Origin of the sequence: Caballeronia sp. LZ029 (assembly GCF_031451275.1) — a bacterium.
GTDB lineage: Bacteria > Pseudomonadota > Gammaproteobacteria > Burkholderiales > Burkholderiaceae > Caballeronia > Caballeronia jiangsuensis.
Genome location: NZ_JARUXO010000093.1, coordinates 57,451 through 115,121, shown reverse-complemented (window position 1 = coordinate 115,121; position 57,671 = coordinate 57,451). Strand labels below are relative to the sequence as shown.

At 64.5% G+C, this 57,671-nt stretch carries 42 protein-coding genes (2 of these 42 only partly in view); 25 read left to right on the top strand and 17 right to left on the bottom strand.

What is annotated here, in order from left to right:
- The 4 genes in view from QCE73_RS34670 to QCE73_RS34655 are tightly spaced (at most 13 nt apart) and all read left to right on the top strand, a layout consistent with a single transcriptional unit that may run on beyond the window.
- On the top strand, positions 1 to 893 hold the 3' portion of the coding sequence (locus QCE73_RS34670) for an AI-2E family transporter (protein WP_309885431.1). Its footprint begins 208 nt before the window's first position; 893 of the gene's 1,101 nt are visible here — the last part of the coding sequence; its start codon lies beyond the left edge, outside the window; it ends in the stop codon at positions 891 to 893.
- 13 nt (positions 894 to 906) lie between these two features.
- Positions 907 to 2,451 carry an efflux transporter outer membrane subunit gene (locus QCE73_RS34665; RefSeq protein WP_309885430.1) on the top strand — a complete coding sequence of 515 codons (1,545 nt, stop codon included), beginning with the start codon at positions 907 to 909 and terminating at the stop codon, positions 2,449 to 2,451.
- The gene (locus QCE73_RS34660; RefSeq protein WP_309885429.1) at positions 2,448 to 3,581 is read left to right on the top strand and encodes an HlyD family secretion protein; all 1,134 of its coding nucleotides are present in this window, start codon (positions 2,448 to 2,450) and stop codon (positions 3,579 to 3,581) included. Before QCE73_RS34665 ends, QCE73_RS34660 begins: the two co-directional genes overlap by 4 nt.
- A gap of 8 nt (positions 3,582 to 3,589) precedes the next feature.
- Positions 3,590 to 4,600 carry a DUF2955 domain-containing protein gene (locus tag QCE73_RS34655; RefSeq protein ID WP_309885428.1) on the top strand — a complete coding sequence of 337 codons (1,011 nt, stop codon included), beginning with the start codon at positions 3,590 to 3,592 and terminating at the stop codon, positions 4,598 to 4,600.
- 43 nt (positions 4,601 to 4,643) lie between these two features.
- Here QCE73_RS34655 and QCE73_RS34650 read toward each other — a convergent pair whose 3' ends face one another.
- Positions 4,644 to 4,901, bottom strand: coding sequence for a hypothetical protein (locus QCE73_RS34650; protein ID WP_404989851.1), 258 nt, complete (start codon positions 4,899 to 4,901; stop codon positions 4,644 to 4,646).
- A gap of 278 nt (positions 4,902 to 5,179) precedes the next feature.
- Here QCE73_RS34650 and QCE73_RS34645 point away from each other — a divergent pair, with 278 nt between their 5' ends.
- The 4 genes from QCE73_RS34645 (at position 5,180) to QCE73_RS34630 (ending at position 8,663) form a co-directional block, all read left to right on the top strand.
- Complete coding sequence (locus tag QCE73_RS34645) at positions 5,180 to 5,896, top strand: MipA/OmpV family protein (protein WP_309885427.1); 717 nt, start codon at positions 5,180 to 5,182, stop codon at positions 5,894 to 5,896.
- Between the two features lie 237 nt (positions 5,897 to 6,133).
- Entirely contained in the window at positions 6,134 to 6,394 is a 261-nt protein-coding gene (locus QCE73_RS34640; protein ID WP_035508095.1) for a hypothetical protein, read from the top strand.
- A gap of 111 nt (positions 6,395 to 6,505) precedes the next feature.
- Entirely contained in the window at positions 6,506 to 7,738 is a 1,233-nt protein-coding gene (locus QCE73_RS34635) for a DUF3300 domain-containing protein (RefSeq protein ID WP_309885426.1), read from the top strand.
- 10 nt (positions 7,739 to 7,748) lie between these two features.
- A complete protein-coding gene (locus tag QCE73_RS34630) occupies positions 7,749 to 8,663 on the top strand; it encodes a DUF2950 domain-containing protein (RefSeq protein ID WP_309885425.1) in 915 nt (304 codons plus the stop codon).
- A 97-nt stretch (positions 8,664 to 8,760) separates the two neighbouring features.
- On the opposite strand, the gene QCE73_RS34625 is transcribed toward QCE73_RS34630, so the two are convergent.
- From QCE73_RS34625 to QCE73_RS34610, 4 genes are all read right to left on the bottom strand, one after another.
- Positions 8,761 to 9,351, bottom strand: a complete 591-nt coding sequence (locus QCE73_RS34625; RefSeq protein ID WP_035508097.1) for a YSC84-related protein — start codon at positions 9,349 to 9,351, stop codon at positions 8,761 to 8,763.
- A gap of 216 nt (positions 9,352 to 9,567) precedes the next feature.
- Entirely contained in the window at positions 9,568 to 11,073 is a 1,506-nt protein-coding gene (locus QCE73_RS34620) for a DASS family sodium-coupled anion symporter (RefSeq protein WP_309885424.1), read from the bottom strand.
- Between the two features lie 242 nt (positions 11,074 to 11,315).
- Positions 11,316 to 11,603, bottom strand: coding sequence for a transporter substrate-binding domain-containing protein (locus QCE73_RS34615; RefSeq protein WP_309885423.1), 288 nt, complete (start codon positions 11,601 to 11,603; stop codon positions 11,316 to 11,318).
- A gap of 60 nt (positions 11,604 to 11,663) precedes the next feature.
- Entirely contained in the window at positions 11,664 to 13,328 is a 1,665-nt protein-coding gene (locus QCE73_RS34610; RefSeq protein WP_309885422.1) for a PQQ-binding-like beta-propeller repeat protein, read from the bottom strand.
- Positions 13,329 to 13,882: 554 nt separating this feature from the next.
- Here QCE73_RS34610 and QCE73_RS34605 point away from each other — a divergent pair.
- From QCE73_RS34605 to QCE73_RS34590, 4 genes are all read left to right on the top strand, one after another.
- Positions 13,883 to 14,542 carry an SCO family protein gene (locus QCE73_RS34605; RefSeq protein ID WP_404989861.1) on the top strand — a complete coding sequence of 220 codons (660 nt, stop codon included), beginning with the start codon at positions 13,883 to 13,885 and terminating at the stop codon, positions 14,540 to 14,542.
- 24 nt (positions 14,543 to 14,566) lie between these two features.
- Positions 14,567 to 16,531: an RICIN domain-containing protein gene (locus QCE73_RS34600; RefSeq protein ID WP_309885421.1), complete on the top strand. Its 1,965-nt coding sequence runs from the start codon at positions 14,567 to 14,569 to the stop codon at positions 16,529 to 16,531.
- A gap of 39 nt (positions 16,532 to 16,570) precedes the next feature.
- On the top strand, positions 16,571 to 16,969 hold the full coding sequence (locus tag QCE73_RS34595) for a hypothetical protein (RefSeq protein ID WP_309885420.1): 399 nt from the start codon (positions 16,571 to 16,573) through the stop codon (positions 16,967 to 16,969).
- Positions 16,970 to 17,330: 361 nt separating this feature from the next.
- Complete coding sequence (locus QCE73_RS34590; RefSeq protein WP_309885419.1) at positions 17,331 to 18,374, top strand: phosphatase PAP2 family protein; 1,044 nt, start codon at positions 17,331 to 17,333, stop codon at positions 18,372 to 18,374.
- 149 nt (positions 18,375 to 18,523) lie between these two features.
- On the opposite strand, the gene QCE73_RS34585 is transcribed toward QCE73_RS34590, so the two are convergent.
- From QCE73_RS34585 to QCE73_RS34555, 7 genes are all read right to left on the bottom strand, one after another.
- Complete coding sequence (locus QCE73_RS34585) at positions 18,524 to 20,617, bottom strand: site-2 protease family protein (protein WP_309885418.1); 2,094 nt, start codon at positions 20,615 to 20,617, stop codon at positions 18,524 to 18,526.
- Positions 20,617 to 21,966: an HlyD family efflux transporter periplasmic adaptor subunit gene (locus QCE73_RS34580; RefSeq protein WP_309885417.1), complete on the bottom strand. Its 1,350-nt coding sequence runs from the start codon at positions 21,964 to 21,966 to the stop codon at positions 20,617 to 20,619. Before QCE73_RS34580 ends, QCE73_RS34585 begins: the two co-directional genes overlap by 1 nt.
- A 10-nt stretch (positions 21,967 to 21,976) precedes the next feature.
- Positions 21,977 to 22,747, bottom strand: a complete 771-nt coding sequence (locus QCE73_RS34575) for an efflux RND transporter periplasmic adaptor subunit (protein WP_309885416.1) — start codon at positions 22,745 to 22,747, stop codon at positions 21,977 to 21,979.
- On the bottom strand, positions 22,728 to 24,356 hold the full coding sequence (locus QCE73_RS34570) for a TolC family protein (protein WP_309885415.1): 1,629 nt from the start codon (positions 24,354 to 24,356) through the stop codon (positions 22,728 to 22,730). The genes QCE73_RS34575 and QCE73_RS34570 overlap by 20 nt, the downstream gene beginning before the upstream one ends.
- A 22-nt stretch (positions 24,357 to 24,378) precedes the next feature.
- A complete protein-coding gene (locus QCE73_RS34565; RefSeq protein ID WP_309885414.1) occupies positions 24,379 to 34,884 on the bottom strand; it encodes a VCBS domain-containing protein in 10,506 nt (3,501 codons plus the stop codon).
- A gap of 237 nt (positions 34,885 to 35,121) precedes the next feature.
- On the bottom strand, positions 35,122 to 35,634 hold the full coding sequence (locus QCE73_RS34560; protein ID WP_309885413.1) for a hypothetical protein: 513 nt from the start codon (positions 35,632 to 35,634) through the stop codon (positions 35,122 to 35,124).
- Positions 35,631 to 35,918 (bottom strand): hypothetical protein, encoded by a 288-nt coding sequence (locus QCE73_RS34555; RefSeq protein WP_309885412.1) that lies wholly within the window; start codon positions 35,916 to 35,918, stop codon positions 35,631 to 35,633. Before QCE73_RS34555 ends, QCE73_RS34560 begins: the two co-directional genes overlap by 4 nt.
- A gap of 129 nt (positions 35,919 to 36,047) precedes the next feature.
- Here QCE73_RS34555 and QCE73_RS34550 point away from each other — a divergent pair, with 129 nt between their 5' ends.
- From QCE73_RS34550 to QCE73_RS34540, 3 genes are read left to right on the top strand one after another with little or no spacing between them, the layout of a single operon-like run.
- Positions 36,048 to 37,784 carry an arylsulfatase gene (locus tag QCE73_RS34550; RefSeq protein ID WP_309885411.1) on the top strand — a complete coding sequence of 579 codons (1,737 nt, stop codon included), beginning with the start codon at positions 36,048 to 36,050 and terminating at the stop codon, positions 37,782 to 37,784.
- 50 nt (positions 37,785 to 37,834) lie between these two features.
- Entirely contained in the window at positions 37,835 to 39,121 is a 1,287-nt protein-coding gene (locus tag QCE73_RS34545; RefSeq protein WP_035498387.1) for an anaerobic sulfatase maturase, read from the top strand.
- Between the two features lie 48 nt (positions 39,122 to 39,169).
- Positions 39,170 to 40,699: a transglycosylase SLT domain-containing protein gene (locus tag QCE73_RS34540; protein WP_404989850.1), complete on the top strand. Its 1,530-nt coding sequence runs from the start codon at positions 39,170 to 39,172 to the stop codon at positions 40,697 to 40,699.
- 51 nt (positions 40,700 to 40,750) lie between these two features.
- On the opposite strand, the gene QCE73_RS34535 is transcribed toward QCE73_RS34540, so the two are convergent.
- The gene (locus QCE73_RS34535) at positions 40,751 to 42,118 is read right to left on the bottom strand and encodes an epoxide hydrolase (RefSeq protein WP_309885410.1); all 1,368 of its coding nucleotides are present in this window, start codon (positions 42,116 to 42,118) and stop codon (positions 40,751 to 40,753) included.
- 175 nt (positions 42,119 to 42,293) lie between these two features.
- Complete coding sequence (locus QCE73_RS34530) at positions 42,294 to 43,235, bottom strand: LysR substrate-binding domain-containing protein (RefSeq protein WP_309885409.1); 942 nt, start codon at positions 43,233 to 43,235, stop codon at positions 42,294 to 42,296.
- Between the two features lie 182 nt (positions 43,236 to 43,417).
- On the opposite strand from QCE73_RS34530, the gene QCE73_RS34525 reads away from it, so the two are divergent.
- A complete protein-coding gene (locus QCE73_RS34525; RefSeq protein WP_309885408.1) occupies positions 43,418 to 44,656 on the top strand; it encodes a CaiB/BaiF CoA-transferase family protein in 1,239 nt (412 codons plus the stop codon).
- A 9-nt stretch (positions 44,657 to 44,665) separates the two neighbouring features.
- On the opposite strand, the gene QCE73_RS34520 is transcribed toward QCE73_RS34525, so the two are convergent.
- Positions 44,666 to 45,115, bottom strand: coding sequence for a MaoC family dehydratase (locus tag QCE73_RS34520; RefSeq protein ID WP_309885407.1), 450 nt, complete (start codon positions 45,113 to 45,115; stop codon positions 44,666 to 44,668).
- A gap of 124 nt (positions 45,116 to 45,239) precedes the next feature.
- Positions 45,240 to 45,935, bottom strand: a complete 696-nt coding sequence (locus QCE73_RS34515; protein ID WP_309885406.1) for a TetR/AcrR family transcriptional regulator — start codon at positions 45,933 to 45,935, stop codon at positions 45,240 to 45,242.
- Positions 45,936 to 46,218: 283 nt separating this feature from the next.
- On the opposite strand from QCE73_RS34515, the gene QCE73_RS34510 reads away from it, so the two are divergent.
- From QCE73_RS34510 to QCE73_RS34490, 5 genes are all read left to right on the top strand, one after another.
- Positions 46,219 to 46,983: an enoyl-CoA hydratase/isomerase family protein gene (locus QCE73_RS34510; protein WP_309885405.1), complete on the top strand. Its 765-nt coding sequence runs from the start codon at positions 46,219 to 46,221 to the stop codon at positions 46,981 to 46,983.
- 1 nt (position 46,984) lies between these two features.
- On the top strand, positions 46,985 to 48,220 hold the full coding sequence (locus QCE73_RS34505; protein WP_309885404.1) for a CoA transferase: 1,236 nt from the start codon (positions 46,985 to 46,987) through the stop codon (positions 48,218 to 48,220).
- Positions 48,210 to 49,526, top strand: a complete 1,317-nt coding sequence (gene fahA / locus QCE73_RS34500) for a fumarylacetoacetase (RefSeq protein ID WP_309885403.1) — start codon at positions 48,210 to 48,212, stop codon at positions 49,524 to 49,526. Before QCE73_RS34505 ends, fahA begins: the two co-directional genes overlap by 11 nt.
- A 46-nt stretch (positions 49,527 to 49,572) precedes the next feature.
- A complete protein-coding gene (locus QCE73_RS34495; protein ID WP_309885402.1) occupies positions 49,573 to 50,937 on the top strand; it encodes an MFS transporter in 1,365 nt (454 codons plus the stop codon).
- A 75-nt stretch (positions 50,938 to 51,012) separates the two neighbouring features.
- Positions 51,013 to 52,200, top strand: a complete 1,188-nt coding sequence (locus QCE73_RS34490; protein WP_309885401.1) for a porin — start codon at positions 51,013 to 51,015, stop codon at positions 52,198 to 52,200.
- A 65-nt stretch (positions 52,201 to 52,265) separates the two neighbouring features.
- Here QCE73_RS34490 and QCE73_RS34485 read toward each other — a convergent pair whose 3' ends face one another.
- Positions 52,266 to 52,748, bottom strand: coding sequence for a MarR family winged helix-turn-helix transcriptional regulator (locus tag QCE73_RS34485; RefSeq protein WP_035498369.1), 483 nt, complete (start codon positions 52,746 to 52,748; stop codon positions 52,266 to 52,268).
- Between the two features lie 260 nt (positions 52,749 to 53,008).
- On the opposite strand from QCE73_RS34485, the gene QCE73_RS34480 reads away from it, so the two are divergent.
- The 4 genes from QCE73_RS34480 to QCE73_RS34465 form a co-directional block, all read left to right on the top strand.
- On the top strand, positions 53,009 to 54,118 hold the full coding sequence (locus tag QCE73_RS34480; protein WP_309885400.1) for a LacI family DNA-binding transcriptional regulator: 1,110 nt from the start codon (positions 53,009 to 53,011) through the stop codon (positions 54,116 to 54,118).
- Between the two features lie 257 nt (positions 54,119 to 54,375).
- Positions 54,376 to 55,914, top strand: a complete 1,539-nt coding sequence (locus QCE73_RS34475; RefSeq protein ID WP_309885399.1) for an ABC transporter substrate-binding protein — start codon at positions 54,376 to 54,378, stop codon at positions 55,912 to 55,914.
- Positions 55,915 to 55,924: 10 nt separating this feature from the next.
- On the top strand, positions 55,925 to 56,860 hold the full coding sequence (locus QCE73_RS34470; protein ID WP_309885398.1) for an ABC transporter permease: 936 nt from the start codon (positions 55,925 to 55,927) through the stop codon (positions 56,858 to 56,860).
- A protein-coding gene (locus QCE73_RS34465; RefSeq protein WP_309885397.1) for an ABC transporter permease crosses the window boundary here: on the top strand, positions 56,857 to 57,671 show its 5' portion. The gene runs 157 nt beyond the window's last position; only the first 815 of its 972 coding nucleotides appear in the window; its start codon is at positions 56,857 to 56,859; its stop codon lies off the right edge, out of view. The genes QCE73_RS34470 and QCE73_RS34465 overlap by 4 nt, the downstream gene beginning before the upstream one ends.

Genomic DNA, 57,671 nt, shown 5'->3' with positions numbered 1-57,671 from the left:
TCGCCACGTTGATCATCTTCGTCGCGTTCGTCGTCATCCTCGTGCCGACATATCTGCTCGGCGTGGCGGTTGCGACGTCCATCGAGCGCGCGATGGGCATCGTCAGGAGCGGCACCTTCCAGATTCCGCCGCCAGCGGAATCGGTGGCCGCGTGGCCTCTGGTCGGGCAGCGGGTGTACGACTTCTGGGCGCAGGCGTCGACGGATGTCACGGGTCTCGCGCAGAAGTTCGCGCCGCAGATCAAGGAAGCCGGTCTCGCCGTGCTCGGCACGATCACCGGTCTGGGCGCCGGGCTGATCGTGTTCTTTCTCGCGCTGATCGTCGCGGGCATCTTCATGGCGCATGGCGAGAAGGGCTATGGCAGCGCCGTGCAGATCGCCTCGCGCATCTCCGGACCCGAAAACGGCCAGCAGATCGCGGATCTTTGCACGGCCACGATTCGCGCGGTGGCGCAAGGCGTGGTCGGCATCGCGTTCATCCAGATGCTGTTGATCGGCATCGGCTTCGTCATCATGGGCATTCCCGGCGCGGGGCTGCTCGCGCTCGCCGTGCTACTGATCGGCATCATGCAGTTGCCGGCGACGTTGATCACGATTCCCGTCATCATCTTCGTGATCGTGACGAATGGCGTGAGCACGGCGACGATCATCTTCTCGGTCTATACCTTCATCGCCGGTCTCGCCGATAACGTGCTCAAGCCGATGCTGCTGGGCCGCGGCGTCGCGGTGCCGATGCCCGTGGTGCTGATCGGCGCGCTCGGCGGCATGGTGACGGGCGGCGTGATCGGCCTGTTCATCGGTCCCGTGATGCTCGCGGTCGCCTACAAGCTGTTCTGGCGCTGGGTGAAACAACAACCGGCCCTGGAACCCCCGCAACAACAGGAGCGGCTCTGAGGGGTCGCCTTCGATGCATGCCTCCCGGATCAGACGGCCGCGGCTGACGGACTGCGTCATCGTGGGCCTCGCGTCGTTGCTGAGCGGCTGCATGCGCGTGGGGCCGGACTTTCATCCGCAACACGAGCCTTGGAGCGAACACTGGAACAGCACGTCGCTCGAACAGGTCACGCAGCAGGCGCCGCAGCCCGATGTCCGGCAATGGTGGCTAATCTTCGGCGACGAAAATCTCGAACGCCTGATGGAACAAGCCGATGCCGGGAACGGCGACCTGCAGATCGCCGGTTTGCGCGTGATCGAGGCGCGTGCACAACTGGGCATCGCGCTCGCGGGACGCTATCCGCAAGTGCAGCAGGCCAGCGCCGAGGCGCTGGCGTCGGCGCAAAAGCGTTCGGACGGTTTCGATCCACGCTCGGGCGTGTATTTGCAGTACGGCGCGGGCTTCGTCGTCGGATGGGAGCTCGACTTCTGGGGGCGTTTCGCACGCGCGATCGAGTCGGCCGACGCCGCGTTCTTCGCCGCGCAGGCCAACCGCGACGCCGCGCTGGTTCTTCTGCACGCTCAGGTCGCCGAAACCTATTTCACGCTGCGCACCGGCGAGGCGCGCCTGCGCATCGCCCGCGAGAACGCTCAGTTGCAGAAGCGCAGCTACGACATCGCGCTAAAACTCTTCAAGGCCGGCGAGACGGATGAACTGGATTTCCAGCAGGCGAACACCCAGTATCTGGGCACGTTGAGCAGCATCCCTGAACTCGAAAGCCAGATCGTGCTCGCGAAACACGCGTTGTCTCTGCTGATGGGCCGGCCGCCCGGCCCGTTGCCGGAAATCGTCGTGTCGTCCGGAAAGGGCGGCGTGATTCCGCTGGTGGATCGCGCTGTCCTGCAGGACGTCCCCGCCGATCTGCTGCTGCGTCGCCCCGACGTGCGCGCCGCCGAATATCAGATGGCCGCGCAGTCGGCGCTCATCGGCGTGGCGGAAGCGGATTTCTATCCGTCGGTCTCCCTGCTCGGCACGCTCGGCTTCAGCGCGAGTTCGCTGAAGGGCTCGCCGAGCACGCTTGCCGTGGCGATCGGTCCCAGCGTGGTCTGGAACGTCTTCGATCACGGCAGAATCACGAACAATGTGCGCGTTCAGGACGCGCGGCTGCAGCAGTTGACGGTCGCTTATCAGAACACCGTGCGCGAAGCGGCGCGCGAGGCCGATGACGCCGCCACGTCGCTGATCGCCGCGTCGCGTCGCGACGCCATCCTGAACGAGGCGCAAGGGGCGGCGCGGCGCTCGCTGACGCTCGCCAGCACGATCTATCGGGAAGGGTATTCGGACTTCCAGCGCGTGCTCGATGCGCAGCGCGCGCTGTTCGCTCAGCAGGACGCGTATGTCGTCAACCGGCGCAACGCGGTCGGCAGTCTGATCGCGCTCTACAAGGCGCTGGGCGGCGGCTGGACCACGCGCCAGCCGCTCGTCGATGCCGCCACACGCCAGCAGATGCAGCAACGCACCGACTGGGGCGATCTGCTGAACGAGGTGAGCGTGCCATCCGAAGGAGCGGCTCGATGAGCGAAACGTCCGGGTCGTCGGAAGCCGCATCGGCGCGCACGCCGCCGCCTGCTCCGGCTGGCGATCCATCGGGCAGGGCGCTGAAGTGTGTGATCACGCTGATCGTCGTGAGCCTGATCTGGTATCTGCTGGCCGACCGCATCACGCCCTATACGCAGCAGGCGCGCGTGCAGGCCAATGTGGTGCCGGTCGCCGCGGAAGTATCGGGCCGGGTGACGCGCGTCCTGGTGCGTGACAACCAGGAGGTCAATGCAGGCGACGTGCTTTTCGAAATCGACGGCGAGCAGTACCGCATCACCGCCGATCGCGCGCGGGCCGATCTCGAAACCATGCGCCGGCAGATCGGCGCAAGCACGGCCGGCATCGATTCGGCGCGTGCGTCGCTGCGCGCGGCCATCGCGAACGAGGTCAAGGCGCGGCAGGACAGCGAGCGGCTCGAAAGGCTGTATCGCGAGGACGAAGGCACGATCTCGCTGCGGCGTCTCGAAGTGGCGCGAGCGACTTACGAGCAAGCTCAGAGTCAGGTCGCCGCGGCGCGTGCGGAAGTCGAGCGTGCGCGCGAACAACAGGGCGGCATCGAGGCGGAGAACGCGCAGTTGCGCAGCGCGGCCGGGGCGCTCCAGAAGGCCGAACTCGATCTCGCCAACACGCGCATCAGGGCGCGAACCGGCGGCGTCATCACGGATCTCGGCACGGAAGTCGGGCAGTTCGCATCGGCAGGCAAGGCGGTGATGACGCTGATCGCGATTCGCGACGTATGGATCAGCGCCGACATGACCGAAAACAATCTCGGCCGCCTGAGGCCCGGCACGCCTGTGGCCATCGTGCTGGATGCGCTGCCGGGCGAAGTCTTCAAAGGGCGGATTCGCAGCATCGGGTTCGGCGTGAGCGTGGGACAGAGCACGCCGCCCGGCAGTCTGCCTTCCGTACAGACAAGCCGCGACTGGCTGCGGCCGGCCCAACGCTTTCCGGTAATCGTCGAATTCGATAAGGACGAGCGTGCGCGCCTCTACAACATGCGTGTCGGCGGGCAGGCCGAGGTGATGGCGTTTCCGACTCAGGGCAATCCGCTCAATCCGCTCGGCCGCATGTTCCTGCGCGTGATGAGCTGGCTGGCCTACGTCTACTGAGAACGCCGATGGAAAACACGCTCCAGCTTCCGGGCCGTCGCGCGCTGCGCATGGCGACCGGGACGGCGCTGTGCCTCGCGATCAGCTTTGCGTTCGATTTCCCGATTCCCGTGATCGCGCCGGTGTTCGCCGTCTTTCTGCTCGCGACGCAGAACCGGCCGCTGTCGTTCAGGTCAGCCGCGATGTTGGCGCTGGTCGTGATGCTGACCACCGGTAGCGGCCTGCTGCTCGTGCCGCTGCTTCGACATTACGCGCTCGCGGGCGTGATGCTCGTCGGCGTGTTGCTCTTCGTCGCGTTCCTCTACGGCGTGCGCGGCGGCAACAACCTCGTCGCGACTTTTCTGGTGGCGGGCGTCACGATGATCTCCGCGGCCGGCACCGCCGACTTCCAGGTGGGCGCAACGGTGGTCGGCGCGCTGGTGAAGGGGCTGCTGCTCGCCTTGCTGGTGTCGGCGCTCATGCACGGCCTCTTTCCCGAGAACGCGAACGCGCGGCCGCCGCCTGCCGCGAGAACCGTGTCCGCCGATCAGGCCGCGCGCATTGCACTGCGCGCCGCGCTGGTGGTCATGCCGGCGTACCTCCTTGCAATGACCGACCCGGCGAGCTATATGCCCATCATCATGAAGTCGGTCAGTCTCGGCAGACAGAGTTGCACCACGACCGCACGCGGCGCGGCGCGAGAGCTCATCGGCTCGACATTGCTCGGCGGCTTGCTCGCGATCCTGTTCTGGTTCGCGCTGAAACTCTCGGTGCACCTGTGGATGTTCTTCCTGTGGATGCTGCTGTTCGGTTTGATGGTCGGGCGCAGGCTCTACGGCATCAGGATGACGCGCTATCCGCCGGGCGTCTGGCTGAACGGCTTCATCACGATGATCATTCTGCTGGGCCAGTCAGTGCAGGACAGCATCGCGGGCAAGGACGTCTATACCGCGTTCGCGGTGCGCATGGGCCTTTTTCTTGCGGTCAGCCTTTACGCGTGCCTGATGCTGCAGGTTTTCGATCGACCGCGCAGCGGATGATGGCGGACGGCTCGCACGTTCGACTTGACCGCGTCCCGCTTAGTCAGTATTTGATGTCTCTTGCGGTTTGGCGCCCGTGTTGCTTCGTCTGCCGCTTGTCGTGCCGGCAATGCGCGTTCGATTGCTGGTTGGCGGCGCGGCAGTCCTGCTTGGTGTGCCGGGCGTCCTGGCGCGTATCCTGACGGACGTCGCGACCGGCACGACGTTGCTGCGCCTGCTCGGTTGCCACCGACATGCCCGGCCAGGAGCAGACGAGCATGGCAGCGACCAACGCGGTGAGCCTGAGGTTGCGAGCGAGCATGATGTGAGTTCCGGAGGACGAGTCGATACATCTGGAATGTGATGTGTGCATCAAGATAGCCGCATCCTCGACCATTGTGAATCGGCTTTTGCAACGACGACGCATAGCGATAAGCGGCACGATGATTCGATTGATCAAGAAATCGAAATACTGTGAAACAGACGGGCTCATATCGACCGGAGAGAGCACCTGTGAAACGATGCAAAGCGATCACCGGAGCATGCTTCTCGTTTGTCGTAGGCAACGCTTGCGCAAGTCCGGTCGATTTTTCGAACGCATTGCCGAATTTCTTTGGCGCGGGGATCGGTTCGACCACCGAGTATGCCGGCGGCAAGGACCGCATCGTCGGCGTGCTTCCGGGTATGCGATACGTGACGAGCGGTGGTCACCTGTTCGAGTGGTACGGCACCTATGCGCAATACAACTTCGGGAGTCTCACCGGATTCCAGTGGGGACCGGCGCTGGCGCTTCGTCTAGGACGACGGAATGTCGATGACGAGGTCGTGTCGCAGGTGCACGACGTCTCCACCACGGTGGAAGGCGGCGGGTATGTCGGCTACGAGTACAGTCACGTCGGCGATGTGCCGTTCCGTTTGCGCGGGGAGGTGACCGTCGTCACGAATGCGGGCTCCGTCTATACAGGCGCGCGCACCACACTGAATACGAGCGCATGGTTTCCACTGCATTCGCGCGTGTTCGTCGGCGGCGGAGTCGGTGCGACATGGGTGAGCGGCGGCTTCAACGAAACCTACTACGGCGTGACATCCGAGGACTCTCAGAAGAGCGGATTACCGGTTTTCAATCCCGGAGGCGGCCTCAATCAGATTACCGGCTGGATCGCCGGCATCTTTCAAGTCAGCCCGAAATGGTACGCGGGCGCGATGGTTTACTACCAGCGCCTGATGGGTGATTCGGCAGCCAGCCCCATCGTGACGCAGCGTGGCACGCGCAATCAACTTACTTACGGCGTCGGGATCGCTTATGCCTTTCAATGACCTTCTTTGAAACCGGGACGTCTTTGGGCGCGGTTAATAGGCAATTGCATCATCGTCTGGGTCGACATCGATCCGATCAGGTTGCTTGAATTCACGAACGAGTTCGCATACTGTGAGCAGAGCAGCGTGCGGTTTAGACCGCGTTGTCGTTCCTGGAAAAGTTCGCGCGGAGAGGAACGGCCGGCACACCTCATATCTCCGTGAAGCGTCGATAGCAGTCAAAGAGAGGAGGTAGCCATGAATCGTCTCAAAGGAGCTGTAGTGCTGATGTCGATCGCGTTCGCAACGAATGCGTGGGCACAAACCGATCAGGGCGCGGCTCAGCCCGCGCATAGCGACGAAATCGTCAAGATGCGAATGGAAGTCTCCGCAGCCAACAAGAAATATAACCAGAAGGTCGCGGCGGCCAAGAAGGTTTACGATCACAAGAAGGCGGAAGCCGCCAAAGAGCGCGACGCGGCCATCGCAGCAGCACATGGCGGTGCGCCTGCGCAATGATCGCTGTGTCGTGGCGATCTGCAATCGGATGTTCTTTCGGAACTGAGACGGCCCTGTAACGACCCGGGCTCTGGAACACGCGCGGTGTAGCCAATCCTGGTGGTGCTGGACATGCGTGAGTGCTTTAGCGTGATCGTCGTCATCGCATCCGCGCTGTGCGCAGGCGGATGCGCAGTCCCTCAAACGCCGCCTGAAAGCGGCGCGCAAACGGTCGCTCCGACACCTGTCGCAAGCGGTACGCAAACCGTGGCTCAGGCGTCGGATGCGGGACGTGCGCAACCCCTCCCGATGGAGTCGGGTTCGCTGGACGCGCTCGTCGGTCCGATTGCGCTCTATCCCGATGATCTCGTCGCGATCATTCTTCCGGCATCGACTTTTCCGGTCGAAGTGGTGCAGGCGGACCGGTTTCTCGATCGCAGAAAAACCGAGAAGAACCTGCCGGTCAACGAAGCATGGCAGGATCCGATCAAGGCGCTGCTGAACTACCCCGAAGTGCTCAAGACAATGAGCACCAATCTCGACTGGACGGTCGCGCTCGGCGAAGCGGTGGTGACCGATCAAAGCGCCGTGTTGCAGGCCGTGCAGCGTTTCCGGCGTCAGACTCAATCGGTGGGCAATCTCAAGACGGATGACAAGCAGACGGTGGTGGTCGAGAAGGAAGTCATCAAGATCGTTCCGTCGAATCCCGAGGTCATCTACGTGCCGCAGTACAACCCGTCGACGGTCGTCATCAGCAGCCCGACGCCGGTGTATTCATACTGGCCGGCGCCTTACCCGGTCTACTACTATCCCTACGCACCGGGCGCGGCATTCGCGACGGGTCTCATCTGGGGCGCCGCGATCACGGCGGCGTGGAACGGCGGGCACTACGTGTCGCACTACGAGGGCGGCAACAACACGATCAATATCAACCGCGAAGGCAACGTCAACCGGGCCGATGTGAAGAACGAGCTGAGCAATCGCGCTGCGAACCGCTCGGCGAACGGAACCTCTGCGTCTCAGCGCTCGACCCAGTGGCGCTCGGAAAAGAAGCCCGGACAAGTATCGGGCGCGAGCACGCGCGCATCGGCGCAACGCGTGGGCGATGCGCCATCTCGCGCCGGCGCGCGCGCCCCGACGGCCGCGCAGTCGCCACGCGCACCGAGCGCCGGCAACCTTCAGGGACGGGGCGGCGACGCGTTCAGCGGCTACGGTTCCGCCCAGGGCGCCAGAGCGGACAGCGCGCGCGGCGCAGCGAGCCGGCAGTCGATGCCGGGCGGGCAAGGCGGACGAAATTTTCAGGGCGGCTTTTCGGGCGGTGCGCGTGGTGGATTTGGCGGAGGCGGCCGCGGCGGTCGCCGATAGGAGACGCTTCATGAATAGCACGTCTCGTCGATTCGTCGCATGCGCGATCGTCGCGATGCTCATCGTTCCTTTGCGCGCTCACGCCGCCGGGGATCAGGAGACGTTCAGGACGCCGGAAGAAGCCGTCAGCGCGCTGGAACAGGCGCTCAAGTCGAACGACGACGCAGCGCTCATCGCCATCTTCGGCAATGCGCACAAGGAACTCGTCGTGACGCCGGATGAAGCCGAGAATCGCGAACTGCGCGCCAATGCGCTCGCCGAGTTCAATGCGTATCACATGCTGGAGGAAACGTCGCCGGACCGCCGCGTTCTGCGTATCGGCGATGAAGCGTGGCCCATGCCGATTCCGCTCGTTCGCACGCAGGGCGCGTGGCGCTTTGCGACCGAAGAGGGCGAGCAGGAAGTGCTGGACCGGCGCATCGGTGCGAACGAGCGCGAGGCCATCAAGGTGATGCGCGCGTATGTCGATGCGCAACGCGAGTACGCGACGCGCGACCGCGTGGGCGACGGCGTGCTGCAATACGCGCGCAGGCTCGGCAGCACGCCGGGCAAGCGTGACGGGCTGTATTGGCCTGCGGACGAATCGAAGGGTGAGGAGCCGAGTCCGTTCGGGCCGCTGATCGCAGCGAGCGCGAATTATCTCAAGGATCGGAACCCGGGCGACGCGTATCACGGCTACTACTTCCGCATTCTCACGCGACAGGGAAAGCACGCGCCGGGCGGTCCTTTCAGTTACGTCATCAACGGGCGCATGCTGGCGGGCTTCGCGATGGCCGCGTATCCCGCGCAATATGGGTCGAGCGGGGTGATGACGTTCGTGGTCAACAACAACGGCGTCGTGTATCAGAAGAATCGCGGCGCGTCGGCTAAGCCGCTGACCGAGTTCGATCCGGATGCGTCGTGGAGTCGTGTGCAGGAGCCTTGATAGACGAGCTCCGCCAGCCGGACTGCGATCCGGCAATTTGGCCGAAAAAAGCGAACTCGCGCGACGCGACGGTCGTACGTGCCGCGCGAGACTGCGCTCACTCGTTCAGGCGAGATACCTTGGTGCCTTGAAGCGAAGCGTCGGCCATCAAACCTGCGTTGGTCAGTACAAACGCTTGAACCGGCTTCGATGCGGTGGTCGTATCGATCGCGCCGTTCGCGCCCATCCTGACCAGCGCCACGGAAGCGTCCGCTCCCGCCGACCAGCCGTCGGAATTGCGGAATTTGGCGAGCGCGTCCTGGGTCATGAACAGAAAGATCAGCGCCTTCGATTGCGCGCCCGCCTGCAAACCGAGCGAGCCTGAAGTCGTGCTGTAGTAGCCGACGGTGTGTCCACCCACACGAAGCGAGCCTTTTCCGTACTGTGCGCCGACGACGAAGCCCGCCTGGAGCACGGACGGAAACACGAGCACGCCGCTCGCTTTCGCCACCAGTTCGCGTGAACCGCCTACGGTGGCGTAGAGGCGCTGAAGTGTGCTATCGACGTCGGCGTCGATGGAGCGCCGCAGATCCGCCGCGCCCGCCGCCTGTTCGGCTCCCGCGTTTCTATTGGCTGTGCAGCCGGAAAGCGCGAGCCCTCCGAGCGCCAGAACGGCGGTCGACTTGACCATGAAGTTTCGTCTATGCATCGTTGTTCTCCAGTGTGGAATGTAGAAAACCTCATAGAGCAGCAGCGAGACGCACGACCAGTTATAGCACAGCGGCAAGCTTGGGCGAGAAGGGAAGAGAACGCATCGACCCAGGTGAGATAAAAAAACGCGCATTGGGGGAAGGTCTTTTCCTGGTACGCCTTCCTCGTGTCACGCGAGCGATCGGATCGTCAAGCCGCGCGACGACCCGCTGCTTCACCAGAAGCCAAGCAACTTCCACCAGAGGCTGCCGACCACCGCGAAGATCAGCAACTCCACCAGACACATCACGAAACCGACGCGCCACCAGGTTCCCATCGTGACATAGCCGCTACCGAAGATGATCGGCGAGGTGCCCGTCGCATAGTGGGTCAGCGTCATCATGATCGCCGAGCCGGCCGCCATCATCAGCATGAACGGCGCCACGTATCCGGGTGGTATCAGATGGACCCCGACCGTCAGGAAGGCGAGCATCATCGCACTGATGTGCGCCGTCGTGCTGGCGAACAGGTAGTGTGAAAAAACGAAGGCCAGTACCAGGATCGTGGCAGTTGCGCCCCAGCCGATGCCGCTGGCAACGATCGCGCCTTTCATGGCTTCCGAGAACCACGTGATCACGCCTTGCTTGTTCAGTTGCTCGGCCAGCATGATCAGCGCACCGAACCACACCAGCGTGTCCCAGGCGCTCTTCTCCGACAGCACATCGTCCCAGTCGATGGTGCCGGTGATGATCAGCAGAAACAGGCCGACGAACGCGACCACTGTCGGATCCAGGATGAACGACGGACCGAACACCATCGCCGGCACGTCGGCCCATAGCAGCAGCAGCAGCGCGAAGGTCCCCAACATGACCCGTTCCCTCGGCGACATGGGGCCCATCTTCGCCAGTTCGGCGCGGGCATACGCTACCGCGTTGGGTGTGGCATGGAGCTGCGGCGGCGCGAGCGCATAGATCACGAGCGGCATGACCAGCAGGCATAGCAGGCCGGGCAGCAGCATGCACAGCGCCCAGCTCGTCCAGGTCAGATGCAGGCTCTGGTTGGTCGCCTTGGCGATGTAGTCCACCACCAGCGGATTGGGCGCGGTGGCGGTCAGGAACATGGCCGAGGTGATGGGGTTGGCGTGATAGTTGACCATCGCGAGGTAGGTGCCGACCTTGCCCTCGGTGCCCTTGGCCGGATCCGAATCGAAAGCGTTGGCGATCGACTTCATGACCGGATGCACGATGCCCCCGCCGCGCGCGGTATTGCTCGGTGTGAACGGCGCCAGCACCAGTTCACAGACGGCGAGACCATAGCCGATGCCTACCGTGCGCTTGCCGAGCAATGAGATGAATATAAGGCCGATGCGGCTGCCCAGGCCGGTCTTCTTCAGCCCGCGCGAGATCAGGATGGCCACTACGATCAACCAGATCAGCGGGCTGTCGAAGGCGGTCAGCGCATCGGCGATGGCCCCCTTGGACGAGGTCGAGGTCACCTGTGACAGCGAGAGAACCACGATCGCCATCACCGCCATGACCCCGATCGGCATGACCTTCAAAATAATCGCCACGATTGTTGTCAGAAATATGGCGACGAGGCCCCAGGCCTTGGGCTTTAGCCCCTCGGGCACGGGTAGCAGCAGGAGGATAACCAACACGGCCGTTGTGATCAGCGCGGGACCGAGTCGGAACGGGACAACGCTGTTGAAGTAGCGGAACGTCGCTTTTAGTCTTGTGAACATTCTGCGATCCTTCCCGGAATAGTTGGCCGCGTCCGCTGGAACATAGTTCAGAGAGCACCGTTTGGCAATGAGCAGCTTGCCTCTCCTGATTGCCCTCATGCATTAGAAACCCTGGTCCGTTCAGCCGCCCGAGATCGGGTCACGGTCTCCGATGCGTACGGCACGCGCTCGCAGGCTTCGAGCAAGCCGCAAGCGGTGGAATCGGGCAGACGCGAGAGGATGGCGCGGCCCGTCGCCGAGCTTCATCGTCGACCACGCCGAGATCGATGCGGCCCACGCGCACATCGGCGAGCAGCGAGAAGTAGTCTTGATAGGTGGACATCGGTGCCGGGCAGCGCCTCGATCATCATGTACTGCACGCTGTCGACGAGCGTGCCGACCTTTGCGCCCTTGAAGTCCGCAAGCGAGCCATAGTGCTTCTCGTCGCCATCGCGGATGACGACGCCTTCGCCCCAGCCGTAGATCGGCGCGCTGAAATCGACCACCTGCGCGCGCTCCTCGGTGATGAAGAGCGCTGCTCCCATCACCATGAACGCGATGACGGGAGCGATCCTGACACGGACGCGCGATGCGCCCGTCGAAAAACAGCGCTATTGCGACCGCAACCCGAACACGGCGACGCCATTCTTCGCGCCCACGTACACCTTGCCGTTCGCGATCATCGGCGTGATGAACTTGTTGCCTGCACCGAACTGGTCGCGCCCACCGGCATCGACGCTGCTGTAGAGCTGGTGATTGAGATTGGTCGCGTCGTAGGCGCGCAGAACGCCGATCGACCCGTTCTCCGCCGCCCACAGAATCGCGTTCGACGTGCCGTTCGCCGAAATGCTCGGCGTCGCGCCCGGAAAGGCGAACGCGTTCAGCGTCTGACTCGACGGCGTTCGCGACAGCGCGGCGTTCGTTACCGTGAACGCCTTGATGTTGTCACCGACCGAGCCGAAGTAGACGGTGTTGTTGAAATACGCGGGCGAGCCGAACATCGGTCCGCGTATCTGGCCGACGAGTTCCTGATAGATGTGATCCGCGTTCGAATCGAACTTGCCCATCGACCAGCGGTTCACGACATAGATCGTCGAGTTCTTGCCCGCGCCGACCGCGAGACGCCAGACCTTGCCGCTCGCATCGGTGAAATCGGGCAAGACCATCGCGCCGCCGGAACCGAGGTCTTCGTCCTCGTTCGATTCCTGCACCGTGTTCGACGGCTGGAAGTAGTCCTGCACTCTCAACGGCCCGAGGTTCAGCCGCAGGAAGCCATTGCCGAAGTCGCCGTTGATCGGCATCTCGTGCTCGTTCTGCGTCGGATCGAAGGTGCCGTTGGCATCGAGGAAATAGATCGATTCGCCGTCCGACGCAAGGCCCGCGCCGCTCATCCAGATCGAGCCCATCTGGCCGTTCGGCGTGACGTTCAGCACGCTCGCCTGTTGCAGCGTGTTCGCGTCATAGCCCATGACCCAGCCGGTGTACGGCATGAAATCGCAGTGCGAAGTCCAGGCGGTGTAGACGACGCCATTGAGCAGGAGCAACGACGCGCGCTCGGCGTACTGGCCCGGATCGAACGTGAGCGTGCCGTTCTGGCTGCCCGCGCCGTTGCCGGGATAGGTCGCGCGAATTTCGGTCGGACCATTGAAGAGCTCGGCGCCGGTCGTGATGTCGAGCGCGTGGATGCGCTGGTGATAGCCGCCCGACGCGTCCTTCGACATGCCGACGACATACATCGCGCCGTTCGGTCCGCGCCCGCGATCGATGACGGGCGTCGCCGTCACGCCGATGGTCGGCGTGATCTGATGGCAGTTGTGATCGTCGCTTGGCTTCTCTCCGTTGCCGAGCGTCGAGACTTTCCATAGCGTCGCGCCGCTATCGGCATCGAACGCGTACACGCTGGCGTTCTCCGTCGCGACGTACACGACGTTATGCGTGGCCCCCGCGATCGGGACGCTCGCGAGAAAGAGCGGCTGTGCATCGACGGCGCCATCGACGGAATAGAAAGCGAGCTTGCCGAAGGTGTTTTGATTGACGTTCGCAAGCGTGAGGGTCGTTTCAGCGAGTTGCTGTCCGGTGCGGGCGATGTCGTTGTGCCAGGTGACGACGTCCATCGCGTTGCCGGGCGACGATGCGTTCGCCACGCTCGAAGCGGCCCGGCTCGCTGCGGCCGATGTTGCACTGCCGCCAGAGTCGCCGCCGCTGCACGCCGCGATGATTGCCGCGATCAGCGCGGCGCCGAGTGCCCCGGCAAAAGCGGAAAAACGCGCATTCATTTGCATTCTCTTTCTCCGGAAGGGCCGGAACGGACAACGCGGTGTCGGGCGACATCGGTGCTGCAACAGAGCAATCATGATGCCCCGTAGCAGCGTGTACCCGCAAACCAGCGCACGGCGAAGCGAGGAAGCCGTCGAGCGCCGTGAGTGACGCCATTCGGCCGCTTTTGAACAGTGAGAAACGCAGGGCGAGCGATGAACCCGGCTTACAAAAGAGCGCGTCAGCTTTGCTCGCGACTCGGGCGCCCCGCGGGTTGGTGACGGAGAACAGGGACGGTCTCGCCACCGAACGTTCGGGCGTAACGTGGAAGGCTCTTTACCGACTGAAAGCTATCGCAAATCGCGGAGTGAATCAATCATGCAGGTTTTACATTGCGCTTTCGAACCCGACAGGCGGCTAAAACGAATGTGTCCGAATGCACATATATACCTACTTATTTCGAGTCTCCAACTTTCATTGCATATTTGGGCTGCTAATCTTTGACCCAATGGTCATGCAAATTGCAAGTCCTGACTTTCTGGATGAGCCCTCACCGGGGATTATGAACGTGCCGATGACGACGATTTCGGAAAGCCGCGAAACGATGCCCGACAGCATGACATCCGGTATGGATGCACCTGCGCCATCACCGGCTCGCCGCTCCCTGCTTTGCCGCATGGCCGCGCTCGCTCTTGGTGCAGTGTCGTTGCCCTCGTTCGCGCAGCATGGCGATCTGGGACTCGTCACGCCGCCAGTTCGTCTCGACGATACCTGGCTCGTCGATCAGACCGGCGAGAAGCGTCTGCTCAGCGACTTGCTGCACCAGCGCGTGACTGCACTGCAAACGGTCTATACGGGTTGCGGCACGATATGTCCCTTGCAAGGCGCGCTGTTCAACGCGGTTCAGGGACGGATTGCGCAAATCCGCGCGCATCGTCCCGTGCATTTGCTGTCGGTCGGTATCGATCCGCTTTCGGATTCACCCTCGGCATTGCGCGCGTGGCTCGCACGCTTTCAGGCGGGTTCCGCGTGGGATGCAGCGACGCCGGCACTGGCCGATGTAGACCGGATGCGCGCGGCGCTGTCGGGCAGCAACGCGCCTCTCGGCGACATCGCTGACCATTCCACCCAGGTCTATTGCTTTGATGCCAACGCGATGTTGCGCTGGCGCAGCGCCGATCTTCCTCGTGTCGAAGACATCTGCGATGTACTCGGCGCGCTCGCACGTACATAACCCGCTTCATGTACGGGGGCAACCATGCCTGCAATCCGTCCGACGAGCCACGCGTCCAGCCTGCTCGACCGATGCATGCGTTTCTTGCTGCTCGTCGCTTTGCCGCTGGCACTGGCGGGCATGCCGCACGCCGTCCGCGCGCAAAGCTCGGCGCCCATCACGCTGAGCGGCACGAGCCTGTGCGCCGACGTCAGCGGCGAGTCCAGAACGCCGGGCGCGCCTGTGATTTCGTGGGTCTGCACGGGCGGCGCGAATCAGCAATGGTTCCCGTCCGCTACCGGCACGCGATACAACCTCATCAATCAGAACAGCGGCCTGTGCATGGACGTGTCGGGCCAAAGCATGAGCCCGGGCGGTCCCATCATCCAGTGGACCTGCAATGGCGGCACGAATCAGACCTTCTCGTTGACGCCGCAAGGCGCGGGCTATGCGATCGTCGCGGGACATAGCGGCTTGTGCGTGACTGCATCGAGCACGACGTCGCAAGGTAACCAGTTGACGCAGCAAGCCTGCAACGGAAGCGCGACACAGACGTGGCAAGTAGCCGGCCTGCCGGTACAGCATGCCGCATTGCCATCGAAGTGGACGACGCCTTATCAGTTGCCGCTCGTTCCGCTGCAAGCCGCCAATCTGCCCAATGGAAACGTGCTCGTCTGGTCGGCCGACGCCCCGCTCGACTTCACCGACAGCGCGAATCCGCCGGCGAGAACGTACACCGCGATCTTCAATCCATCGAACGGCACGAGTTCGCAAATGATCGTGACCAATACCGCGCACGACATGTTCTGCCCCGGCATTTCCAATCTCCCCGATGGCCGCATTTTCGTGACCGGGGGATTGAGCGTGCGACAGACCAGCATCTATTCGCCGACGACCGGCACATGGACCGCGAGCAATCAGATGAACCTCCCGCGCGGCTATCAGGGCAGCGTGACGTTGAGCAACGGCAATGTGTTCGTAATGGGCGGCTCGTGGAGCGGAGGGCTCGGAGGAAAGTCCGGCGAAACGTGGACCTCGGGCTCGGGCTGGCGGATCAATAGCGCGATTCTCGACGATTACATCCTCACGAACGACGCGCGAGGCGTGTTTCGCGCCGACAATCACGCGTGGATGTTCGCGGTCGGCAATGGACGCGTGTTCCATGCGGGACCGAGCCGGGCCATGCACTGGTTCGATACGGCAGGCAACGGCACCGTGACCCCGGCCGGCAACCGTGGCAGCGACGGCGACGCGATGAACGGCAATGCGGTCATGTACGACGTCGGCAAGATTCTCGCGGTCGGTGGCGCGCCGAGCTACGATCAGTCGCCGGCCACGGCCAACGCGACGCTCATCGACATCAGCAGCGGCAACGCGACGACGCAGACCATCGCGCCGATGAGTTACCGGCGCGCGTTCAACAACAGCGTCGTGCTGCCGAACGGACAGGTCGTCGTGATCGGCGGACAAACCTTCGCCGAGCCGTTCTCGGACAACAACGCGATCCTCACCCCGGAACTGTGGGACCCCGCGACCAACACGTTCTCCCCGCTCGCCCAGCAGGCCGTGCCGCGCACTTATCACAGCGTCGCGCTGCTGCTGAACGACGGACGTGTGCTCAGCGGCGGCGGCGGTCTGTGCGGATCATGCGCGACCAATCACACCGACATCGAGATATTGACGCCGCCGTATCTGCTCAACGCCGATGGATCGGCCGCGTCACGCCCGAATCTCAACTCCGTTCCGAGCGATGCGCAACTCGGCATGACGATCGTAGTGACGGCCAGCAGGAGCACGCGCGCATTCGTGCTGATGCGCTCCTCATCGGTCACGCATTCGCTGAACAACGAGCAACGGCGCGTGCCGCTCACGTTCAGCGTCGGCACCGCGGGGGAGTTTCAGTTGAACATTCCTTCCGATCCGGGCGTCGTGGTCCCCGGCTATTACATGCTGTTCGCGTTGAACGCCAACGGCGTGCCGAGCGTTTCGCGCGTGCTGCGCGTGCATTGAATGGTCCGACGCCGCTTCCTTGAAGCGCGGGCCGTAGCGATGCTCGTCGCATTCTTCGCGATGACGCCGCTCGCGTGCGCGCAGACCACGTGCGAATCCACCGACATGGGCTGCGCGATCTTCAACGGACAACACCCGATGACCGCACATCTGCGCGACGACGATCGCCCGTTGCCTTCCTTTGCGACGCGATGCGTCAATTGCCATGTGAGCACATCGACGAAACCCGCGTTCGCGCCGCCGCTGACGCACGACGGCCTGCTCGGCGCCGCAAGCCGCCGCGGCGGGCCGATCAGTCACTATGACGCGACGGCTTTCTGCCGCGCCGTGAAGGACGGCGTGGATCCGGCGGGCGTCCTGCTTCGCAAGTCGATGCCCCACTACCGGATTGCCGACAGCGAATGCCAGGCGCTTTGGCAATACGTCATGCATCGATGAGCGCGGGGGTAATTGCTCAGGTGCGCTATGAGCCGGGCTGCTCGCACCCGTCGCCGCCGTGAGCGCGTTGCGCGGGCTCGATGACGGACGTTGGCCTTGTGCATTCCGGTTCGTCCAAAGCAGGAAGCCGCCATTTAAAGGGCGCTTCTATTCCCAAAGCGGCCCGAAGGGAGAGGCGACGGGGCGACCTTTGCGGAAGTTGGAGCGGGTTGAGTTCTACATCCGCATTGCGGCGGCGAATTGTTGACGCTGGCGGCGTCATGCGCCTGCGGTTGCCTAAAGTTTGCAATGCGTCTGCCGTTAGAAAGGGCGCGACCACGCAACAGGCCGACCGACGAAACAAGCGATTCGCTTTCCATACATGATTCAGAGTGATTGTGCCGATCTTGGCCGTGCAAGTCTGCGACCGTCTATGTCGCGGCAATATGCTTTCGGCTGCACCATCGTCTTGCTTATCGCCGTCATCGATGCGGCGTGGATTTCGCTAAGCGGGCATGCCGTCGTTTTTGCGAGTATTTCCGCCAAATGCAGGGCGGCTGGATCCATGATTTTTCTTGCTGTACTGTTGCGCGCGCTCATGTGTGTACGAGGGTATCGCGCTGTTGCGGAGAGGTTTCAATACCCCAGAGTGGCTGACACGGCCGCATGGGGCGCGCTGCTCATCTGCTTCGTATCAGCCGCCGGCGTTCTTTCATATCTCTGCGTGTCGATAGACGCGCCACTCATCGACGGCCGCCTGATTGCTTTCGACCGCGCGCTCGGGTTCGACTGGCTTGCCGTCTACAAATGGGTACAAGCTCATCCTTACCTGCGCGAAGCACTTCAACTCGCTTATGGAAGCGGACACGTCCAATTGATAGCGATCCCGCTCATCCTCGGCTTAACCGGCAAGCCGGAAGAATTGTCGGATTTCTTCTTTTATCTGGCGATCGCAACCGTTTACCTTGTTTTGATCTCGACACCCTTCCCAGCAACGAGCGCGTTTATTCACTTCGATGTAGAGGACCGCGCTGCTGCGGAAACCGTCTCCGATTTTGCCTTGCTCCGTGACGGCTCATTGAAGATGATTGACCTCTCCAACCTGCAAGGTCTGGTGTCGATGCCGTCTTTTCACACGACATTGGCGGTCCTGTTCACTTATTCGCTCGCGAGGATTCGTTGGCTATTCTGGATTGCCGTTCCACTTAACGTGACCATGATCGTTTCCACGCCGACGCAAGGCGGCCATTATCTGGCAGACGTTATCGCAGGACTCTTTTTGTCCATGTTGACCGTCCAGACCTACAGAAAAATTGCCAGACGAAGCGAGCGCACTTTTGCTACCCGTCGCACGCCTTCAACCCAAAGGATAGCTGAGGTCACCTCCGAGCGTCTGCTGCAAGCGCATCCCTCCGACCGCATTTAGTCGAGGGGTTGCATTGGAGGCGGGAAAGACTGAGCGCTCGGCGCCGGCGACGTGCGAATGGCCGGAAAGCGCTTCTACCTAACCAGCGCACGATAGATACATCCGTTCGACCGCCCGCCGGCAGGTTCCCCATCACAAGCACGAACCCATCAAAACCCGCTCTGCCGAATCAGCGCGCCGAGCACATGCGTGCCGCCCTCGATCAGCAGACTTCGACGCGCGCCGTCGATCTGCAACTGCCCGCGCGTTTCCCACATGTTGTCAGGCGGCGCATCCAGTCCGACGAGCACATGGAACAGCGCCGGGTTGGGAACCAGCGCGCCACGCTCCGACGAAACCGCAAGCGGCCCCTTGTAGCGCGACGCGAGCATCGGGTGATCGAGCTGACGCACGCGCGTGGTGTCGATGGCAAGCACGCGCCCGGCGATCGGCGCGATCTGTCCGACGGGATAGAAGCGCGCCAGGTCGCCGACGGCGATGCGCTGAACTTCATTCTGTTTGACGAACGCATCGACCTGCCAGCTACGCGGATCGATCAGCACGCCCACCGGCACCTTCGGATTGATCCATTGCCCGGCGCGCCATTGCGGATCGACATCGGTCCATAGACCCGCGAACGGCGCACGCAGACTCAGGCGCGCGATCTCCGAATGCGCCGCGGCGGTTTCCTCGTACTGCACGCGCAGGCGCTCGCGCACCGAGGTCTGCTGATCGAGCCCGTTCACATCGGCGATGAGACCCGCGAGCCGTCCTTCGTAGCCGCGAATGCCGGCCTCGCTGCGGCGCATGCGCGCGGCGATATCGGGTTCGTCCATTTCCATCAGCGTCGCGTCGGAACTCACCGGACCGGAAGGCAGAATCGTCTGGATGCGCGCGGGAAACGGCACGAACACGCGCAGCACGCGCTCCGCGCGCGCGACGCCGTCCGCGTGGATCTGCGTGCGCCAGGGCAGCGCGAGCAACACGAGTGCGAGCGCAACGAACAGGCCGATCACGAGCCGGTGGCCATGCGCCACGCGCCGCCGATTCTTCCACCAGTAGCCGAGTTCGCGCCATACCGGCAGCACGATGAACCAGCTTACTTCCAGGACGAAGAGCATGATGCCGAGCAGCTTGAAGAAGAACAGATACACCGTGACCGCGATGCCGAGAAACAGCACGAGCCGATAAAGCCAGGTCACGAACTCGAACGCGACGAGCAGGCGCCGCTGCATGACGCCGAACGGTTCTGGCCACGGATCGTCGAGGCCGAGAATCGCGCGTCGCAGGCTCACGCGTGCGAGCGCGGACGCGCGGAAATGCAGGTTCGGAAAGTCGAGCAGATCCGACAGAATGAAGTACCCGTCGAAGCGCATGAACGGACTCGCGTTGAGCGCGAGCGAGAGCACCCAGCTCGTCGTCGCGAGATAGAGGAACGCGTTGCGCAGCGGCCCAGCATCGCTCAGCGCCCAGCACAGCGTGGAGAGGCCCGCGAGCGACAGTTCGCACAGAATGCCCGCCGAAGCGATCGCGAGCCGCTGGCGCGCACGTTTGAGCTTCCAGCTTTCGCCGGTGTCGGTGTAGAGCATCGGCCACAGCACGACGAACGCCACGCCCATGTGCGCGACCTTCAGCCCGAGGCGCGTCGCGACGATCGCATGGGCCATCTCATGCAGCGTCTTGGCGACGATGAGCGCGAGCGCAAAACTCAGCATGCCTTCGACGGAGAAGGACTCGACCACGGCCTTCGTGAACACGTCCCACTGCTGAAGCACGAGCACGATCCCGACGACGCTCGCAATCACGACGACGATCGGCGTCGCCGGCGTGAAGAGCCAGTCGAGGCGCTTCGCGAGCCACGCGAGAAAACGCTGCGGGCGCACCAGCGGAATGCGGAAGAACAGATAGTGATGCAGCCACCAGCGCCACGTGAACCATTGCGCGCGGCGGGCGTTGCGCAGGCGCGCGAGCGTGTCGGGTGTCGGTTTCAGCAGATCGTGCCGTTCGAGAAACCCGCGGAATGCGATCACCTGCTCGATCATCGGACGCAGCGCGGTATCCCGTTCGATCTCGCTGCAGATCTGCGCGGGCGGCCGGTCCCAGCGCAGCAGGCATTCGAATTCCAGCCAGCCGATGCGATAGAAGCGGTTGACGACGATGTCCTGGATCACCCACGCGGGCTCGCCATTCCTTCCCGGCGATGCTTCCGAAAGACGCAGGTCGTCGCGCAGCGCGGGCGAGGGCGCGTCGGGATCGATGTTCATCACAGTCCCGTCCAGGCGCGCAGCGCGGCGAGCGGCCGGCGCAGCAGGTAGTACGCGAGGCTCACCGGCCGGCCGTACAGCTTCGCGGTGCCGTGCAGACCGAGCCGCGCATGCTCGCGCTCGTTCGCATCGTCATCGACGCTCGCGAGCAGCCGGTACGCGACGATGTCATCCTCGGTCGCCTTCGCTTCGTAGCTCGTTTCGACGATGCGGCCGTGCAGCGGCGCGAGCGGCCAGGCCGTCAGATAGAGCGTGACCTCGTCGCCGGGATCGAGCGCGATGGCGTCCGCGACGGCCAGATGGATGAGGATCGCGGGCTTGGCCGGATCGGCGAGTTGCAGGATGCGCTCGCCGGTGATGACGGGCTTGCCGATCCAGTCGTTCGGATCGCTGAACACCGCTACACCGTTCTCCGGGGCGAAGACGCGCGTGCGCTGCAACTGCGCCGTGACCGCCGCGAGTTCCGCGCGTCGCTGTTCCGCGACGCCGTTGAGCACGGTCAGCTCGTTCTTGCTCTGCGCGTTGTCGAAGGCGCGCTGACTCGCGGCGGTCAGTTCCGCATCCGCGACGGCGACCTGTCTTTGCAGCACGTCGACACGGCTTTTCAGCGACGTCTCGTCGAGCGAGAAGAGCAGCGCGCCCGCGTCCACGCGCTGATTGGGCCGCACGGCGAGCGAAGCGATGACGCCGTCGATCGGCGAGCTGATGATGCGCGCGCTGCCCGAGACGATTTCCGCAGGCGCGAGCACGGTCTGCCGCACCGGAACGAACAGCAGCAGCGCGGCGGCCGCGCACGCGACGAGCACATGCCGGCGCGACGGCCGCCAGCCGAAGCGCAGGCTGCGGCGCGTGAGCGACCACCAGCAGTAACCCCAGGTCTTGACCGTGCCGCGCAGCACGGCGGCGAAGGCTTCGGCTGGCGGATCGTCCAGCAGCACGAAGACGAGCGCGAGCCGCTTGCCGTTCGGCGCATGCACGGGCACGCACCAGACGCCCTTCGGCCACCATTCGGTCCAGCCATCGGCGATGTCGGGCGGCGGATCGACGGCGTCGCGCGCGAACCATTGCGGCTCGTCGCCGGCGAGCTGCGCCGCGATCCACGCGCTCGCGCGCCCGAGCCAGACCAGATAAGGCGAATCCTCGGCGGGCGAAGCGAGACCGGACGCGCACACGAGTTCGCAATGCCTGCCGCGATCGGCGAACACGAGCGCCTGCCGGAACGGCTGCACCGCGTGCAGATCGTTGGCCATCGTGAACGCGAGCGCATCGACCGATTCGGCCGCCATCGCGCGTTCGCGCAGCGCGTCCAGATAGAGCAGCAGCGGCGCGGGCGGGAAGGGTTCGTTCATCGCGGTTCGTTCAGGGATTCGCCGGAATCCGCGCGACGCCGCTCATGCCCGCGACGAGATCCGGCGGCGCGCCATCGAGCTGCGCTTCGAGTTCGACCGTCTGCGCAACGGCATCGACGCGCGCGTTGACCGCGCTCACGTGCGCCGGATAGGTCTTGCCGGTTTCGTGGATGGTGATGTCGAGGCGGCTGCCCGAGCGCAGACTGACGAGCAGCGCGGATGGCACGTTCAGGCGCACCTTGAGGGCGCCGTCGCTGACCAGATCGACGATCGGCGTGCCCGCGCTGACGGTCTGATACGGCTTGACATACACCTTCGCGATGCGTCCGCTGAACGGCGCGATCACCTGGCAATAGCCGAGCTGCGCTTTCGCAAGCGAGAGCGCGCCCTTGGCCTTTTCGACATCGGTGGAAGCCATCGCAACCTCGATGTCGCCCGCGGCCTTCAGTTCGCGCAGGCTGCGCTTGGCGGCGAGATTCTGGTTCGCCATGTTCAGTTCCGCCTTCGCGACGCTCGCGCGGGCCTGCACTTCGGCGCAGTTCATCTGCGCGATGACGGCGTTCTTCGCGATCGGCTTGCCGAGCGACGCGTGCAGATCGGTGACGGTGCCGTTCATCTCGCTCGACAGCGTGGTTTCGAGACTGGGCGCGAGCAGCACGCGGATCGCGTTGGGATCGTCGAGACCGTCGCCGGCGGCAGGCTTCGCGGCCTGCGCGAGCGGCAGGACGAACAGCAGAAGCGCGGCCGCGCGCCGGATGCGTTCAGCGCACGGATAGGGCATCGCTCGCTCCGGCGGGCTGGGCGACAAGCGGTTGCGCCACCGGGGGTGCGGGCGGCGACATCTGTCCGAACGGCGCGAGCGGCGCGGCCGAATCGGGTGCGGGAAGCCTCGGCAGATACTCTTCCTGCCGCGCCATCGTGCGCTTGATTTCCAGCGCGAGCGTATCGACGTCGTCTTTCGCGATGGCGTCGGGCATGACGTCGTATCCGAGCGAGTTGTAGAGCCGTCCCCACGCCGACTGGCAGTCGGAATATGCCGCCTCGCGCAGATAGCGCGACAGCAGATAACGCCCTTCGGCGCGGATCACTTCCAGTTCGGACCCGATCGACGCCGTGCGGGCGGCGTTGGCGTAGTCGAGCAGGTCGTGATCGACGCGCAGGCTGTCGTCTGCGAAATTCAGTTCCTGCAACGCGAGCTGATAGCGCAGCGAGCCGATGCGCACTTGCGTGAGAATCGCCATCGAAAGCGCCATGCGCCGCAGGTTGTCGGTCTGCTTCTGCGAGGCCGCCTGCTCGTTCAGCGCCGGCAGTTGCAGCAGCCGGAACAGGTTCAGCGACACGCGCACGCCTATCGCCGCCCAGTAGTTGTTGTAGAGATAGGTGTTGGAGTCGTAGTTCACGTTCATGTCGATGCCGATATTCGGCCACAACTGAGCCTTGGCGATCCGGATGTCGTTCTCGTTGACCCGCTTCCGATACCACTCCTCCATGATTTCCGGGCGGTTCTGCAGCGCGATCAGTTCGAGCGTCGGCTGCGGCGTGGAGAGAGGCGGCAGCGGCAGCGCGCCGTCGTTGGTATCGGCGAGCACGAGCGGCGTGCCGGGCGGCAGCGACATCAGCGCGACCAGTTCGGCCTGCGCGAATTCCAGATCCTGCCGGCGCACGGTCAGCAGCGAAATGGCGTCGAGCAGCGCGCGCTGATAGGCCAGCACGTCCTGCCGTGGCATGAGGCCCTTGTCCTGCGCCTCGTGCGCATTGCGCAGCGCGGCCTGGGTGCGCGCGATCAACTGATCGACTTCGGGCTTCAGACGCTGCGCGGACAGCGCGCGCCAGTACGCGTTGCGCACGTCCTGAAGCACGTTCTGCGCGACCTTGCGGCGGCGCTCTTCGGCCATCAGCATCTGGTCGGAGCGTTGCTGCGTGCGGTAGTACGCCATGCCGAAGTCGATCAGGTTCCACGTCATGCCGAGCGACACGAGTTCGTGATAGCGCTGCTCCGAGGTAGACGGCCGCAAGCTTACCTGCCGATCCTCGATGCCGATCGACGTTCCGCCCGAGTCGTTGCTGCGATACGAATAGCCCGCCGAGGCCACCAGTTGCGGCAGGAGCGCATTAGTCGAGACATCGCGCAGATTCGCGGCGAGCGCGCTTTCCATCAGCTTGAGCCGGTAGTCGAGGTTGTACTTCAGCGCCCGCGCGGCGGCCTGATAGAACGTGATGGGACCTTTGACCGGCTCCTGCGCGTCGTACATGGCGAGCTGGTCGGTGACGACGCGATCGCGGATCTGATCGGTCGTCGCGGGTTGCGGCTGAAGGGACGAGCAGCCCGCGAGGACGCACAGCGCGAAGGCGGCCGCGGCTCCGGACAGATGCGGCTGATGTCGTGGCATGGCGCGAATCCTCGTTCGAGAGCTAGCGACTGGCCGTTCTGCCGCGCATGGCGGGCAGCTTGCGCGCGGCTTCATGCAATTGCGACGCGAAGGCTTGCGCGGTCTTTGCCGGCTCCTTTTCGACGGGCGGATGCATGCCGTCCGTCAGATGCTTCGCGAGCGCGGCGAACACCGAAGGGTCGGCGAGCAGGCCGTCCGCATCGAGGCTCACGCGTGAGTGCCGGCCGAAAATCCACGCCTGATCGAAGGCGCTCGCGAGCTGGCTGTCGCGCACCGTGCGGCCGACGAACTCGCCGGGCTGAAGCTCGGGCATCGCGCGCGACGCCATCGACACATCGGGTTCAAGCGGCCAGCCGATCTGGCTGCCGTCCGCCTCGCGCGAGCGCTCGGTCGCGCGCACGGCATCCGCTTCGACGACGGGCGTCACGAACACGACGGGCACGATGTTCTGCTCCGTCTGCAAATTGGCCGTGGTCGCGAGCGCCTCGTTCCAGTACGGGCCCGCGCCCGCTGGCGGAATATAGGGCGATGAGATATCGAGATGGATCACCAGCGCGGCTTGCGCGGTCGCGCCCGCGGTGTCGCTCACCGTGTAGGTGAACGTGTCCTGGAGCACCTGGCCGAGCCCGGCGGCGGCCAGCACCTGCGGGTTCGTCAGATCGATCGCGTAGGTGTACGTGCCGTCCGCGTTCAGCGTGAGCGTGCCGTAACGGCCCGCCAGCGCGTGCCCCGGCGCAGCCGTGGCGCCGGTTGCCGACTGCACGCCGGCGACGTCGAGATGATCGTTCGCATCGACATCGCCGTCATTGGGCAGCACGTTGCCGCGTGCCTGCGGCGCGGACGTCTGATCGCTCGCGACGTTGCTGTCGTCATGCGGGGCGGGCGTATCGTCGGCGCCGTGGATCGTGACCGTGAGCGTGGCGCGCGAACTCGCGCCCGCCGTATCGCGCATCTGGTACGCGAACGTTTCGGTGAGCGTGTCGCCGTTCGTGCGCAGCGCCTGCACGGCCGCATTGGCGTTGTCGACCACATAGTCGTAGCTGCCGTCCGCCTTCACGACGAGCGTGCCGTATTGCCCGGCGAGCGCCTGTCCCGCTTCGGCGCTGCGGCCCGCTTCGTTCGCGATGCCGACGACCTGTTTCGTCTCGCCGTTGGCCGCGCTGTCGACATCGGTATCGTTGGCGAGGACGTTGCCGGTCGCATCGCGTCCCGGCGTGCCGTTGTTCACGCCGCCGGCTTCGATCGCCGTACTGCTGTCGTCGTGCGCGACAGGCGCGTCGTCGCGCCCGTCGATGGTGACGCGCAACTGCGCCGTGCCTTGCGCGCCGAGCACATCCTCGCTGGTATACGTGAACACGTCCTGCAGCGTCTGGCCGCTCGTGCGCAGCGCCTGCACGGCGGCCGACGCATTGTCGAGGGTATAGCGCCAGGTGCCGTCGGCGTTCATCGTCAGGGTGCCGTACGCGCCTTGCAGCGGCGTGCCGACCGCGCCGCTTTCGCCCTGCACGGCGCTCACGCGGATGGCGTCGCCGTCGGCGTCGGAGTCGTTGGCGAGCACGTTGCCCGACGGATCGACGCCGGGCGTCGCGTTGTTCACGCCGCCCGCTTCGACGGCGGTTGCGGTGTCGTCGCGGGCGACGGGCGCGTCGTTGCGTCCGCGCACGACGATCGTGAGCCGCCCGAGGTCCGTCAGGTCGTCGCGATCGCGCACCCGATACGTGAAGACATCGTCGACGGTCTGCAGCGGACCTAGCGCGATGACCGTCGGATTGGTCGCATCCACGCGATAGAGATAGGTGCCGTTCGCGCCGATGAAGAGCGTGCCGTACTGCCCTTGCAGAATCGTGGCGTCGACGCTGCTGCTGCTGCCCGGTGCGATCGCCGACAACGGCGCGGCCGCGGCCGGGCCGCCTGCGCGGGCCGCGTTGCCGCTGAGCGAGTCGGTCTGGTCGACGTCGGTGTCATTGGCGAGCACGTTGCCGATGGCGTCGAACGCTCTGCCGTTGCCGATATTCGCCGAAGCGAGCGCGAAATCGTCGTGGGCGACGGGCGCGTCGAAAGCGCCGCGAATCTGCACGGAGATCTGCGCCGTGTCGGCAGCGCCCGCTGCGTCGCGCATGCGATAGGTGAAGGTTTCCTGCACGCTCTGGCCGATGATCAGGCTCTGCACGGCCGGCAGGCTGTTGTCGACGACGTAGGTGTAGCTGCCGTCCGGGTTGATCGTGAAGGTGCCGTAGGTGCCTTTGACCGAGGTCGCGCCCGCGACGGCGGCGAAGCTGCCCGGCGAGGCTTCGGCGCCGGCCCGCACGCCATCGACGGTTTTGGAGTCGCCGGCGTCGACGTCCGTATCGTTGAGCAGCACGTTGCCGGCCGGATCGACGCCCGGCGTCTGGTTGAGCGTGCCGCCGGCTTCCAGCGCGCTCGCCACGTCGTTTTGCGCGACCGGATTGTCGTTCCTGCCGGAAATGACGATGTCGAGCTCGGCCTGCGCAGCCGCGCCGTGCGAGTCCGTGACCGTGTAGGTGAAGCGCTCGGTGAGGGTGTCGGTCGCGAGCCGCAGCGCCTGCACGTTCGGGTTGGCGTTGTCGACGACGTACTGCCACGCGCCGTTCGCGCCGAGCGTCAGGCTGCCGAATGCGCCGCGCAGCGGCTGGCCCGGCACGCCCGCCGTGCCCGCGCCCGACGATGCGCCCGTGCGGATCGCCGTCACCGCCAGCGGGTCGTGCTCGGGATCGCTGTCGTTGGCGAGCACGTTGCCCGACGGATCGACGCCCGGCGTGCCGTTGTTCGCGCCGCCTGCCTCCACCGCGCGGCCGGTGTCGGTCTGAGGCGTCGGCGCATCGTTCACGCCGCGCACGGTGATGACGAGTTGCGCCTGATCGGTGAGGCCGCTCGTATCGACGATCCGGTAGGTGAAGGTTTCGGTGAGCGTCGCGCCGGCTGCGAGCGCGCGCACCGCCGCGTTGTTGCTGTCCACCGCGTAGTCGTACGCGCCGTTCGCGCCGATGCGGATCGTGCCGTACAGGCCCGCGATGCTCGTGCCGTTCGCGGCGGTCGTGCCGGCAGCGACCGCCGTGAGGCTGCCGCCCGCCGCTTCGGCGCCCGTTCGGACGCCATTCACCACGAGCAACGTGTCCGGATTGTCGGTATGGTCGACATCCGTGTCGATGCCGTTGCCGCCCGGCTGCGTCGGCGTGCCGGGGCGGCTCGCCTGCGTGACGACGTTGCCGGTCGCATCGACGGGAGTCACGCCGGTGCTGGCCGAACCGGCGCTCGCCGCGCCCGCGTCGTTGCTCGCGACGGGATTGTCGTTCGCGCCGTGGACCTCGATGCGCAACTGGGCGAGATCGGAGAGCCCGCCCGCGTCGGCCAGCGCGTAGGTGAACGTATCGACGAGCGGCGCATCGGCGGGCACGAGCGCCTGAACCTGCGCGTTGCTGTTGTCGATGACATAGCGATACGAGCCGTCCGCGCCGATGATCAGCGTGCCGAACGCGCCCGCGATGCTCGTGCCGTTGCCGCTCGTCGTGCCTGCGGCGACCGTCGTGAGCGGCGCATCGACCGCGCTTTCGGGCCGATTCGTGATGCCCGTCACGCGATGCGTTTCGCCGTTCGCTGCGCTGTCGACGTCGGTGTCGTTGGTGAGCACGTTGCCCGTCGCGTTGCTGCCGGGCGTGCCGTTCGCGACGCCGCCCGCTTCGGTGGCCGTTCCGTTGTCGTCGGCGCCGATGGGCGTGTCGTTCGCGCCGTGGATCGTCACGGTGAGCGTCGTGCTGGCGCTCGCGTTCGCGGTGTCGTTCACGATATAGGTGAAGCGTTCGGTCAGCGTCTGGCCGGAGAGCCGCAGCGCCTGCACGGCCGCATTGGCGTTGTCGACGACATACTGATAGCCGCCGTTCGCGCCCAGGCTCAGCGTGCCGTACAACCCGGCGATGACGCCGCGCCCCACGTTCGGCAGAAAGATGCTCGCGCCGCTCTGGTTGCTCACCTGCACGACGCGCAGCGCGTCGCCGTTGGTGGCGATATCGACGTCCGTGTCGTTGTTGAGCACGTTGCCGGTCGGATCGACGCCCGGCTGCGCGTTGGCGTTGCCGCCGGCCTCGGTCGCGCTCGCCGCATCGGGGACGGCCACCGGAGCGTCGTTGACCGCCGTCACCGTGATCGGCAGCGTGCTGATGGCGATGCGCGCATCGCCGGCTTCGCCGGGAATGCCGTTGCCGTTGAAGTCGCCGAAATTGCCGCGGTCGTTGGTGCTGACCGTCAGCGTATCCGGGCCGTTGAAGTTCGCGTTGCCGAGGTATTGCAGGTTGGCGAGCGCGCCGTTGAGCGAAGCCAGCGTGCCCGTCAGCGTGAGCGTCGCGGTGTGATCGCCCGATTCGGTGACGCCGGCGGGCAGGGCGCTCAGGAAGAGCGTGCCGTGCAGCACGTTGAGCGCGACCTGAAGCGTGCCGCCGCCCGCGTCCACGTCGCTCACGGTGATGCCCGCGAGACTGAGCGTCGTGTCTTCGAAACCGGTCGGCGATGCGGGCAGCGTGTTGATGGGCGCATCGTTCTGCTCGACGTAGCCCGCATTGGCGCTCGCCGTGCCGCCATCCGCGAGCGTGAAGCCGATGGTGCCGAGCGGCGTGGCCGTGTCGCTGTCGATGCGCACCGCGAGCGCGCCGACCGGCTGCGGATAGGTGATCGCGCCCGTGGGCGCCTGGATCCGGTAGACGCCGAGCGGCAGCACGCCGAATGCGTAGTGTCCGTTCGCGTCGGTGGTGGCGGTGTAGACGAGATTGTCGGCGGTGGTGGCGAGATTGCCATCCACGCCCGCCCACGTCAGCGTGACGGTCTGTCCGGCGAGGCCGGGGCCGTCGGGCGTCGCCGATGTCGTCGCGGATGCCGTGTCGTCCCACAAGGTGCCGCTCACCACGCCGAGTCCCGCCGCGCTCGTGCGCACGTAGGTGTTGGGGCTCGTGCCCGCGCCGGTGCGCTCGCCGTCCGCCGTGCCCGCGACGCCGACGCCCGAGCCGCCCCAGCTCGTGAAGCTCTCGGGCAGGCTGGTCCACGTGAGGGTCGCGTTGGTCGGCGCGATGGGCGCGGCGTTGGGCACATCGGCCGAATAGAACACCTGCACCTGACTGTTCACCGCGAGTTCGGCGAAGGTGAGGCGCAGGCCGTTGCTCGTGTCCACCGCCGCGCCGATGCCCGCGAGCTGCGCCGCGGTGTAGGTCGTGCCGTTGAGCACGAGACGGTCGAACGTATAGCCGGTCGCGCCCGTGAAGCTGTCGGTGAGCACGACGTCGTAAGCCGGTGACGTGCCGCTCTGCGTGAAGCGCACGTCGACCTGAGCCGTGCCGCCATTGGTGCCGACGCCCGGATCGAAGCCGTAGACCTGCTTCTGCACGCCGGTGAAATTCGGCTCGACGATATCCTCGCGCACCGTATCCGCGGTCGACAGCAGGTTCGTGCCGGAGCGGTCGACGGCGCTCATGGTGAGCGCTGCGCCCGCGACATTGGATGCCTGATTGGCCACGCGCGTGTTGAATTCGAGCGAGATGCCTTCGAGGTCGGCGTCGTTGTCCGGGTTGACGACGTTGCCGAGCCGGAACGTGATGGTCTCGTTGCCGTTGGCATCGGTGACGACGCTGATGTTCGCCGCGTTGAGCACGCCCGTGGGCGCGGCGCCCGACAGGTCCGGCGTGATCGGCAGCGCCTCGGGGCTGGTTTCGTTGCCGGTTTCGTTGAGCGTGCCGCCCGTCACGAGACTGGTGATGTCCGTCGTGATGCCGTTGTTCGAGATGAACACGATGCGCGCCGTGCCGTCGTTGATGAACCGCAGGCCGTTCTGAAGCGTGATTTGCAGCGAGTAGTCGTTGGTCGCGCCTTCTGCGAGCAGCGAGACCACGCGATAGCGGACCACTTCGCCCACGGTGACGCTTTCGTCCGATGCGTCGGTGGGCGAGGGCGCGGGCGTGTCCGCGAGGCCGCCCACGCGCGAAATCGTCACGACCTGCGCGACCGGCACCGTGAGCGTCGCGCTCGTGCGGTAGTCGTTGAGCGCGCCGCCGTTGAGCGGGCCGTCCGCGCCCGTGCGCTCGCCGGCAGGATCGGCGCTCGCCGATGCGGTGCCGTCGAGGCTCGTCCACTGAACGGTCGCGGTGTTGTCGAACGACGGCACGCTCGCCGCCGACGGGAGCACCGTTCCCGAGACGCGGATCGTCACGCTGCCGCCCTTCGCGATGTCGATGTTCGCGCCCGCCGCCGTGCGCAACTGGCCGCCCGCCAGTTCGAAGTCCGGGCCGCCGTGGTTGGTCGCGCCGTTCTGGTACGTGACGCCGAGGATCGCCAGATTGCCGAGTTGCGCGGGAAGCGTATCGAGAAAGCTCACGTCGAACGCGTTGAAATCGGTCGCGGCCGCGCCGTTGCCGATCGTGATGTCGTACTCGACCGTGTCGCCCTGGTCGACACCGAAGCGCGGCAGCGCGGGCGTCGTCTGCGTTACCTGCAGCGTCGGCTCGCGGATCACGACGGTCGGTGCCGCGCCGCTCTGCGCGACGGTGCGATCGAGCGCGGCCGCGCCGTTGGGCGTGTCGCCGTCCGGATCGCTGTAGACCAGCCGGCCGGGATCGGCGAGCGTCGCGCCCGCCTGATTGCCCGTCGTGTTGCTCGCCACCAGATGCACGCGGATCACGAACGAGTCGTTCGCGCCGATGTTGTCGGCGTTCGCGCCGGCGCTCGCGAAGGTCCAGCGCGCGCCCGCGCCGTCCGCGCCCAGTTGGCCCGACAACGCCGCGAGGCTCGCCACGCTCACGCTGCCGTTGAAGTCCGCCGCGAGCGCGGCGCTGCCCGCGGCGGTCGTGACGATCTGATAGCCGAGACCGCCGTTGAAACTCGTGTCGAGGCGCAGGCCCGCCGGAATCAGGTCATCGACGCGCAGATTGCGCGTGCTGCCTTCGGGCAGCGTCACCACGATGTCGTAGGTCATGCTCTCGCCGATCACGAGGTCGCTGCCGCTCGTGTGGCTCGCGCTCGAATCGGCGTCGTCGAGCGTGCCGCCGCCGTATTGCACGCTGACGGTGGGCGCGGCGATCTGCTCGTTCGCTGTGTCGGTGAGGTCGGTCGGCGTGAAGTCCGTGCCGCCCTCCACGCTCGCGTAACGCGTGAGCGCGGCGCTCGTTTGCAGCGTGCTGCCCGCGGCGATGCCGCCGATGACCGTCGCATCGTAAGTCACGACGACGACGTTCGAGCCCGCCTGATCCGCCGCCGTGCCGGCGCGCCCGGCGACGAGCGTCGCGACGCCGCCTGCGTCGAGGAAGGTGATCGTGTTGCCGCTGACGCTGTAGTCGACGCCGGCTGTCAGCCGCGTGCCGTCGCCGCGATAGATGGCGAGATCGGCCGCCGCGAGACTGCCGCCGACGAACTGCAGGCCGCCGGGCAGCGTGACCGTGGTCGAGGCGTCGAACGCGCCGCCGCCGCCCGTGTTCTTGATCGCGGTGGCAAGACGCACGATGTCGCCGCCGTCGATGCCACTGACGTTGCCGTCGACGGCTTTCACATCCGTCACCGAGCCCGCGAAGGGCACGCCGCCGCTGCCCGGCGCATTCCAGGTTCCGGTCGTGCCGGATACGGTGCCCTCGCTGCTCGACACGACGCCCTGCCGGATATCGAGCACCGGTTCGGCGACCGAGGCGACCACGGCGACATCGGACGATACGAGCGGCGTGTGCGCGATCGTCGTGACCTGGTTCGATTGCGCGAGCACGTCGAAGGAACGCTGATCGGCATAAGGCTGATCGCCCACGCGCATCGTGAAGAGAATCTGGATGGTGCTGCCGCCCGTGGCGCCCGTCGCGAAGCTGCCGAAGTCGAACACGAGCGAGTTGCCGCTGCCTTCGGTCACGCTGACCAGGCTGCCCGCGTTCGTGTTGGCCGCGCCGAAGCTCCACTGGCCGACGCCGCTTCCCTGCGTCCAGTTGATGCCGGTCGCGTTCAGGAGCGGCAGCGGCAGATAGGCCGCGAGCGAGAACCGCTCGTAGTCGCCGGTCACGAGGTCGTAGCGCAGGCTGAAGGTGACCACGTCGCCCGGATTCAGCTCGCCGCTCGCGGGCGGCGTCGTCCCGTTGACCGTGACGAGCGCGATATCCACGTGACCCGTGGGCACGGTGCTCGTCGTCGATGAATCGTCGCTCACCGAGCCGCCCGTCAGGTTGAGCCGGTCGAGCAGCAGCGTCGCGGCGACCGTCGCGTGATTGCCGAACGAATCGCCCTCGTTGATGTCGCTCTGCGCGTAGTTCGTCGCGTAGCGCTGGCCGACCACCGCGAGATAGTCGATGCGCGCCGTGGTCGCGCCCTGCCGGCTGCCATCGGAGATGATGTCGCCCGCCAGCGCGCCGGGCTTAAGCGTGCCCGCCGCCGCGATCGACGCGCCGATGTCGAAGGCGAGCGTGGTCGTGCCGTTCGCGTTGACGGTGCGCGTCGAGACGAGCGCGATGGTGTGCGCGACGCCGTCCTGCGTGTAGGTGAGCGTCGGGGTGCCGGTGAGCGTCTGGCCGTCGCCGAGCTGGTCCGTCACGATGAACTGCCCCGCGCCGAGCTGCGTCTTGCCGAGCGCGAAGTAATCGGACAGCGCGACATCGAGGGAATAGGCGAGCGTATCGCCGGGCGTCGCGCCCGCCGTGCCGGTGTCGGTTTGCTCGCTGACCTGCTTCTCCAGCGTCGCCGCCTTGGCGATGAAGGTCGTGCCGGTGCCGTCGGCCGAGCCGGAAAACGCGACGCTCGTATTCGGCGGCGTGAGATCGCGCGGATCGAGCGGCACCCACTGGCCGCTTCCCGATGCCGTGCCGAACGCGATGGTCACCGGCGCGCCCGTGGTCGGATTGATCACGCTCGCGCCGGACGCATCCGTTTGCGGCACGTAGAAGCTGACCACCGTATCGGCCGAACCGCTGAGACTCGCATATTCCACCGAGTACGAACGGATGAACACGGTGTCGCTGCTGATCGCCGCATTGATGAGCGCGGCATTGGTCAGCACCGACCCGTCCTGCAGCGTGATCGACGTGATCGTGCCGCCCGCGCCCGGCGTGATCGCGGTGATTTGAACGTTTGCGGGGACGTCCTGATTGATGACGACATCGGTGAGCGTCTGTCCGGTCGCGGCGGTCGCGGTGACGGTTTCCGTGCGCACGAAGTTCGGGCCGGTGGCGGTCTCGCCTTCGGGCGTGTTGACGGTCTGCGTCAGCGATACGACCGTCGGATGCACGGTGAAGTCACGCAGCGCGGTTTCGATGATCGCCGGGTCCGTCGTCGGATTGTCGAGCGAGTCGTTGCCGAACTGGAATGCGCCGCGCGCGCCGATCGTCAGGTCGGGGCTGCTGTTGGAGAACGCGGTGTCGGCGAGATTGCTCAACTGCGCGTTGACCTGCACCGTGATCGCCGGCTGACCCTGCGCGACGCTCGCGAACGGCAGTTCGAGCACGACGAGTTCGTCGCCGGGGCGCAGGCCGTAGGTAGCGGCGTTGATGACGAGCGCGTTGCCGCTCGCGTCCTTCGCGAGCGGATGCACCGCCTGGCCGTTGGCGTCGAACGTGATGTTGAAGGCCGTGACCGCCTGGCCGAGATAGCTCGCGGAGACGAACGTGACGCCATCGTTGCCGTCGCGGCCCGTGGAGGGAACCAGGAGATCGACATAAGGACCGTATCCGACCTGGCTCGACGTGTTCGTGAAGGAGACATCGAAGGAGAACTGATTGCCGAGCAGGACGCTCTGCGTCGCCGTCGCGAGCGTGACCGTGGGGCTCGCGTCGGCGAGCAGATGGTCATAATGCGCGAGCGCGTAGGCGGAGAGCGCGATCGGCCTGTCGAGCGTGCCGCTCGTTACTTCGAGCGTCCAGTCGCCGCCGAGCGCGGCGCTGCCGGTTGCGTCGTCGGATGCGCCGACGGTTGCGCCCGTCGCGCTCGCGAGCGTCTGCACGAGTGCCTTGCCGGCGGCGCCCGCGCCGATGTCGCAACCGTACAGCTCGATGTCCGCATCGTGGCCCAGATGGCTGCGCCACGTGCCGAGCGCATCGGCCATCTGTACGAGTGACGTGCTCGTGAAGGTCTGGTTGCCGAGCGTGAACTGGCCGGCTGCGCCGTGCGAGAAGATCTGCACCGAGTCCGCGTGGCCCATGCCCGCCAAGGCAGCCGAGATCGCGCCGACGGCGTCCTGTCCGGGTTGCACGACGAGCACCTGCGTTCCGGCCGGCGCTTGCGCGAGCAGTTCGCTGCCGTTTTCGACGCGGCTGTCCAGCACCACCAGATTACGAGGGGCGACCGGCGCTGCCGCTGGTGCAGACGCCGAGGCCGTTGCCGTGCCACTGCGCGCGTCCGGTGCCGGAGCAACCTCGGGCGCGGCTGCGGCATGGGCGGCATCGGAATGATGCTGGTGATCGGCGGCCGATGCGGCAGCGCCGTCGAACAGGATGCGCTGTTCGAGCGCCAGCGCCTGGCTGCGCGGGCGCAGATGAACGGCGCAATTCGACGAACACGGGAAGTCGGCCATTTTCGCCTCGCAGATGCCTGCTGAATTGAAAGCGCTCCCCGGAGTTCATTCTTCGACTTTCAGAGACCCGGCGAATTTCGATTTCCGAAACGAAATGGGCCCGTATTTCTATTTGCGTCGAAACGCATCTCGTTCTTTCGCATCGATTGGTATACGTAAATATATGAAGGACGGCTCCAAACGCAACACGCGGCTGGAGATTTTTTCGATTTTTTCACGCGGCGTTGCAGCAATCGTTCAGTCGCGATGAGGAGGGAGGGGGCCGAAGAAGATTGCCTTGAGTCGATCCTGGCCGAATGCGCGGCCGAGTTCCGCGATCATGCAATAGTTGAATATCAGGGTGACGAGCAGAATCTGAATGGCCCAGAAGTGCGACCAGTTGATGCCGGCCCACAAGTCGTGATTTGCGGCGATGAGGTCGGGCGCGTCCTTCCAGAAATCGTACAGGCGCTCGAGGTAATGAACGAAGAGTGCGACGAGCGCATACATCAGCGTCTTCCAGGAGACGTTCCAGATCAGCGGCTTTTCGGGGAAGCGGTTGATGAACGGAAGCATGTCGGCGACGAGCACCGATTTGCCGAGAATGAGCGACGCAAAAAGGACCGATGCCGACGACTCCATCGAAATGCCGGTGCCGCGGATCATCAGTGCGCGGATCAGTGCGACGATATGCAGAATCACAAAGAAGAAGATCGTAGGCGGCAGCGCCTTGATGAGTTCATGTTTGAGTTTTGCTGCGACCGTGCTCATGATTCGAACCTCCCAATGTTTCGTGTCACCGGCGGAGTCGTCGTAATGCAGATGTCCTTGCCGCTGCGAAAGCGATTCGTTGTCAAACGGCGGACCTCGGCAAGTCCGCGAATACCACTCCGTTCATGCTGACCCTTCTCGCGTTCATCGCGGATATCGACAGACCGATAGGCGGAATGATCCACGTCGAGCCCCGAGATATGACAAGGCTTATAACTTCTCTTGAACAGTAAAATAACGCGGATAAAAGGCAGTGCGAAATGGGTGACGGTCGCTTCGCTCACGGCGTCTGTCGCGCTGGAATCGTCTGAACGAAAATAATTCTTGCCAACCGCCCGTGGAAGGGATATCGCTTCGACGTGCACGTGTCAGCTATTGTTTGGCCCTCTCGCGGACGTTCGTGCGGTACGCGGGTGATCAGCTTCCATGTGTCGTGCGTCGGTCGACAATCTAGGGGGAAGAAAATGAACCTTGGAGCTTGTTTCACGTCGGTGGCAAGACCGTTGGTGCGCGCACCTTTCGCCTTCGCGGCGGCCGGCTTGCTGAGCCTCGCCATCACTGGACACGCGCAGACCAGTTCGCAGCAGCCAACAAAACCCAACATCATATTGATCGTTGGAGACGATGTTGGCTGGGGTGATCTTGGCGTCTATGGTGGCGGCGAAGGACGTGGGATTCCGACGCCGAATCTCGACAGAATGGCCGACGAAGGCATGACCTTCTTCGACTTCTACGGACAACCAAGCTGCACGCCGGGCCGTGCCGCCCTTCAGACCGGACGCAATCCGAATCGAAGCGGCATGACAACGGTCGCGTTTCAGGGCCAGGGCGGTGGGCTTCCGCATGCCGAGTGGACCGTGGCGTCCGTCTTGAAGCTTGCCAACTACAAGACCTATTTCACGGGCAAATGGCACCTGGGCGAAGCAGATTACGCGCTACCCAACGCTCAGGGTTACGACGACATGAAGTATGTCGGCCTGTATCACCTGAACGCCTATACCTACGCCGATCCAAAATGGTTTCCGGAAATGGATCAGCAAACCCGCGACATGTTCACGAAGGCGACGACGGGCATGCTTTCCGGGAAGGCCGGTGAGAAGGCTCATGAAGACTTCAAGCTGAACGGTCAGTACCAGAATGAGCCGGACAAACGCATCGTCGGCATCCCGTTCGTCGATCGCTACATCGAGAAAGCCGCGCTCGACGATATAGACGAGGCTGCGCAAAGCGGCCAGCCGTTCTTCGTCAATGTGAACTTCATGAAGGTTCACCAACCCAACATGCCCGATCCCGACTACATCGGCAAATCGCTGGCGAAGTCCAAGTATGCGGACTCGCTCGTCGAACTCGATGCACGGGTTGGCCGCATACTCGACAAGTTGCGCGAGAAGGGCCTGGACAAGAACACGCTCGTCTTGTTCACGACCGATAACGGCGCCTGGCAGGACGTCTATCCGGACGCCGGCTATACCCCGTTCAGAGGCACGAAAGGAACCGATCGCGAGGGCGGCGCGCGCGTGCCGGCCATCGCCTGGTGGCCGGGCAAGATCAAGCCTCACTCACGAAACTACGACATTCTGGGCGGTCTCGACTGCATGGCGACGTTCGCCGCATTGGCGGGAGTCGACCTGCCGAAGAACGATCGCGAAGGCAAGCCGATCATCTTCGACAGCTACGACATGTCGCCCGTGCTTTTCGGCACAGGCAAGAGCAAGCGCACTGCATGGTTCTATTTCACCGAGAACGAATTGACGCCGGGTGCGGTGCGAGTCGGCCAGTTCAAGGCGGTGTTCAACCTGCGCGGCGACGCAGGTGTGAAGACCGGTGGACTGGCGGTGGACTCGAACCTTGGCTGGAAGGGCCCCGAGAGCTACGTCGCGACAGTGCCGCAGGTGTTCGATCTGTACCAGGACCCGCAGGAGCGCTACGACATCTTCATGAACAACTATACCGAGCACACCTGGACGCTTCCGGCGTTGAGCGGCGCGGTGAAAGAGGAGATGAAGACCTACGTGAAATATCCGCCGCGTAAGGCGCAGAGCGAAGCGTACGCAGGCCCGATCACGCTCAGTCAATACGAGCGGCTGAAGTTCGTGCGCGACGAATTGGAGAAGAATGGGTTCAGCATCCCGATGCCGACCGGGAACTGACGTGTCCGGAGTATCCGGATCATGTTGCGACTGAACCAGCAGGAGTCGAGATGGATGAGATCAGCGGCAGACCATCTGTGCAGCCGATTTTCTTTCACGGGACGCGACCGCTCGCGCCCGAACCGGCCGCGCCAGCGCAGAAGGGACGATTCCATACGATGGCCAAAGCCATTGGCTCGACATGCAACATCGACTGTACCTACTGCTATTACCTGCACAAGGAACACCTGCTCGATCAGCGTCGCGGCCGGCGGATGGAAGTGTCGATGCTGGAACGCTACATCCGCCAGTACATCGAGGCGCAAAACGGCGACGAGATCATCTTCTCGTGGCAGGGCGGTGAGCCGACGATGCTCGGCGTCGATTTCTTCCGCGATATCGTCGAAATTCAGAAGAAGCATGCCCCGGCCGGGCGTCACATTTCGAACGATCTTCAGACGAACGCGACCCTGCTGGACGACGAATGGTGCAGGTTTCTGAAGGAGCATGATTTTCTGGTTGGCGTCAGTATCGACGGGCCACGTGAGCTGCATGACGCGTTCCGCCGCGATCGCAGGGGCCAGCCTACCTTCGACAAGGTGATGGAGGGCATTGGCTATTTGAGGAAACACGGCGTGAAGTTCAACACGCTCACGGTCGTCAACCGCATCAACGCCAAAAAGCCTCTCGACGTATACCGCTTCCTGCGTAATGAATTGGATTCCCGATACATCCAGTTCATCCCGTGCGTGGAACCGAAGGACTTTCGCAGCGTTGCCCCTCAGCATTGGCCGCCCGACGCGATGCCGATGCTGGGAAGCAGCGCCGCCCGACCGGGAAACGCGGACTCGGTCGTGACGGACTGGTCGGTCGATCCCGACGACTGGGGTTACTTCCTGTCTCGAACGTTCGACGAATGGCATAGAAAAGACGTTGGCCGCGTGCTGGTGAACCTGTTCGAGACGGCTGTCGTGCAGACGATGGGGCGTCCCGCGCAGACGTGTGTGACCGCCGAATTCTGTGGCAAGGCGCTTGCGATCGAACATGACGGCGAAGTCTATGCCTGCGATCACTATGTGTACCCGGCCTTTTCGCTCGGCAATATCCGGACGACGCATCTGGGCGAGATGGCGTTCTCGCCACAGCAGCAACGCTTCGGCTACGCGAAACGGGATTCTCTTCCTGAATACTGCCGTCAGTGCAGGCACCTGAAGGTGTGCTGGGGAGAATGTCCCAAGAATCGGTTTGTCTGCAGCCCGGATGGTCAAGCCGGATTGAACTACCTTTGCAGCGGCATCAAGCGCTTTCACGATCACGCGGGGCCTGCGCTCAGGCAACTTGCGAGGCAATGCGCGTGAGGGATCGCGTCGCTCATGGAGCGACGAGGACGCACGGGGAGACTGGATATGCTTCACTGCAGATTGTCGATCTGGGCAATGGCGCTATGCATTTCGGTCGCGTCCACGGGTTTGCAGGCCGCAGAGCCGGCCGCGCCCGCATCGGTGCCGGCAGCCGCCAGCGCGCTTCCTAAATCTTCCGCCCCGCCTGCGGAGCCGAAGGGTGATGCCCGGCAACTGAGCCTCACGAACAAGCCCTGGACGGGCGACTTCGATGCCATGCTCGACCGGCGCATGATCCGCTTTCTGGTGCCGTACAGCCGTACCCTCTACTTCGTCGACAAGGGACGCGAGCGCGGGCTTGCTGCCGAACTGGCGCGCGACTTCGAACGCTATGTCAACAAGAAGTATGCGGCCCGGTTGAACAAGCGGCCGCTCACGGTCTATCTCATTCCGACGACGCGTGACAAGCTGCTGTCGTCGCTCAATGATGGGCTAGGCGACATCTCTGCGGGCAATCTGACCGCAACCGACGAGCGCCTGAAAATCGTCGATTTCATCGCGCCGCGCGATCGCAAGCCTGTGCGCGAGCTCGTAATCACCGGACCGAACGCGCCGCCACTGGCCAAGCTCGACGATCTCGCGGGCAAGGAAGTCTTCGCGCGACGGTCGTCGAGCTACTACGAGAGCCTGAATGCGCTCAACGAGCGCTTTAAGAAGGAAGGCAAGGCGCCGATACGAATCACGCCGCTGCCGGAAGCGCTCGAAGACGAAGACGAGATGGAGATGCTCAACGCCGGACTGCTGGGCATTGTCGTGGTTGACGACTGGAAGGCACATCTCTGGGCTCAGGTGTTGCCGCGTATCAAGGTGCATGAAGATCTCTCCGTTAGCGGCGAAGGCTATCCGGGATGGGCGATACGCAAGAACAGCCCGCAACTTCAGGAGGCGCTCAACGACTTCTACATCAACTTCGTGAAGAAGCAGGGCGTGTACGAGTACCGTCTCGCGCAGTACATGAAGAAGATCAAGCAGATCCGCAACAACGCCGGTGACGCCGAACAAAAACGCTTCCAGCAGACGCTGGAACTGTTCCAGAAGTACGGCACGCAATACGGCTTCGATCCTTTGATGCTCGCTGCGCAGGGCTTCCAGGAATCGCAACTGAATCAGCAGGCGCGCAGCCATGTAGGCGCAATCGGTGTGATGCAGCTCATGCCGGCGACGGGCAAGCAGATGGCGGTGGGGAGCATCTCAGTGACGGAAGCGAACATCCATGCCGGCGCGAAGTACATGGATCAGCTGATGACGAAGTACTTCAAGGACGCGAAGTTCAGCGAGACCGACCGTCCGTTGTTTGCGTTCGCGAGCTATAACGCGGGTCCGGGCAACATCGCGAAGATGCGTCAGCTCGCCGTGCAGCGCGGCCTCGATCCCGACAAGTGGTTCAACAACGTCGAGATCGTCGTGGCCGAGAAGATCGGCATCGAAACGACCACCTATGTACGCAACATCTACAAATACTATGCGGCGTACAGGCTGATCGTCGATGCACAATCCGCGCGCGAGAAGGCGATGGAGGGGCTGAAAACGCAGTGAACAGTGGAACCGGAAGCGCCGGGTCAACCTGGGACAGCCGCAATCCAGAAATCAACTGGTCGATGAGCGCAGCGACCTCAACCCCGCACGGACTTCCGCGGCGAAGAGATCCGGCTGTTCCCACGCCGCAAAGTGGCCGCCCTTGTCGAGCCGGTTGTACCAGATGAGGTTGTGATACGCGCGTTCCGTCCAGCTTCGCGGCGCCTGATAGTTTTCGCGCGGGAATACGCTGACCGCAGCGGGCACCGATACGTCCGCCGCGCCGACGAAGTTGAAGTGCGATTCCCAGTAGAAACGCGCGGCCGAGACGCCGGTGTTCGTCAGCCAGTAGAGCGTGATGTCGTCGAGCACGTCGTCGCGCGTCATCGCTCCTGACGGTTCGCCATTGACGGTGCGCCCGAACACCGCCGACGTCAGCGCTGCCGCGGGTTGCACGTAACCGTCGCCGTGATCGAGCAGCCAGCCCGCAAGACCGATGGGCGAATCCGCGATACCGTACAGCGTCTGCGGGCGCGTGCCCATTTCCAGCGCGTATGCGCGACGCTTCCTCGCGGCGCTGGCGAGCTGGTCGTATGCGTGCTTCTCTTCGTCGTTGAGCCCCGCGGGCGGCGGATCGCCGGCTTGCAGCGCCTTGGCGATATCGGCGGGAACGGTCGCCGGGAAGTTGACATGGATGCCGAGCAATTCGGGCGGCGCCTGCTTGCCCATCACGTTCGCGACGACACCGCCCAGATCGCCGCCTTGCGCCGCGAATTTCTCGTAGCCGAGCCGCTTCATGAGCGTCACCCAGGCGCGTGCGGTGCGTTCGGGGCCCCAGCCGGTTTGCGTCGGCTTGCCCGAGAATCCATAGCCGGGCAGGGACGGAATGACCAGATGAAAGGCATCCGATGCACTCGCGCCGTGTGCGGTTGGATTGGTCAGCGGATCGATGATCTTGAACTGCTCGATCACCGACCCGGGCCATCCATGCGTCACGATGAGCGGCATTGCGTTCTCATGCTGCGAACGAACGTGGATGAAGTGAATATCCAGTCCATCGATCTCGGTCACGAAATTCGTATAACCGTTCAGTTTCGCCTCGACCTTGCGCCAGTCGTAATCCGTGACCCAATGACGCGCAAGCTCTTGCATCATCGCGAGCGGCACGCCTTGAGAATCGTCGGATACGGTTTCGCGTTCGGGCCATCGCGTCGCTCTGATACGGCGACGCAGATCGGACAGTTGCGCCTCGGGTACGTGCACACGAAGCGGACGAATTCCGTTGTTGTCGCCGTTAGCTGCCTTCGCGACTGAAACGCTGGACGGATTCGCCTCGGCAAAAGCGAGCCGGCTCAGCGACACCGCCGCGACACCGGCCGCTGCGGCTTCAACGAAGCGGCGGCGTGCGGGAGAAGGAGGGAGACTTGCGTTGTCTAACATGAGAACTCCTGATGAAAATCAAACGAGCCGGGAATGCATCGCGAATATTGAAGCGTGCGAACGTATCCCGCACGTGTCGAAAGCGAAGCGTTGTGTCAGCGCGCGTATCTGCGCGGGCCGCAGATACGTTGCGATACAAGTCCCTGTTCGTCGCAACCGGGTTCATCGGATACATTCATCTGCGGACCTCCATCATCGGCTTCTCCGCGATCGCTTTGGTCGTTTCCCCATGCCGCGCCGCCTCCCGCGCGATCCATTCGCGAAAGGCGAGCAGCGCGGGATTGTGAGACTTGCTTTCCGGAACGATGAGGTAGTACGAGCGACCGCTCGGCATTTCATGCGCCGCGATCTGCACAAGCAGGCCGCGGCGCAACTCGTCTTCGATGATCAGACGTGGAATGAGCGCGATGCCCATGCCGTGAACGGCCGCTTCCGTGAGCATGGAGAAGAGCTCGAAGCGCGGCCCTGTCATGTCGCCATCGACCGACATGCCGCGCGAGGCGAACCATTCGCGCCACGCATACGGACGCGTGCTCTGTTGCAGTAGTGTATGGCGTCGCCAGTCGGCGATCGTCAGCTTCTTGCGCGGCGCGATGAGATGCGGACTGCACACCGCGATCAGCGTCTCCTGCATGAGCCACTCGCCCTCCGTTCCCGGCCACGGCGCGACGCCCGGATGGATCGCCGCATCGAACTCCGTTTCGGCGAAAAGGAACGGCCGTGTGCGCGAAGCGAGATTGATCGTGATGTCCGGATGCTCGTCGACAAAGCTCGGCAACCGGGGAAGGAGCCACTTCGTCGCGAAGGTCGGCACGACCGCGAGTTCGAGCGCGCCGCCGTGGCCTCGCTTGGCCATCAACTCCAGCGTGTCGCGCTCGGCTTCATCGAGCAGCGCCGTCACCTTGCGGCTATAGGCCAGCCCCGCCTCAGTGAGCGCGACGCCGCGCCGGTCCCGGCGAAAGAGCCTGAGTCCGAGGAAGTCTTCGAGCGACGCGATTTGCCGGCATATCGCGCTTTGCGTCACCGCGAGTTCGTCGGCGGCCTTGGTGAAGCTCTGATGGCGCGCCGCCGTTTCGAACGCGGAGAGCGCAGCGGTGGAAGGGATCTTTCGACGCATGATGACGGCTCGACAGGTGTTCGTTCAATTGTGCGATCTTCGCACAGGTCCATGAGAACAAGTCGTTTGCTGTGCGTGCGCGATCCCTTTAAATTGCCAGCAGGACTTCCGATCGGCTGCACGTGGATTGCGATTTCCGCACAGATCGGAAGCGCGACCCGATGACACTCGACATAACCCTTATGAATCCATCCTTGCAAGAAGGCGCGCTCGAAGGGTTGCGCGTTCTCGATCTTTCCCGCGTGCTCGCCGGTCCCTGGGCCGGTCAGTTGCTCGCGGATCTCGGCGCGGACGTGATCAAGGTAGAGCGTCCGCAAAGCGGCGACGATACGCGCGCCTGGGGACCGCCCTGGCTTGCCGACGCCGATGGAGAGCCGACGGGCGAATCGGCGTACTATCTCGCCGCGAATCGCAACAAGCGTTCCGTGACGGTCGATCTTGGTCGGCCAGAGGGACAGGCGCTGATCCGCCGGCTCGCCGACAAGGCCGATGTGCTCATCGAGAACTTCAAGGTCGGCGGCCTCGCCCAATACGGGCTGGATTACGCGAGCCTCAGCGAGGTGAATCCGCGCCTCGTCTATTGCTCGATCACGGGCTTCGGACAGACCGGCCCCTATGCCGCGCGGGCGGGTTACGACTTCCTGATGCAGGGCATGGGCGGGCTGATGAGCCTCACCGGCCGCGTCGATGGCACCGCCGGAGAAGGGCCGCTGAAAGTGGGCGTCGCGCTCACGGACATCATGACCGGTCTTTACGCGACCGTGGCGATCCAGGCGGCGTTGGCGCATCGCGCCCGCACGGGCAAGGGGCAGCACATCGACCTTGCATTGCTGGACGTGCAGATCGCGTGCCTCGCGAATCAGGCTTCCAATTATCTGATCGGCGGCGTGGTGCCGGAGCGCATGGGCAACGCGCATCCGAGTATCGTGCCGTATCAGGATTTTCCCACCGCCGATGGTTACATGATCATCGCGGTCGGCAACGACGGCCAGTTCGCCCGATGCTGCGAAGCGCTCGGCAGACCCGAGTGGAGCCGCGACGATCGCTTTGCGCGCAATCCGCAACGCGTCGCGCACCGTGACACGTTGATCGCGCTGATGCGTGACATCACGCGGAACCGCACGACGAGCGAATGGATCGGCATCATGGAGGCGGCGGGCGTGCCGTGCGGGCCGGTCAACAGCATCGACAAGGTATTCGCGGACGCGCATGTGCAATCGCGCGAGATGCGCATCGAGATGACGCATCCGTTATCGGAGACCGTGCCGCTGGTCGCGAATCCGATCCGGCTGTCCGAATCGCCCGTGCAATACCGTCACGTTCCGCCGACGCTCGGCGCGCATACCGACGAGGTTCTCGACGCCTGGCTGGCCATGTCCGGTGCGGAGGTCGAAACGCTTCGCCGCAACGGCGTCATCTAGACCGCTCGATCAGGCATCGCGCGCCTTCACGAGCAGTTTCGATACGAGGCGCTGTACGACTTCGCCGGAGTCGTCCATCGTTTCGGACATCACGGTCGCGATGCCTTGCGATGGCTTCGATCTCGATCGCTGCACGTCCTGCACGGTGCTCACGACCCGCAGCACATCGCCGGGGCGCACCGGCCTGACCCATGCAAGTTCCACGCTCATGCCGACGATGCCGCCCGCGAGCGGCAATCCGCCCGATACGAGTAGACGCATCGTGAGCGCCGCGGTATGCCAGCCGCTCGCGGCGAGACCGCGAAACACGGACGCCTTCGCGGCGGCTTCGTCGAGATGGAATGGCTGCGGATCGAATTCCGATGCGAAGCGCCGAATGTCTCCCTCGCTCACCAGGAACTCCGGCGATTCGAACTGCATGCCCGCTTTCAGGTCGTCCAGATAAAGAGGTTCGGTCATCGCGTGTGCTCCGGATTGCGCAGCGAGTGGCGTGCTTCTTGTCAAACCGCGCTCACGATCATAATATGCGCATATCAACATATGGGCAAGACGGAGTGCGTGATGCGGAAGAAGGTGCGCCGCGTCACGCTTTCGACGCTGCGGCGCGGGTGTCGCCGTTCATCGCGGGAAGCTGATCGAGCATGTTTTCGAGGTGCGTGGGGCCCGCCGCGACCGCGCTCAGGAACATGCCGATCGAGAAGTGAATCATGTGATCGATCTCCACCGGACGATCGGAGCGCGGCACGCGATCGGAAAGAATGAGCGTGGCGAGCCCGTGTTCGATGCTCCACGCCGCATGCGTCACGAGCGTCAGCGTGCTTTCGGGCCAGCCGTTTTCGAGCGCGGCCCGTTCGACCGACGATGCGAACAGCCTGAACGAAATCGAGCCTTCCTCCGTGAGTTCGGGATGCAAGTCGCGCGCGACGATGCGCGGTCCGACCATCAGATCGAACAATCCCTTGTGGCTCTGCGCGAATTCGACATACACGCGCAGCATGCGATACGCGATGGTCATCGCGGTATCGTCGGTGCCGAGGATTGCGCGACGCATGGCGGCGAGGTCCCGCCAGCCGTCGGCCGCGATCGCCGCGAGCAATCCTTCCTTGCCGGCGAAGTGCCGGGACGGCGCCGCTTCCGAAACGCCGACCGCGCGGGCGAGGTAGCGCAGGCTCAACTCGTGCGCGCCGACATCCTCGAGCGCGCGCCGGCCTTCGGCGATCAGGGCTTCACGCAAGTTTCCGTGGTGGTAGGGCACATCGGCGGAGGGTTTCGGGCTCACGATTCGGCGGCATCTCGGTTAGAGGTGGGAAGGAATTATAGGTGTGAGGCTTCGCTGCCGGCAACGTGCGGCAAGCGCGCGGGAATCGCGGGATTACCCTGATTTTCTTCAAAGTTAACACTGTTATCATCACTTCCAGTTCGAGCCGGTTAACGCAGACGCGGCGCCAGTTCATCGGATGTCGTGCTTTATCGGCGAGGCGATCATTCGTAATCCTATTGGAAATTGGGATCGTTTATTTCGTTCGTCTGACGTGAAGTCGGACTCACATGCGGGAAGACAAATGAGCACGGTCGTGTTTGAAAAGGACGGTATGGTCGGCGTCGTCACGATGTCGAAGCCACCACATAATCTGATCGAGGATGCATTCCTCAAGGATCTGCTCGCGGCCTACGGCAAGGCGGTGGAGTCGGGATGCCGGGCGATTCTGTTGCGCAGCGGCATGCGCCATTTTTGCGCCGGCGCGGACGTCGCGGGCTTCGCCAACGGCGGCCGTCGGCGCGATCAGGCCAGCCTCGACGCGCTGCTCGATGCACTCGAGAACGTGCCGCTTCCTTCCGTTGCCGCGGTTCATGGCGGCGCGCTCGGCGGCGGCTTCGAACTCGCCCTGACTTGCGACATGATCGTCGCAGCCGACACCGCCTTCTTCGGCATGGCCGAAGCCTCGCTCGGCCTGCTGCCGCTCCTGGGCGGCGTGCAGCGAGTCGTGCAGCGCGTCGGGCCGGCGCGCGCGAAGGAAATGGCGATGTTCGGACGCCGCCACGATCCCGCGGCGCTCGAACGCTGGGGCGTCGTCAACCTCGTCGCGGCGGAAGCGGAGCTGGCGGCCGTTTCGATGTCGTGGGCGCGGCAACTGGCTTGCGGCCCAACCGTCGCGCTACGCGGCATCAAGACGCTGGCGAATCTGTCGGCGCGGCACGGCATCGCGGGCGCGGACGCGCAGCAGACCGACGTGAACAACATGATGTGGGCGAGCGCGGATCAAAAGCGCGGACTCGCCGCGTTTGCCAAAACCGGCCCCGGTTCGGCCGTCTTCGAGGGGAACTGATATGGTCGCGCCTCTCGACGGATTGAAGGTCATCGACTTCACGCGGGTTCTCGCGGGCCCGCTGTGCACCAAGACGCTGCGCGACCTGGGCGCCGAAGTCACCAAGATCGAGCCGCCCGGCGGCGATTCGGGACGCGGCGGCGTGCCGCACATCGGCACGATGTCGGTCTATTACGCGCAGCAGAACGCGGGCAAGCGCAATCTCAGCCTCGACCTCAACTGGCCCGAAGCGCGCGCGATCGTGATCGACCTGTGCCGCGAAGCGGATGTCATCGTCGAAAACTTCCGGCCGGGCACGCTGGCGCGCTTCGGCCTCGGTTACGAGCAGGTGCGCGAGTTCAATCCGGCCGTCGTCTATGTGTCGATGAGCGGCTACGGGCAATCGGGCCCGTGGCGCAACCGGCCGGCGTTCGCGCCGACGGTGCAAGCGGAAACCGGCCTCACCGACATCCTGCGCGAGCACTACGGCCATGCGCCCGACGCGCTCATGAACGACGCGTGCAGCCACGCGGACGTCTACACCGGCCTGCATGGCGCGATCGCCGTGCTCGCCGCGCTCGCGCAGCGCGATCGCACGGGCGAAGGGCAGCATGTCGACGTGTCGATGGCCGCGACCATGCTCGCCGTCAACGAGCGCGCCGGCGCGCAACTCGCGGGCGTCGACACGAACGGCGAGCCGCCTGCGCTGAGCGCGCCGGAATCGCATATCTTCATGCTGCCCGACGGACGTCAGGTGACGATCGCGGCAAGCCCGATCTATTCGCCGATGTTCGTGCGTTTCTGCTCGATGATGCGCCGCACGGACCTCTTGGGCGATCCGCATTTCGCGAGCGCAACGCTGCGCCGTCAGAACCTCGAAGCGCTCCTCGCCGAAGTGCGCGCGTGGATTCTCACCTTCAACGATCTCGACGAGCTTCAGGCGCAGGTCAGCGAGCAGGGACTGGCGATCGGCGTGGTGCGCAGCACGCGCGAGCTGGCCGAGTCCGAATGGGCCGCCGACTGGGGCGCGATCGTCAATGTCGACGATCGCACGGGCGGCACGATGCGCATGCCGGGGCCGCCCTGGCGCTTCAGCGGCGCGACCTTGCCGCAGCCGGGCATTCCGGCGTTTCAGGGCGAACACAACATCGAGCTGCTCATGGAGCGCAACATCGACCCGGCGATGATCCACGAACTCAGGCAGCGCAAGATCCTGCTGAGCCGCAAGAGCCTGCGCGGTGATTTCGATGAAGTCTGACCATACGCACGACATCGATGCGAGAAGCTGGCTCGCCTCGGCCAACGACCCGGCCACGCCTTTTCCATTGCAGAACCTGCCGTTCGGCGTGTTCCGGCGCGCGGGGACGAACGAGGCGTTTCGCGGCGGCGTCGCGCTGGGCGATCAGGTGATCGATCTCGGCGCGTTGAGCGAAGCGGGCGCGTTCTCGGGGCTTGCGGCCGATGCCGCGCGTGCCTGCGCGCAGCCGTCGCTGAACGCGTTCTTCGACATGGGCCCGGACGCGTGGCGTGCGCTTCGCCATGCGCTCTTCGCGTGGTTCGACGCACGCCGCGAAGGCGCGATTTCCGGCCAAGACTGTCTCGTGCCGCAAGCCGGCGTGGAACACGGCATCCCCGCGCATATCGGCGATTACACGGACTTCTATACGTCGATCGATCACGCGCGCAACATCGTGAAGCTGCTGCGTCCGGACGGAACGGTGTCGCCGAATTTTCAGTGGATGCCCGTTGCGTATCACGGGCGCGTGTCGAGCATCGGGCTTTCCGGGCAGAACGTTCGACGGCCCTGCGGCCAACGCATGGCGGCGGGTGCGCGCGTGCCCGATGTCGGGCCGTCCACGCGGCTCGATTACGAGCTGGAACTGGGCATCGTCATCGGCGTCGGCAACGGGCAGGGCGAGCGTATTTCCGTCGCTTCGGCCGAGGATCACGTGTTCGGCCTGTGTCTGCTCAACGACTGGTCCGCGCGCGATATCCAGGCGTGGGAATCCACACCGCTCGGACCGTTTCTCGCGAAGAGTTTCGCGACGACCTTATCGCCGTGGATCGTCACGATGGACGCGCTCGCGCCGTATCGCACCGCCTGGACGCGACCGGCCGACGATCCGCAGCCGCTTGCGTATCTGTCGGCGCCGGCGCTTGGAGAAAGCGGCGCGATCGATATCCGGCTGGACGTCGCGCTCGAAACTGCGATGCATCGCCGGGACGCCATGCCGCCGACGCGCCTTTCGCGCACGAGCTTCCGTCACCAATACTGGACGCTCGCGCAGATGGTCGCGCATCACACGATCGCGGGCTGCAATCTGCGCAGCGGCGATCTGCTCGGAAGCGGAACGATATCGGGTCCATCGCGCGACGAGGCGGGCGCGCTGATCGAGCTGACGCAGGCAGGCCACGCGCCGATACGCCTGCCGACCGGCGAGACGCGCGCATTCCTCGAAGACGGCGATACCGTCGTGATGAGCGGATGGTGCGAGCGTCCCGGTTACGCGCGCATCGGCTTCGGCGAGAACCGCGCGGAAGTGCTGCCGGCGAAATGGGACTGACCGGCTCCGGATGACGAGACGGCCCTGCAAATCAGGAGATAAATCGATGAACGCGGTATTCGAAACAGACGCGCCGCTCGCCGGCAAGGATGCGGACCGGGCTTTGCGCGATGCCTATCGCGCCACGGAATGGCGCATCATGCCCATTCTCTTCGTGCTATGGCTGCTCGCGTGGGTGGATCGCGCGAACGTCGCCTTTGCGAAGCTCCAGATGCTGTCGGACCTGCGCTTCAGTGAAACCGTGTACGGCCTCGGAGCGGGTTTGTTCTTTCTCGGCTACGTGGTGTTCGGCGTGCCGAGCTCGATGATCCAGCAACGCGTGGGCGCGCGCACGACCATATCGGCGATTGCGCTTGGCTGGGGCGTGACCAGCGTCGCGATGATGTTCGTTCACAACACGGCCACGTTCTATGTGCTGCGTTTTCTGCTCGGCGCGTTCGAAGCGGGCTTCTATCCGGGCGTGATTCTGTACATGAATCAGTGGTTCCCGTCGAAGCGGCGCACGCGCAACTTCAGCATCTTCCATTCCGCGGCGATCTGTTCGACCGTGGCGGTCGGCCTGACCGGCGGCTTCGTGCTGGAGCACATGAGCGGCCTTTTCAACATCGCCGGCTGGCGATGGATGTTCCTGCTCCAGGCGGTGCCCACGGTGCTGATGGGATGCATCGCGTTCGCCGTGCTGACGGATGGACCGGGCAGTGCGCGCTGGCTGTCGCCGCAGCAACGGCGTCTCGTGCAGGCCGACCTCGAACGCGATCGTGGCGACGCGCCTCCGGCTACCGATCGCGCCGGCTCGTTGCTCGCGAATCCGCTCGTGTGGATGCTGTCCGCCGCGTACTTCTGCATCCTGACGGCGAACTCGGCGCTCAGCTTTTTCATCCCGACGATCCTTCACGAAGCGGGCTTCGGCGGCTACAGCGCGATCGGCAATGCGATCGCGGCGATCTGCGTGCTCGGCGCGCTCGGCAACATCGCGCTCTCGACGTTCGCGAGCCGTTACCGCGATGTCCGGGGATATTGCGCGATCGCGTCGCTGATCAGCGTCGCGAGTCTGCTGGTGCTCGTTTTCGTGTGGCATAGCAGCCGGTCGATCACGTTCGCCACGCTGGTGCTCGGGCTCGCCGGTACGGGCGCGGGCATCTCGCTGTTCTGGCAGATTCCGGGACGCTACCTGCACGGCAACGCGATGGCGCTCGGCGTGCCGTTCATCAGCTCGGTCGCGAATCTCGCTGGCTTTCTGACGCCCTGGCTCACGGGCTATGTACGCGACGTGTCTGGCAGCTATACGAGCGGATTCGTGACCGCCGCCGTGGTTCAGTCGCTTGCCGCGATCGTGCTCGTTGTTGGCGTGCCGATTGCCGCCCGCAGACGGAACATGCGCGCCGCGACGCGCGGACACGAACCCGCCTGATTCATCGGCAAGGTCGTTCTTCGAAGGAACGACTCGATGAAAAATAATTAGACATACGAAACAATGGAGATTGGAATGAAAAAGTCCATGCGGCTGGCGGGCGCACTCGTCGTGCTGACGCCGATGACCGCGTTCGCTCAAAGCAGCGTCACGCTCTACGGACTCGTCGATGCGGGCATCAGCTACGCCAACAATGTCGCGCCGAAGGCCGGCGCTGTCGGCGGACGCAAGATTCAGGAGACGAGCGGCGTCGGCGTGCCATCGCGCTGGGGCTTGCGCGGCGTCGAGGAACTGGGCAGCGGAAACACCGCGGTCTTCGTGCTGGAGAACGGCTTCAGCGTCGCGAACGGCACGATGCTGCAAGGCTCGCGTCTCTTCGGGCGTCAGGCCTACGTCGGCCTCGGCAACAGGCAACTGGGCACGGTCACGTTCGGGCGTCAATACGAATCCGTCGTGGACTTCGTAGGCCCGTTCGTGTCCGCGCGGCAGTGGGGCACGCAATACGGCGCGCATGTCGGCGATATCGACAATCTCTACACCACGTTTCGCATCAACAACGCGGTCAAGTATCAAAGCGCGACGCTGTGGGGCATCACGCTGGGCGGTCTATACGCGTTCAGCAATCAGGCCGCGGGGCCGGGCGGGACGGGCTTCGCGAACAATCGCGCATGGAGTGTCGGCGGCAGCTATACGCACGATGCATTCTCGTTCGGCGTCGGGCATTTTCATCTGAGCAACCCGTCGGCGGGCGGAACGGATGGCAGCAATACATCGGGCGCGGTGGTCGGGGACTATTCGAATCCCACGGCCATCTTTTATACGCGGCCGGTGACATCGCACGAAGTGACGGCGGTGGGCGCCGCCTATGCGCTCGGCGCGTTCACGCTGGGCGGCGCCTATACATACGCGCGCCTGAGCTATGCAGATCACACGAGCTTTTCGATGTCCAACTACGAGGCCAACGCGCGATACCGCTTCACGCCGGCGCTGGTAGCGGGCATCGCGGCGATATACAGCGTCGGGGACGTCGGGGGCGCGTCCTCGATCGCCAATATCAGCGACGGGCCGCATCCGCACTGGCTGCAATTCAACGCCGGTCTGATCTATTCGCTGAGCAAGCGCACGGATGTCTACGGTGCTGTCGTGTATCAGAAGGCGTTGAATGGCGCACTGACTGCCGCGATCGTGAATGTCGGCGGACCGAGCGGCACGAACTCGCGGTATCAGATTGCGACGACCGCCGGTGTACGGCACAGGTTTTGAACGCGGCACGAAAGTCTGGGGCCGGACTGCAATTGCATCGGCCGATACCGTGCCGCGGGCGCTGCCTACTCACCTGACGACGCCGCTTCGCCCTCCGACCACGGACTGAAACCGCTCTCCAGCACACTGCGCAATGAATTGCGCAATGCCTCGGCGCGCTTTTGTCCGAAGCTGTCTTCGAACTCCCGCTGAACCGCTTGCCACAGCGGAAACGCCATCCGATAACGCGATAACCCTGCGCTCGTGATAACCACCTTTCTTACGCGCCGATCTTCGCCAGGCACCATTTCGAGCAGCCCGTCACGATCGAGCGGCTTCAGGTTTGCCGACAGGGTGGTGCGGTCCATCGCCATCGACTCCGCGAGCTCGCCGATGGTGAGCGGTCCATTGCGGGCGAGCCTGTACAGGATCGAGAATTGAGTCGACCGGAGGTTCGACGGGCTTAAGGCCTGATCGTATGCTGCCGTGAGATATCGCGCGGCCTGACGTGCCGCGAGACAGGTGCAGGTTCCGTCGATGTTTTCTACGCGTTCCTTTCTCGATGCCATCTTGCGTTCGTTTCGTTTGAAGTCGATGTCGTGCTTGCTATTGTGTCGCGATTCATCATGATATGTGCATGTCCACGTATAGTAAAGACGGGGTGGGCATGGGCCGGACGTGCGCACTGGAAATGATCCGAGGTTGGCGAAGGCGACGCTCGCGAATACTCGTGCGTCTATTCCGAAGAATCGCAGCAGAGTGCTTATAATCGCAATATATCGATTCACCAAGCGCGATTCGAAACTTTCGTCGACACCGATCAGTGCCTATGCCGAAGCTGAAACCACCAGAGTCCGCACCGCCTTCCACGCGCAGCCGCAAGTCGCCGCAAGGATCGCCGACCGTGCAGGATGTCGCGCGTCTCGCCAAGGTCTCCGTGGGCTCGGTATCGCGCGTACTCAACGGGCGCGACAACGTCGCCCCGGAAATCCGCGAGGCTGTGACGAGAGCGGTCGCGCGGCTGAATTTCGTGCCGAATGCGGTGGCGCGCAGCATGCGCAGCGGGAGCTCGAAGGCGATCGCATGCCTGATCTCGGATATCGCACAGCACACGGCGGCGCAGATGGTCAGCGCCGCCGAAACGCGCTTGCGCGAGCGCGGCTACGAGATTCTCATCGCCAATTCACACTACGACCTGGAGCGCGAGCGCGCGTTTCTCGAAAGCCTGCGCCAGCGTCGCCTCGACGGCCTGATCGGCGTGATCTCCGATGACGAGACGCCCTCGTACTACAACATCCTCCATACGCTGAACATGCCCGTCGTGCTGTGGGAGCGCGACGCGCAAGGCCAGTTCCATTCGGTGCTGACCGATCACGCCGACGGATGCCGTCAGGCCGTGCGCTATCTGGCGTCGCTCGGACACAGGCGGATCGGGCTGGTTGCGGGCCACGAACACACATGGGTCGGACGGGAGATGGTGCGCGGGTACACCGTCGAGTGCGAAGCCGCCGGCATCGCAGTGGATCCCGCGCTCATCCGGCGCACCGACGCCTTCGACGAAGCCGCCTGTCACGCGCTGCTCGCGGGGCCGTCGCGGCCGACCGCGATGGTCGCTCCGCTCAACGACGCCGCGCTGCTGCTGCAGACCGCGCGCGATCTCGGCCTGAATGTGCCGCGCGATTTCTCGGTCGTGTCGGTCGGCGATCATCAATACGCGAGCCTCTGCGCGCCGGCGCTGACCGTCGTGACGCAGGAGCCGCGCGACATCGGCAGGGAAGCGGCGGATCTCATGTTGCAACTGCTCGACGGCACCGCGCCGCCGGGCATCCGACGGTCACGGCATCCGATGCGCATGATCATCCGCGAATCGTGCGCCGCGCCGCCTGCCGCGGCCGCCACGCCGGGTCGCCGCCGGGCGCGGACCGTTCAGCCCGGCTGAGCCTATCAGGGTCAACCCGATTTGACAGCGTGCGTCAAATCGGCGATCTTTCGTGAATCGATTCACCAAGACGATAAACGAAGGGCGCGCGGCAGATTTTTATCGCATTTCCCCGGTTGGAATCGCATTTCGCGCGTTCCTCATTTTTGACTGGTTGACGTGCAAGCATCAGGCTCGTACCGTTCGTGAATCGATTCACGAACGCCAGAACGGGGACACAGAGGACATCAATGAGTTTCGACAGAACCCGAAGACAGATGCTTCGAATCGGCGCAGCGGGGCTCGCTGGCTGCTCGCTGCCGCTCGCTTTCGGCCAGCGGGCACTGGCGGCTCAGGGCGGCGTGCTGACGGTCGCGATCCCGAGCAATCCGCAGACGCTCGATCCGATCAATCAGCCGAATCACGACGTGATGGCGATCAACCAGTTGATCTTCGAGAATCTGGTCGGCATCGATGTCCACGGCCAGCGTGTGCCGCAACTGGCGCGCGCATGGACCGTCTCGCCCGACCGTCTGACGTATCGGTTCGATCTGGAGCGCGGCGTGACGTTCCAGAACGGCCAGCCGTTTTCGTCCGCCGATGTGAAATACAGCTTCGATTACGTGCTCGATCCCTCGCACAAGGCGTTCCGACGCGCGTTCTGGACTGTCATCGATTCGGTGACGGCGCCGGACGCCAACACCGTCGTGATTCGCCTGAAGCGGCCGTATCGGCCCTTGCTCGACTACATGTCGAAATACATGGGCATCTTCCCGGCAGACAGCCGCGAGCAGCATCCGGGCGACTTCTTCCGTCATGCGCCGGTGGGCGTCGGCACGGGGCCGGGGATTTTCGTGCAGTCGCGGGCGAACGACTTCGTCGAACTGCGCCGCAACCCGAATTACTGGCGTCGCAGCGAGCCGCAATGGGAGCGCGTGATGTTCCGCATCATTCCGGAGGAGCCGTCGCGGCTTGCTTCGCTGATGTCGATGCAGACGCAAGTCATCAGCGCGCCGCCCGCGCAGCTTTTCGGGCAGATTCGGCGCTCGCCGGGCATCGCGGGTGACAGCCGGCCGTCGCCGACGAGTCCGCTGATGCTGTGCCTCAACACGCGCAAGGCGCCGTTCGATGATCCCGCGTTCCGTCAGGCCGTCTCTCTCGTGCTCGACCGCGCGAAAATCTGCCGTGACCTGTGCTACGGCGCGGTGAAGGCGAGCAGCATGCCGTTCGCGCCGGATTCGCCGTGGTACGACGCGGCCAGCGCGGCGAGCCTCGATTTCGATCTGGCGAAGGCCCGCGCCGCGCTCGCGCGCTCGAGGTACGCGACGGGCGCATCATTCGATCTGCTGTATGTGCAGCCCGCGTATCTGATCGATACCTCGACCACCGCGCTCTTCATGCAGTCGCAACTGGCATCGATCGGCGTGCGCGCCAATCTTCGGCCGCTCGACTTCGGCCAGATGATTTCGCAGGCGATGGTCGGGAATCATCAGGCGGTGCTGACGGGTTTCATCGCGCCGCCGGAATCGACGTACCTTCTGAACGCGCTGTTCCGTCCAACCGAGAGCCTGTGGAAAGCGACCGGCTACGACAATCCGGCCTTCGTCGATCTGATCGACAAGAGTTACGGGGCGGACGAACCCGCGGACCTCAAGGCGCTGCTCGTGAAGATGCAGCAGACGATCGCGCGCGATGCTCCCGCGGTCTGGATCGGCGCACTGGAAGTGCAGAATCTCTGGCGCAGCGAAGTGAAGGGCTTCCAAGTGAACACGGGCTTCTCGCTCGCGCTCGGCGGCGTGTCCGTCGGGCGGGCATGAGGGATATGCGATGAGAATCTTCTCCAGGTTGCTGTCCTCGCTGATGCTGCTCGTCGTCGTGAGCGCGCTGCTCTTCGCGATGTGCCGCGCGACGCCCGTTTCGCCCGCGCGCCTCACGCTGGGCAGCGACGCGAGCGCCGATCAGATCGCGTCGTTCAACCGTCAACACGGGCTCGACAGGCCGGTCGTCGCGCAATACGGAACGTGGCTCACGCATGCCGCGACGCTCGATTTCGGGCGCTCGTATGTATCGGGCAACGACATCGGGCCGGAGATCGCCGATACGTTGCCGGGCACCGTCGAGCTGGTCACGCTGTCGTTCGTGCTGACGCTCGTCATGTCGATACTGCTCGGCACGATCGCGGCATTGAAAGAGGACGGCGCCGCCGATCACGTGTTGCGGATCGCGGCGATCGTCGGGTTGTCGATACCTTCGTTCTGGCTCGGGCTGCTGCTGATCCGCTATGTCGCGCTCAAGACGGGCTGGCTGCCGGTCGGCGGACTCGCGCCGTGGGCGGATGGCATCGGCGCGCATCTCGGCTCGCTGATCCTGCCGGTGCTGACGATGTCGGTCTATTACATCGCGGTGCTGAGCCGTCTCGTGCGCACGAACATGGTCGATGCGCTTTCGCAGGACTATATCCGCACGGCGCGCGCGCTCGGACTGCCGCGCGGACGCATCCTCGTCTATGCATTGAAGAACGCGTTGCCGTCGCTCGTGAGCACGGCCGCGATGAGCTACGGATACATGTTCGGCTGGGCGCTCATCGTCGAGCAGATCTTCAACTTGCCGGGCGTGTCGCGCGCGCTCCTGACCGCGATCTTCCAGCGCGACTATCCCGCCGTCCAGGCGATCGTGCTCGTGATCACGACGATTTTCATTGTGTCGAACAGTTGCGCAGACCTCGTGCAAGGCGCGCTAGACCCGAAGGTGAACCGCAAATGATGGCCGATTCCTCCTTGCCTGCCGTGCCCGAACGGCCTTCCGCGATGACCGCCACCGCACGCGGCGCGGGCCGCTTCGTGCGCGCCCTGATGCGCGAGCCGACCGGCGCGGTCGGGCTCGTGCTGATCGTGGTGCTGCTCGGCGTCGCGCTGTGTGCGCCGCTCCTGCCGTTGAAGGATCCGTTGAAGCTCTATATCGACCATCGTTTGCAGGCGCCGGGCGCGGAGTTCTGGCTCGGCACCGACCAGGTCGGCCGCGACATGCTGAGCCGCGTGATCTGGGGCGCGCGGGCGTCGCTTGCCATCGGGCTCGCGGCGGTCGCGATCGGCGTCGTGCTCGGCACGGCCATCGGCCTGATCGCGGGCTACAAGGCGGGCACTTGGACCGACGAGCTGCTGATGAAAGCGATGGAAGTGCTCGCGTCGATTCCGCTGCTCATCTGGGCGATCGCGCTCGTCGGCATTACAGGTACGGACACGGTTCATGTCGCGGGCCTCGCGCTCTCCAACGAGACGAAGCTCGTGCTGCTGATCGGCGTGCTCTACGCGCCGGGTCTCGCGCGTCTCACGTATGGTCTGACGCGGGCCGAGGTGCAGGCGGAATACGTCGCGGCGCGCCGTCTTCAGGGCGCGGGCGCGACGCGCATCGTGCTCTCCGACGTGCTGCCGAACATCATCTCGCCTGTGCTCGTCCAAGCGACGCTGCTGCTCGGCGTGACGATCATCGTCGAAGCGTCGTTGAGTTTCATCGGACTGGGCGTGCAGCCGCCGACGCCGAGCTGGGGCGCGATGCTCTCCGATTCCCGCGCGCT

Coding starts and splice junctions, on each gene's coding strand:
- QCE73_RS34630 (WP_309885425.1), top strand. CDS start 7,749: ATGAATAGCACGTCTCGTCGATTCGTCGCATGCGCGATCGTCGCGATG.
- QCE73_RS34520 (WP_309885407.1), bottom strand. CDS start 45,115: ATGACCGAACCTCTTTATCTGGACGACCTGAAAGCGGGCATGCAGTTC.
- fahA (WP_309885403.1), top strand. CDS start 48,210: ATGAAGTCTGACCATACGCACGACATCGATGCGAGAAGCTGGCTCGCC.
- QCE73_RS34510 (WP_309885405.1), top strand. CDS start 46,219: ATGAGCACGGTCGTGTTTGAAAAGGACGGTATGGTCGGCGTCGTCACG.
- QCE73_RS34625 (WP_035508097.1), bottom strand. CDS start 9,351: ATGCATAGACGAAACTTCATGGTCAAGTCGACCGCCGTTCTGGCGCTC.
- QCE73_RS34650 (WP_404989851.1), bottom strand. CDS start 4,901: ATGCTCGCTCGCAACCTCAGGCTCACCGCGTTGGTCGCTGCCATGCTC.
- QCE73_RS34635 (WP_309885426.1), top strand. CDS start 6,506: ATGCGTGAGTGCTTTAGCGTGATCGTCGTCATCGCATCCGCGCTGTGC.
- QCE73_RS34585 (WP_309885418.1), bottom strand. CDS start 20,617: ATGAACATCGATCCCGACGCGCCCTCGCCCGCGCTGCGCGACGACCTG.
- QCE73_RS34610 (WP_309885422.1), bottom strand. CDS start 13,328: ATGAATGCGCGTTTTTCCGCTTTTGCCGGGGCACTCGGCGCCGCGCTG.
- QCE73_RS34565 (WP_309885414.1), bottom strand. CDS start 34,884: ATGGCCGACTTCCCGTGTTCGTCGAATTGCGCCGTTCATCTGCGCCCG.
- QCE73_RS34600 (WP_309885421.1), top strand. CDS start 14,567: ATGCCTGCAATCCGTCCGACGAGCCACGCGTCCAGCCTGCTCGACCGA.
- QCE73_RS34660 (WP_309885429.1), top strand. CDS start 2,448: ATGAGCGAAACGTCCGGGTCGTCGGAAGCCGCATCGGCGCGCACGCCG.
- QCE73_RS34655 (WP_309885428.1), top strand. CDS start 3,590: ATGGAAAACACGCTCCAGCTTCCGGGCCGTCGCGCGCTGCGCATGGCG.
- QCE73_RS34570 (WP_309885415.1), bottom strand. CDS start 24,356: ATGCCACGACATCAGCCGCATCTGTCCGGAGCCGCGGCCGCCTTCGCG.
- QCE73_RS34495 (WP_309885402.1), top strand. CDS start 49,573: ATGAACGCGGTATTCGAAACAGACGCGCCGCTCGCCGGCAAGGATGCG.
- QCE73_RS34605 (WP_404989861.1), top strand. CDS start 13,883: ATGACGACGATTTCGGAAAGCCGCGAAACGATGCCCGACAGCATGACA.
- QCE73_RS34530 (WP_309885409.1), bottom strand. CDS start 43,235: ATGCGTCGAAAGATCCCTTCCACCGCTGCGCTCTCCGCGTTCGAAACG.
- QCE73_RS34665 (WP_309885430.1), top strand. CDS start 907: ATGCATGCCTCCCGGATCAGACGGCCGCGGCTGACGGACTGCGTCATC.
- QCE73_RS34485 (WP_035498369.1), bottom strand. CDS start 52,748: ATGGCATCGAGAAAGGAACGCGTAGAAAACATCGACGGAACCTGCACC.
- QCE73_RS34595 (WP_309885420.1), top strand. CDS start 16,571: ATGCTCGTCGCATTCTTCGCGATGACGCCGCTCGCGTGCGCGCAGACC.
- QCE73_RS34580 (WP_309885417.1), bottom strand. CDS start 21,966: ATGAACGAACCCTTCCCGCCCGCGCCGCTGCTGCTCTATCTGGACGCG.
- QCE73_RS34560 (WP_309885413.1), bottom strand. CDS start 35,634: ATGAGCACGGTCGCAGCAAAACTCAAACATGAACTCATCAAGGCGCTG.
- QCE73_RS34480 (WP_309885400.1), top strand. CDS start 53,009: ATGCCGAAGCTGAAACCACCAGAGTCCGCACCGCCTTCCACGCGCAGC.
- QCE73_RS34545 (WP_035498387.1), top strand. CDS start 37,835: ATGGATGAGATCAGCGGCAGACCATCTGTGCAGCCGATTTTCTTTCAC.
- QCE73_RS34615 (WP_309885423.1), bottom strand. CDS start 11,603: ATGGTGATGGGAGCAGCGCTCTTCATCACCGAGGAGCGCGCGCAGGTG.
- QCE73_RS34590 (WP_309885419.1), top strand. CDS start 17,331: ATGATTCAGAGTGATTGTGCCGATCTTGGCCGTGCAAGTCTGCGACCG.
- QCE73_RS34475 (WP_309885399.1), top strand. CDS start 54,376: ATGCTTCGAATCGGCGCAGCGGGGCTCGCTGGCTGCTCGCTGCCGCTC.
- QCE73_RS34470 (WP_309885398.1), top strand. CDS start 55,925: ATGAGAATCTTCTCCAGGTTGCTGTCCTCGCTGATGCTGCTCGTCGTC.
- QCE73_RS34620 (WP_309885424.1), bottom strand. CDS start 11,073: ATGTTCACAAGACTAAAAGCGACGTTCCGCTACTTCAACAGCGTTGTC.
- QCE73_RS34505 (WP_309885404.1), top strand. CDS start 46,985: ATGGTCGCGCCTCTCGACGGATTGAAGGTCATCGACTTCACGCGGGTT.
- QCE73_RS34535 (WP_309885410.1), bottom strand. CDS start 42,118: ATGTTAGACAACGCAAGTCTCCCTCCTTCTCCCGCACGCCGCCGCTTC.
- QCE73_RS34540 (WP_404989850.1), top strand. CDS start 39,170: ATGCTTCACTGCAGATTGTCGATCTGGGCAATGGCGCTATGCATTTCG.
- QCE73_RS34575 (WP_309885416.1), bottom strand. CDS start 22,747: ATGCCCTATCCGTGCGCTGAACGCATCCGGCGCGCGGCCGCGCTTCTG.
- QCE73_RS34490 (WP_309885401.1), top strand. CDS start 51,013: ATGAAAAAGTCCATGCGGCTGGCGGGCGCACTCGTCGTGCTGACGCCG.
- QCE73_RS34525 (WP_309885408.1), top strand. CDS start 43,418: ATGAATCCATCCTTGCAAGAAGGCGCGCTCGAAGGGTTGCGCGTTCTC.
- QCE73_RS34640 (WP_035508095.1), top strand. CDS start 6,134: ATGAATCGTCTCAAAGGAGCTGTAGTGCTGATGTCGATCGCGTTCGCA.